We start from the raw sequence: 56471 nt of genomic DNA, 5'->3' as shown, positions 1-56471 counted from the left end.
CCCGGCTTCTTCGCCGCGGCGGGCGGCAGCAGGAACTTCACCACGTCGTCCAGCGACAGCGGCGACGGCCGCGACGTCGCACCGACGAAGCCCGTCACCCCCGGCGTGTTGCGCACCGCGCCCCACGACTCGTCGTTGAGCTCCATGCGCACCAGGATGTAACCGGGCAGCACCTTGCGGTTGACCTGCTTGCGCTGGCCGTTCTTGATCTCGGTGACCTCTTCGGTCGGCACCTCGACCTGAAAGATGTAGTCGCCGACGTCGAGGTTCTGCACGCGGGTCTCGAGGTTGGCCTTCACCTTGTTCTCGTAACCGGCGTAGGAGTGGATGACATACCAGTCGCCCGGCTTGGTCCGCAGCTCCTTCTTCAGCGCGACCGCCGGATCCTCTTCCTCGGGCTCGGCGTCCGCGGCGGCCGCTTCACCGGCCGCGTCCTCCGTGGTGGCCGCCTCGTCGCTCACGGCGTCGCCGGCGACGTCGGCGTCCTCGGTCGCCGGGTCGGTGGTCGCGTCGGTCGTCGCCCCAGTCGTCTCGTCGATCAGGTCAACGCTCTCGGCCGAAGGCGTATCGCCCTCGAAGCTAGTCACTTGTCAGTCCTCTCGAAATTCTCATCCGTCGCGCGTACTCGTCAGCCGAACACCAGGGAGACCAGCTTGGCAAGGCCGAAGTCGACGCCGCCGATCAGCGCCAGCATGAAGGCCAGGAACAGCAGCACCACGCCGGTGTAGGTGATCATCTGCTTGCGGTTCGGCCAGATCACCTTGCGCAGCTCGGCCACGACCTGCTGCAGGTAGTTCCACACGAACAGGAACGGGTTCCGCGACGGTCCGTCGGCCCGCTTCTTGGCGGCCTTTTTCGCGGTGCCCGACCCGTTCTTGGTGGGTGAGGCCGCGGTGCCGGTGGCCAGGTCGACGGCTTCGCCCGCGTCCTCGCCGGCGGCTGCACGACGGGTCCGCTTACCCGACGGGCGGGTGGGTCGGGTCACGACGGCGCCGCGGCCGTTTTCGGTGTCGGAGCCGGCATCGTCGTGCTCGTCGCTCACCGCATGCTCCCTTGTCTGGTCATCTGGTTTGTGGGTCACCTTCCAGTGTCCACACTTGTCGAGTATTCAGTTGAGCAGGGGCGACAGGACTTGAACCTGCAACCTGCGGTTTTGGAGACCGCTGCTCTGCCAGTTGAGCTACGCCCCTTCAGAGTGGCACTGCGACAGGCCACCCGTTCGGGGCTCACACAATTCGCGCGCTCCCCGATCGGCCGATCTTCAAACCGACGGACAGCGCGCTGGACTGGGAAAACCCCGAGGACCGAGTGTAGCGCGCCACCGGTCCGAGTTACTAATCCACCGGCGAGCCGGCCGTCAGGCAGACACCTCGCCGTTCACGCTGTCGCCGCCATCGGGATCGTCGACGGGATCATGGACGACGGGCTTGCGGACCACCTGACCCGTCTCGGGATCCCAGCCGGCCGAGATCGAGTTGTCGCCCTCGTGACCCATCAGCGTGGTGAACGACTCCATCACGAGCTCGCCGTGTTGGTCCACCAGCTTGTTGCGGGTGGTGACGATGTCGGCGCCAAACCGTTCGTCGACGGTCAGGATCTCCATCGTGCCGGTCAGTTCGTCACCGACCTTGATCGGTCGATGGAACTTGAATTTCTGGTCGACCTGCACGATCTGCATCGTCTCGAAGCCGACGTCGTTGTGCTGGAAGAAATGCCGCTGGATCATGACGGCGAAGATCGACATGAACGTCGGGGGCGCGATCAGCGCATCGTGGCCCGAGGCCCGGGCTGCCTCCAGGCTGTGGCTCTGCGGATCATGGGCCTTGACGGCGTTCGCGTACTGGCGGATCTGCTCATGTCCCACGACATAGGGCTCCGGATACTTCCAGACCATTCCCTTGATATCGATTTTGAGTGCCACGGATCACGCCAGCTTCGCGACGGCCACCGCACGGCCGAAGATCTTCTTGCCACCGGTGGTTGCCGAGAGCGCGATGGTCACGGACTTCGTCTCGGGCTCAACCGATTTGATTCGTCCGCTGAAGACGATCTCCGCCCCGATGCCGTCGTTGGGCACCGGGACGACGGCGGTGAAACGCACGTTGAACTCGGTGACCGCCGCCGGATCGCCGACCCACTCGGTGACGTACCCGCCACCCAAACCCATGGTCAGCATGCCGTGCGCGATCGCGGTGTCCAGACCGACCTGCTTGGCGATCTCGTCGTCCCAGTGGATCGGGTTGAGGTCACCCGACACCCCGGCGTAGTTGACGAGGTCCTGCCGCGTCAGCGGAATCACCTTCTCGGGAAGCTCGTCGCCCTTCTTCACCGAGGCGAACTCACGCAGTGGCATCTGAAAAACCCTCTTCTCCGTCACCCGTCCGACCCGCCAGGGTCGTTAACGTCTCCTGCACCACGTCACCGGCTTCATTGGTGACGATGTTCTTCAACACCACGATGTCGGTGCCGTGGGCCTGCCGCACGGAGTCCACTTGCACCTCGCAGTTGAGCTTGTCACCCGCGAAGATCGGCTTGAAGAATCTGACCACCTGGTCGACCTGCACGATCTTCGCGTCTTTGATCCCGACACCTGCGTGCTCGAAGAAAGATATCTGCGCCATATAGCCGAGGACACTCATGAAGGTCAGCGGCGCAGGCAGCGCCTTGTGGCCGAGTTCGGCCGCGACATCCTCGTCGAAGAACACTCGGTCGTCGTTCTTGACCGCCACCGCGTACTCGCGGATCTTCTCGCGGCCGACGACGTAATGGTCGGGGTAGCGGTAGTGCATCCCGACGATCCGCTCGGACAAAGACACAGTTAGCTAACCTACCTAGTCAACCCGGGCCACGCCCACCGGCTGACTCGTTTTAGCGAGATTCCTTATGCGGCTGATGCTTGCCGCAGTTCGGGCAGAACTTCTTGATCTCGAGCCGGTCCGGGTCGTTGCGGCGGTTCTTCTTGGTGATGTAGTTGCGGTGCTTGCACACCTCGCAGGCCAAAGTGATCTTCGGCCGTACGTCGGTACTGGAGGCCACGTTCCTCGTCCTTCGTCTACGCGTTCGATATTGCCTGTAGCGGTGGGGGGGCTCGATCCCCCGACCTCACGATTATGAGTCGTGCGCTCTAACCAGCTGAGCTACACCGCCCCGGGATCCGGACGGATATCCGCCCGCTCACCGAGCCCCCTAACGGAATCGAACCGTTGACCTTTTCCTTACCATGGAAACGCTCTGCCGACTGAGCTAAGGGGGCCTGCCTGCTTCGAGGTTCGCGCACCGCGGCGCGAGCCTTAAAGAGGGTACATTCTCGCCGATTGCCGCGCCAAACCGCTGATCACCGCAACCACTACCGTCCGACTCTAGTCGCCGAACGATAGGACCGAACAGTGACCGAACCCGGCGCAACCCGTGTGGCGGTGTATCTCGACTTCGACAACATCGTGATCTCCCGCTACGACCAGATCCACGGACGCAACTCGTTCCAGCGCGACAAGGCCGCGGGCTTTCACAAGAATCCGGGCCGGCTGACGCAAGCGACCGTGGACGTCGGCGCGATCATCGACTACGCATCGTCCTTCGGCACGCTGGTGCTGACCAAGGCGTACGCCGACTGGTCGACCGACGTCAACGCCGACTACCGCGACCAGCTCGTCGGACGCGCGGTCGACCTGGTGCAGCTGTTCCCCGCCGCCGCGTACAGCAAGAACGGCGCCGACATCCGGCTCGCGGTCGACACCGTCGAGGACATGTTCCGGCTGCCCGACCTGACCCACGTCGTCATCGTGGCCGGCGACTCCGACTACATCCCGCTCGCACAGCGGTGCAAACGCCTCGGGCGCTACGTCGTCGGGATCGGCATCACCGGATCGATCAGCCGGTCGCTCACCGCGGCCTGCGACGAGTACGTCTCCTACGATGCGCTGCCCGGCGTTCCGGCGGTGAAGTCGGACGCGCCCAAGCGGCGCCGCACCAAGGCCGAAGCCGAGCAGGAACCGGAACAGCCCGACCCGCAGGCCGCCGCGACCGCGTTGCTCGAACGGGCGCTGCGCATCGCGCACGGCAAGGACGACTCCGACTGGCTGCACAACTCGGCGGTCAAGGCTCAGATGCGGCGCATGGACCCGTCGTTCTCGGAGAAGTCCCTCGGCTTCAAGTCGTTCAGCGACTTCCTGCGTTCGCACACCGACCTGGTCGAACTCGACGAGAGCAGCACCATCCGCATGGTGCGGTTGCGCGGCCAGGACTGAGCCCCGAAATCGGGGCCCAGATACGCTGACGCTCATGGCTTCGGATCGGCTCTACTTCCGTCAGTTGTTGTCCGGTCGCGACTTCGCGGCCGGCGACATGATCGCCCAGCAGATGCGCAACTTCGCCTACCTGATCGGCGACCGCGAGACCGGCGACACGGTGGTCGTCGACCCCGCCTACGCCGCAGGCGATCTCGTCGACGCGCTGGAGGCCGACGGCATGCGGCTGTCCGGCGTGTTGGTCACCCACCACCACCCCGACCATGTCGGCGGCTCGATGATGGGGTTCGAACTCAAGGGGCTCGCCGAGCTGCTGGAACATACGAGCGTGCCGGTCCATGTGAATGCGCTTGAGGCGGACTGGGTTTCGAAGGTCACCGGCATCGCGCGCAGCGAGCTCACCGAGCATCAGCACGGTGATGTGGTCAAGGTCGGCGACATCGACATCGAGCTCCTGCACACGCCCGGCCACACGCCCGGCAGCCAGTGCTTTCTGCTCGACGGGCGACTCGTCGCCGGCGACACCCTGTTCCTGGAGGGCTGCGGGCGAACCGACTTCCCCGGCGGCAACGTCGACGACATGTTCCGCAGCCTGCAGGCACTCGCCAAGCTCTCCGGCGACCCGACGGTGTTCCCCGGCCACTGGTATTCCGCAGAGCCCAGCGCCTCCTTGTCGGAGGTGCGGCAAACCAATTACGTGTATCGGGCGAGCAACCTCGACCAGTGGCGCATGCTGATGGGCGGCTGAGCTTCGTCCCCGAAGGACTGGGCGAGCGTGGCAGACACCCTCTATGCCGATGTCTCGGAATGGCAGGCCGGGGTCGACGACAGCTATCCGTACCCGGTGTTGTGCATCCGTTCCAACGACGGAACATATCGAGATCGTCGGTGGCGCAACAACTATGACTGGTGTCGCCGCAGCGCCGACAATGGGCGGCTGGCGTGTTTCCTGGTGTACTTCGTATGGCGACCGAACTGGCGCGAGACCGTGGCCACGTTCCGCGATCAGGTGGGCGACCCGCACCCGAAGATGGCGGTGATGCTCGACGTCGAGTCGTGGGGCGGTCGGATCCGCGGCAACCGCTCGGCAGAGCTCAACGCCACGCGCCGCGAGGTCGGCGCATTCGTCGGCAGCACGGCGAAGGTGATCGGCTACGGCAACGTCGGAGACCTCGACACCCTGTGGCCCCACAAACCGGCGGGTCTTCGGCTCGTCATCGCCGCCTATGGGCACAACCCGCCCTATCCCGGCAAGGTGGCGCATCAGTACACCGACGGCACCGGACACGGCGGCGGCCTACCCGAGGGCGCGCCACCCTTCGGCAACTGTGACATGAACTCCGCCGACGGTTTGACTCCCGAGGTTTTCGCAGGTGCATGCGGCATAACGGGTCGAGAAATACAAATTTCTGGACAACAAGGCCGCCTGGGGGCAAACTTGTAGACCCTAGCGTCAATTTTCGGGCCGGGGGGCCACCATGAAGAAGCTAGTACTGTGCTTCGACCGCATTCGTGGCTATCCCGAACCCGAAACCGCGACAAATGCCCATCGACTCTTTCGTCTGCTCGACGGCGTTCCCGACCAGCTCACCTGGTATCACCCGGGAGCCACGGCGTACCCCGGCAAGACGTTGCGGCCCTTCAAGGCCGCGGCCGAGGAGGCTCGCGGCGCCATCGCCGAGGCTTATCGCTTCCTGGTCGACTGCTGGGAACCCGGTGACCCGATCTATCTGTTCGGCGTCGGTCGCGGCGGTTACTGCGCTCAGACCCTGACCAGGTTGCTGTCCACGGTCGGGGTGCTGCCGGAGCTGACGGATTTCGTGCTCGGCGCGTATGCCCTGCCGCGGACCGGCCGCGACCAACAGGACTGGACGCGCGTCACCCAGATCGCCTCCCGGCTGGAGCAGCAGCGCGAAATCCCGGTCTCCGTCCGGTTTTTGGGCATCTGGGACGCGGTGAGCATCCCGGGTTGGACGCGCCGGTCCATGCCGGTGCCGATGCCAAACGTCGAATCGGGTAGGCACGCGGTGGCGATAGACGGGCGTCCGGGCGAACGATTGACCACCTCAGCGTCGGCGCACGTCGAGGAAGTCTGGTTCCGCGGCGCCCACTGCGACGTCGCCGGAGGACCGGGGGCATGCCGCCCGCTGGCCGAGATCAGCTTCGACTGGATGCTCGAGGGTGCGCTGAGCGCCGGGCTGTCGGCTCCTCACGAGAGCATGAACGCGTTGCCCACACCCGGTCACTACGACGCGCTCGCCGAGACCGCCCACACGATCTCGCTCCGCAGGCTTCCCGCGAATGCGGCCGTCCACGCCAGTGTCGAGTTGTACCTGCGCGAGCATCCGCAGTACTGGAAGCGCTTACCCGCCTGCGTGACGTGGTCAGACCTCGACTGGGCGGCACGCGGTGAGCGATTGGTCCACCCGACGGGCGCGACGGCCGATGAAGCGCTGGCCGACATGGGGCTCACCGCGTCGCTCGACGAGCTGATCAGCAATACTGCGCAGCTGAAACCGGCGAGCCTGTTGTGACGAATTCCGCCGGTCACGATCATCTGCGCAACGCCAGCTAATCGACGTCTCCGGCAATTGGCAAAGGGTGTGCGATCCGCGGCTGCGTGATATACAGCGGTGCGTGGATGCGGATGGGGTACTCGGCCTTTCGGCCGGGATGTGGACGGCGCTGGCCGCCTGGCTCGCCGTCGTGGTGGGGGTCGCCGCCCTGGTTTACGCCTGGCGGCAGTATCAGCGGGCGAGGCGGCAGACCGAAGAGCTGATGCAGCCCAATGTGGCGATGTTCATGGAGCCGGCGGCCAACGATTGGCATCTGATCGAGCTCGTGGTCAAGAACTTCGGTCGGACACCGGCCTACAACATCCGGTTCGATTTCGCGCATCCGCCGACGGTGGCCAAGTACGAGAACGTCTACGACGATCGTTACGTCGACATCGCCCCGCTGAATCTGCCCGCCGAGATCCCGTATCTGGCGCCCGGACAGGAATGGCGCATCGTCTGGGATTCGGCATTGGACCGTCGCGAACTCGGCGAGGCCATCGCATCCCGGTTCGACGGCGCGGTCACCTACTACGACCAGCAGGGGCACGCGAAGAAGAAGGGGTCGCGCCCCCGGTACCGCTCCACAGCGGTGCTGGACTGGTCGACGTTGCATCCGGTCGAGCGGCTGGAGCTGCTGACCACGCACGACCTGGCCCGCCAGGAGAAGCAGAAACTCGAGCTGCTTCGTCACCTGCTGACCTACTACCACTACGCGGCGAATGAGAGCCGCGAAGACGTGCTGCGCCAGGAGATCAACCGCGTGCGGTCATCGGTCGACGAGCTCCGCGACCGGTACCGCACGGAAAGTGAAGGGCCGCAGCGAAATCCGCGCAACGGGCCCGCTCCCCGCCGGCCGGTCGACATCGACGCCGAATTCGAGGAAGCACACACCCAGATCCTCAAGACCAACACGGCGCGGCACCGGATTGCGTGATCCCGGCTGCGCCGCGGCTCCCCGTGGCGCTCGTATCGACGTTTCGTAACATCGATACGATTAGCCGCACCGCGTTCGAAGGAGAAGCGATGAGCAACCTCGTTGGCTATGAGCTGAAAGATTCGGTCGCCACGATCACGCTGGACGACGGCAAGGTCAATGTCCTCGGTCCGGCGATGCAGACCGCGATCAACGAAGCGCTCGACCGTGCGGAGAAGGATGCCGCCAAGGTCGTCGTGCTCGCGGGCAACGGCCGCGTGTTCAGCGGCGGTTTCGACCTGACCGTGTTTCAGTCCGGCGACGTGCAGGCCGGTCTGGGGATGCTCACGGGCGGGTTCGAGCTCGCGGTGCGATGCCTGACATTTCCGGTCCCGGTGGTCATGGCCGCGACGGGTCCGGCCATCGCGATGGGGTCGTTCCTGCTGCTGTCCGGCGATCACCGGATCGGCCAGCCGAAGACCCGCTGCCAGGCGATCGAGGTGGCCATCGGCATGACGATCCCGGTCGCCGCACTGGAGATCATGCGGTTGCGGCTGACGCCGCCGGTCTACCAGCGGGCCGCGGCGCTGGCGTCGACCTTCGCCGGCGAGCAGGCCGTCTCCGGCGGGTGGCTCGACGAGATCGTGGAGGCGGATCGCGTGCTGGCGCGGGCGCAGGAGGTGGCCACGGAGCTGGCGAACACGGTGCACACCGGCGCACATGTCGCGACGAAGCTGAAGGCCCGCGAGTCTGCACTCAACGCCATTCGGGCCGGAATCGACGGGTTGGCAACCGAATTCACCCTCGGCTAGGCCAGCACGGTGCCGAGGGCGAAGCAGCGCACGCCCGAGCTGAAGGACCGCCTGCTGGAGGTGGCGATCGCGACGCTGTCCGAGGAGGGGATCTCGGGGTTCACCACTCGCCGCGTCGCCGAGCGGGCAGGCACGTCGGTGCCCGCGGTGTACGAGCTGTTCTCCGACAAGGCGGGGCTGCTGCGCGCGATGGTCTTCGAGGGATTCCGGCTGCTGGGCGCCGAACTGGAGTCCGTGCCGCTGACCGATGAGCCCCTCGCCGATCTCGAACGTCTGGTGCCGGTCTTCCGATCGTTCTGCCGGTCCTATCCCCGGCTCGCCCAGCTGATGTTCGCGCGGCCGTTCGCCGAACTGGAACCGGGGCCCGACGAAGCCGCCGCCGGCGCCTCGGTACGCGCGGCGTTCACCGGCCGCATCCAGCGCTGCGTCGACGCGGGGTTATTGAGCGGCGACGTCGCCGACATCGCCCACGTGCTGCTGGCCCTCGCGCAGGGGCTGACGGTCCAGGAACTGGGGCGGTGGCTGGGGACGTCCGCACCGTCGATCGAGCAGCGGTGGCGACTCGGCGTGCGCTCCCTACTGACGGGCCTGCGCCCCACCCTCCCAGGCGATTTGTGAGTGATCCCGTTCGTTCACCGATCGAAATCACTCACAAATCGCAACACAGTTTGGGGCGTTTGCCCCATGTGAGCGGCCTGCGCGGGGGCGCACGCTCACCGCATGACCACAACACCTCAGGCCTTCGCGGCCGCCACCAAGACGATGCCGCTGCCCGACGGAGACGAGGAGCGTGTCGTCGGCTTCGGCGTCATGGGCCTGCCGTTCGCCAACGGCCACTACCTCGCCTACCGGGATTTTCCCGAGACGTCGTTCTCCCCCGCCTACAAATCGGTCTGGCATCGCACACCGGACGGGGTGTGGACGTTCTACGCCACCACACCCGGCCCACAGAGCTGTTCGCGGTACTTCAGCTCGGCGACGCCGGTCGACCCCGTTGTCTGCCCCATCGACGCCGAGTGGCTCACACCGTGGTCGCTGTCGATTTCCATTGCCTCGGTGCTGGATTGGCGCGTCGACATCGCAACGACGGCGGCCACCCGCCTGATGAGTGCCATCGGTTCACGCTTACCCGCCGCCGCGGCACGCAACCGCCGAACGCTGACGGCGATGAGCCGCATCGTCGGGCCGGTGCTGGGCCTGGGGAAGGTGCGGCTGACCGGCAACCTGCCCAACGGTCAGGAGTTCCGCATCGCACCCCGGCGGGTGTGGGCGGTCGCTGATTCGTCGGCGGTCGTGCAGGGCGTCGACCTCGGTCCCGTCGGGCCGCACCCGGTGCAAGGCAACCTGGCCGACTTCCAGCTGCCGCAACGCGGCATCTGCGTCATCGCCCAGGGCCGGTTCGAGGCGTTCGACGTGGCCCGTCACCGCGATGCGGACCGTCTTGACCTAACGCACTGATCCGGCGATGCAGACGGTGCAGAATCGGGCTGTGACCGGCGCCCGCAGCCCGCAGGAGCTTCCGACCCGGGCGGAAGTGCTCGCGGCGCTGTCGGTCGCGGTCGACCTCGGGCTGGGTCAGCCCGCCGAGCACATGCTGCGGTCGGCGCTGATCGCGATGCGGCTGGCCGACCGGCTGCACCTGACGGCGCGGCAGCGTGATTGCACCTACTACGTGACGCTGATCATGTGGATCGGGTGTCACGCCGATTCGCACGAATACGCGCGATGGTTCGGCGACGACATCGCAGTACGGCGCAGTTCGTACCTCGTCGACTGGTCGGGGCTGCCGTACCAACGTTTCCTGCTGACCAACGTCGGCCGCGGTGAGTCGCTGCTGACGCGGTTGAGGACGGTGGCGACACTGTATGCCAATGCGCGCGGGCACATCTCGCGGCTGATCCACTCGCACTGCACATCGGCGGGCCTGCTGGCCGAGCGCATCGGCCTGGACGCCGACGTGCAGCATGCGCTGCGGTACACCTTCGAACGCTACGACGGCGGTGGGCTGCCTGCCGGTGCGTCCGGTGAGGGGATACCGGTCGAAATGCGGGTCGCTCAGGTCGCCGACATGGTCGAGGTGCACCAGCGCGAGTACGGCATCGACGGTGCGGTCGCGATGGTCCGCAGCAGGCGGGGAGGTCAGTTCGATCCCGCGGTCGTGGACGCTTTCGTCGCCGATCCCGCCGACATCCCGGCGGCCCCGTCGACCGGAGACGTGTGGGCGACGGCGCTGCGGTACGCGCCGGACCGTGCAACCCGCCTCGACGCCGGCGCACTCGACACGCTTCTGATGGCCCTGGGAGAGTTCGTCGACCTCAAATGCCCGTTCACACTTGGACATTCACGCGCAGTGGCCGAGCTCGCCGCAACCGCGGCCGAAACACTCGGTCTCGATGACGAAGCGGTCGCGACGACTCGGCGCGCCGGCTATGTGCACGATCTCGGTCGCATCGGTGTCTCTAATCAGGTCTGGTCGAAACCCACTGCGCTGACGACGGCGGAGTTCGAGCGCATGAGGTTGCATCCGTACCTGACCGAGCGGATCCTCTCGCAGGTTCCCGGTCTCAAGGAGATCGCGTCGGTCGCGGCCAACCATCACGAATGTCTCGACGGCTCAGGGTATCCCCGGGGCCTGGCCGCGCGGCAGCTGACGATGACCGACCGGTTGCTGGCGTGCGCGGTCAGCTATCAGAGTGCGCTGGAGCCGCGGCCGTACCGGGAGGCGCTCGGCCCCGCGGGCGCGGCCAGGCGGCTACGGGAACGGGTGTCGAAGGGGCAATTGGACTCGGCCGCCGCCGATGCGGTGCTGCAGGCGTCCGGTCACGCCTCGGGCAGGCGTGCGCCGCGACCCGACGGGCTTACCGCGCGTGAGGTCGAGGTGCTGCGTCTGGTCGCGCAGGGTGCGAGCAACAAGGACATCGCGGCCAAGCTGGTGCTCAGCGAGAAGACCGTACGCAACCACGTCGAGCATGTGTACGCCAAGGTTGGGGTCTCCAACCGGATCGGGGCGAGCATGTACGCGCTCGAGCACGGGCTCGCCTCGGGCTGACCGGTCAACGCGCGCCGAGCATCTCGCCGGCGCGGCGGTGGTCGTCGTCGGCGTTGAGGGTCAGCACACCGACGACGTCGCCACCCACCCCGTACCAGACCGTGAACCCGGTGTGGTGGTCGACGAACCGGGCCTCGACCGGCTCGCCGTCGAAGTCGACACCCCAGCCGCGGTACTTGAGTACGGAAGTGCCGATGGCGCAGGAGAACCCGGGCACGGTGTCCCATGCCGCGGGGAAACCGGCCGCGGTCAGGCCGGCGACGTGGCCCTGATGCGCGGCGTCGCGCCAGTGTTCGGCCGGGATGGGTCTGCCGGCGGTGACGTTGTGCGCCAGCGCCACATCGCCCGCGGCATACACGTTGCGCGCCGAGGTGTGCATATGCGAGTCGACGACGATGCGCCCGTCGCGCGTCTGCAGTCCGGCGGCTTCGGCGAGGCGGATGTCGGGGCGCACACCCGTCGCACACACGACGAGGTCCGCGTCGACGGCCTCACCGCTGTCCAACATCACGCGGGTGTCCTCGACCGCGGCGACGGTCGTCTCACCGGCGAACCGGACGCCGTTGTCCGACAGCAGTTTCGCGACGCGTTCACCGGCCTCGAGCCCGAACCGGCGCTGTAGCGGGACATGTTCGGCGGCGACGACCATCGTCGCGACTCCACGCTCGGCCAGACAGGATGCGGCCTCACATCCGATCAGGCCGCCGCCGATGACCACCGCGCAGTCGGAGTAGCGGGCGGCCATCTTGAGCGCCACCGCGTCGGCGAACGACCGCAGCGTCAACGCAGATTCGATCCCGGGAATGGGCGGTCGCACCGCCACGGAGCCGGAGGCGATGACGAGATGCCAGTAGGAGTAGCGCTGGCCACCCACAGTCACGACCTGCTGGCGGTCCACGTCGATGCGTTCGACCGTGATGCCGCGGACGAGGTCGATGCCGTTGCGTTCGAACCAGTGCTCACTGTGCAGGGCGAGCTTGGTGTCGCGGCCGCACAGGAATTCCTTGCTCAGTGGCGGCTTGGCGTACGGCAGCGCCGGGTCGGTGGTCAGGATTCGGACCGGGATGTCGGAATGCCTGCTACGGAAGGTCTCGGCAGCACTCACCCCGGCAGGACCGCTGCCGATGGCGATGAACCCGGGTGCCACCACGGGTTAGGAGTACCAACTTCGGCGTCGCGGTAACCGTCGTCAGCAAATCGGCTTCGCCGTTAGTCGGCGATGCCCCAGACCAGACAGAACGTGTGTCCCGCCGGGTCGCGGAACACCCGGAACTTCGAGTCCTCCTCGGCGTCGGACACCCGGGTCGCGCCGAGGTCGAGGACTTCGTGTTCAGCGGCATCGGGGTCGTCCACCGCAATGTCGAGGTGGAATTGTTGTGAACCGCGCGGGTCCGGAAAGCGCGGCGGCTCGTGTTCCGGCGAGAACTGGAACGCCAGCCGTCGGCCCTGCGGGTCGGTGAGCACCACCCAGGAGTCGTCCTGCTTTTCGATCTGTCCGCCGAGGACGCCCGCGTAGAAGGTGGCCAGCCGCATCGGCTCCCGGCAGTCGACGACGGTGGATCGCAACGTGCCAATCATGATCGTCGGGTTGCCGGTATTCAGGCGGTGCAAACGACGGTGTGGCACCATCTGCGCATGAACCCCGAGGACGACCCGGAGGCGCGTATCCGGCAGCTGGAGCAGCCGCTGGCCGACCGCGGCGCCGTCGAACTGGGCACGTCACAGTCACCGGCCAACGACTACCAGACGTCTGCGTTGCCCCCGCCGGTCTACGGTCCTCCGCACCAGCCGCCCTACCCTTCGCAGTCGCCCTACAGCGCGCCGCCGTTCGGCGTCTCGTTTCCGCCCGGTCCGACGAAGAGCGGCGCGCCGCTGGGGTTGATCTTCGGGTTGGTCGGGGTCGTCGTGGTGGTCATCGTCGCCGGCATCGGCGCGCTCGTGTGGACGCTGTCGTCGGCGACGGAGGAGATCGCCGGCCGCCCGGGGATCTCGATCGCGACCGGGGACGACCCCCGCGGCGGCAGCGTGACGATCGGGCCGTCACGCGGGGCGCCGACGCAGCTGCCCACGCAGCTGCCGGGTGAGCCCAAGGTCGCCGTGGCGCCGGCCGGCGGGCAGTACAGCGTGTCCGGGGTCGAGGAGAACGAGACGATCGAGTGCAACGGCAGCAACATCTCGGTCAGCGGGGTCAACAACACGGTGACTCTGCTGGGGCACTGCCTGAGCGTGACGGTTTCGGGGGTCGAGAATCAGGTCACCATCGACCGCGTCGACCAGATCGGCGCGTCCGGGTTCGACAACCAGGTGATCTACCACTCCGGTGACCCCGAGGTGAACGCCACCTCGAGAAACACCGTCACCCGAGGTTAGTTGCACCACTGCAGGATTCGCTCGGCCAGCTCGGGGCCGCAGTCCTCCTGCACGAAGTGGCTGCCGTTGATGCGGGCATGGGGTTGACCGGCTGCACCGGGAATGTGTTCGATCAACGGGCGATCGGCACGGCCGAGGATCGGGTCCTTGGCGCCGAAGACGCACAGGAACGGTTTCTGCCAGCGCCCCAACGCTTCCCACGCCGCGCGGTTGGCCGGTAACGCCGGGTCGTCCGGCTCTGTCGGCACCAGCGCGGGGAACGCCCGGGCACCAGCCTGAAATCGCTTGGCGGGAATGGCGCATCGTATCCGGCCCGGATACGTGCCGGCACATCGGTCACGGTGCCGAATGCGACGATACGACCGGCAGGCAGCACCGGCGAATGACGCGCGAACGCACGCCAGATCCGAAACGGCAGGTTGGCTGGGGTTTGGCCCGCGGGCAGGAAGCCGTTGGCCACGACGATGCGCGCGATGCGCTCGTCCTGCTCGGCGGCGATGCGCAGCCCGATCAGCGAACCCCAGTCCTGCACGAAAATCGTGGTGTCGCGCAGGTCCAGCGCCGAGAACCATGACGTCACCCATTCGACGTGACGCAGATACGTGTAATCCTCGATGTGACTGGGCTTGTCGGAGCGCCCGAACCCGATCAGGTCGGGTGCCAGCACCCGGCACCCACCGGCGACCAGTGGCGGAACCATGGTGCGGTACAGGTAACTCCACGTCGGTTCACCGTGCAGCAGGACGACGATCGGGCCGTCGGATGGACCTTCGTCGACGTAGTGCATGCGCACCGCCTCGGTGTCGGAAGCGGTGACGTCGACGTAGTGCGGCGCGAAGGGATAGCCCGCGAGGTTCTCGAAGCGGTCGTCGGGTGTGCGCAGAACGTCCATGGTGTGCTCCTGTCCGCTTCCTGCAGCTTAGGCCGTGTCCCCCGATAGGAGGACAGACGTTTCATCCGCCTCACCCGCCGGCCGGTCGACATACATCGGCCCCGCGGTGCCGCACTGTTGAGTCATCGCCGGAACACACCGGCAGACAGACAAGAAACCGAACTCAACGAGGAGATCGAAATGAACGCCACCGCCACCCGCCGCATCGCCCAGTTCTTCGCCCTGCCGATCGTCGCGGCCGGAATTCTGGCCGCCGCCCTCGGCTTCGCCGGCGCCGCCAACGCCGGAACCTACACCCAGGACACCACGCCGCGGCCGGGTCTGGTCGCCACCCCGCAGATCAAGGCCCACCCAGCCCCCGGCACGCACCACGGTCACGGCATCACCCACCTGCAGCAGGTGCAGCCGAACTATCACCCCTGATCACAGGCATCACTACACAGAGGCCCTCCCGGGCGGGGTGTGCGGGAGGGCCCCCGTCATGCGCCGGGCCCGCTCGCCACCGGGCGCGACGGGTCCGAACTCCATTGCGACCATGAACCGGGAAACAGCGCGGCATTCACTCCCGCCGCCGCCAGGCCCGCGATCGTCACCGCCGCGGTGACGCCCGACCCGCAGTAGACCGCCACGTCGCCGTCGCCCACCTCCCCCAACGCCCGGGCCAATTCGTCGTCGTCCAGCAGGGCCCCGTCCTCGGTCAGCAGGCGGGTGCTCGGCACGTTGAGCGCACCGGGAATGTGGCCGGCGACCGGATCGACCGGTTCCACGTCGCCGCGGAACCGTTCGGGCGCCCGCGCGTCGAGCACCAACCGGCCCGGTTCGAGTAGGGCGTCGGCGGTGACGGTCGGGCGTGCCCCGTCGTACAGGTCGTCGTGGGCGACGGTGACGTTCCCGGGTGCGGGTTCGACGATGCCGGATTCCAGCTGACGGCCAACCGCCGTCCACGCCGCGAGCCCGCCGTCGAGGATGCGGACGTCGTCGATGCCTGCCGCGGTCAGCACCCACCAGGCTCGCGCGGACCCGGCGCGGTTCCAATCGTCGTACACGACGACCGGCGTCCCGGCTCGCACGCCCCACCGGCGGGCGGCGGCTTCGAGCGCGGATCCGGACGGCAACGGGTGCCGTCCACGGCCTTCGACGGTGTGATCGCTCAACTCGTCCTCGAGCGACACGTACACCGCGCCCGGCAGATGTCCTTGTTCGTAGGCGGCACGGCCGTCGGGCTGCCCGAGCTGCCACCGCACGTCGAGCAGCGTCAGCGGTTCACCCGCGTCCAGTCGCCGCGCCACCTCCGCAGCCGAGATCCACACCGTGTCGCGTGCGCTCATACCTCAGACGGTAGCGGCGACCGGTGGGCCGATCTCCTCGGCCAACGTCTCGACGACGCGGGACAGTTCGTCGACCAACCAGCTGTCGCTACGGCGCCGGTACACCTCGAGCAGCGACCGGTAGTACCACAGATGCTCGTGCGGGTCGTCGGTGTTGAAGCGCTGCCACACCTTCGGGCCGAAGCGGCGCAGGTCGCGCAGGATCGCCCTCGCATTGTCCAGCTTGTCGGCCGCCGACACGCGAATTGTGCTGTCGGAGGCGGTGTTCAGGTGCTCAATGTAGGCCTGCTTGCGCTCACGCCACGGCGGTTTGGGTGTCACGAGCGTGTCGCTGCACTCCTCGACGATGGCGGCGACCTCGGGCCCGAAACGTTCTTCGATCTGTGTGAGCGTCACGTCTCCGCCCTGATCCTCGGCGGCGTCGTGCAGCAGCGCGGCGATGGCCTCGGTCTCGGTGCCGTCGGCCTCGATCACCAGGCCCGCCACCGACAGCAGGTGCCCGACGTAGGGCACCTGGCTGGCCTTGCGGGTCTGGGTGCGGTGCAGTTCGGCGGCGAATCCCAGTGCCTCTTGGAACTTCGGGCCAAGGCGCGGTGACGTCGTCTCACTCACTTCGCGCTCCTTCCTCAAGCCGTCGGTGGCGGCGGATCGAGCATCACAGCGCGATCGCCGTTCCAGCGGTACCGCGCGCTGTGGATGGCCGCGGGCTCGCAGGCATTGCACTCACCCGGCACCTTGTAATTGAGCACGACCATGTCGTTGCTGCTGGCCGCGCTGTCCAGTGACGTAAAGCCGTACGCCTTGGAGGTGCCCGTTCCCAGATACTCGCCGCGATGGAACAGCAGCGCCTGCACGGGCGAGCTTCCGGTGCCGCCCTCGGTGGTCACCAGGATGGTCGACAGTTCTGCGCACGGGTCGTAGTTGCTGTCGACCGGGGTGCTGTCCCACTTGGCGCCGGTGAGCGGCTCGAACGGCAGCCGCGCGAACGCCAGGCGCAGCGCGGCGGCCTGGTCCGGGCCGCACGATGGCTGGGCGTTGGCGACCGGCGTCGCGACCAACGGGATGCAGGCGGCCATGGTCATCATCGCGGCCATCGAACGAATCATCGAATGTTGGCTTCCCTGGCTTCTTCGCTTGCAAACGTCCACCGCCACCGTAAACCCCGCGCCGCGTCGGACCGACCTCCTATCGTTGGCTTCGATGGCGCTTCACATCCATCGGGCAGAACGCACCGATCTTCTCGCCGACGGGCTCGGCGCCCTGCTTTCCGACCCCCTACCTGACCCGTTCGCCGAGGAACTGGTCATCGTCCCGGCCAAGGGTGTCGAGCGCTGGTTGAGCCAGCGGCTGAGTCACGCGCTCGGGCGTGGCGAGGGCGCCGACGGCGTCTGCGCCGGCATCGCCTTTCGCAATCCCCGCTCGTTGATCGCCGAGCTGACCGGCACCGAGCGGGACGATCCGTGGTCGCCCGACGCGATGGTGTGGCCACTGATGGAGGTCATCGACGCCACCTGCGCCGAGGACTGGTGCACGCCGCTGGCCACTCATCTCGGTCACTTCGAAACCGGTGAGGAGAGGGAACTGCGGCAGGGCCGGCGCTACGCCGTCGCCCGCAGGCTGGCCGGGCTGTTCGCCTCCTACGCCCGCCAACGCCCGCAGCTGCTGGTCGACTGGGAGAACGGCGCCGACGGCCACATCCCGGCCGATCTCGCCTGGCAGCCGCCGCTGTGGCGCGCGCTCATCGAGCGCATCGACACCGACACGCCACACATCCGCCACGCTAAAACCGTTGTGAGGCTGAGGGAGTCACCGACAGATCTGCCCGAGCGGCTGTCTCTGTTCGGGCACACCCGGCTGCCCAGCACCGAGATCGAACTGCTCGAGGCGCTGTCGACCCACCACGAGCTGCACCTGTGGCTGCCGCATCCCAGCGACGATCTCTGGCAGCAACTCAAGGGATCGCACGGGCAGATCCCCCGGCGCGAAGACACCAGCCACCGCCGAGTCGGCCACCCCCTGCTCGCCACCCTCGGGCGCGATCTTCGCGAACTGCAGCGCGCGCTGCCGACCGATGTGCACACCGACGACTACCTCGGCGGCCGCGAGCACCCGAACACGCTTCTCGGGTGGCTGCAATCCGACATCGGCGTCAACACCATCCGGCGAGAAGGCCGCAGGCACACCGTCACCGACCGTTCGGTGCAGGTGCACAGCTGCCACGGGTCGGCCCGCCAGATCGATGTGCTGCGCGAAGTACTGCTCGGACTGCTCGCCGATGACCAGACGCTCGAACCGCGCGACATCCTCGTCATGTGCCCGGACATCGAAACCTACGCACCGCTGATCGTGGCCGGATTCGGGCTCGGCGACATGATCAAGGGCGTGCATCCCGCGCACCAGCTCCGGGTCCGTCTCGCCGACCGGTCCCTCGTCCAGACCAATCCTCTGCTCGGGGTCGCGTCCCAGCTGCTGGCGTTGGCCGGCGGGCGGGCCACCTCCAGCGAGGTGCTCAACCTCGCGCAGGCCGCAGCGGTCCGCGCCCGCTTCGGCTTCACCGACGACAACCTCGAGGACATCACCCGCTGGGTTCGGCAGGCCAACATCCGCTGGGGCTTCGACACCGAGCACCGCAAACCCTACGGTGTCGACTTCATCCAGAACACATGGCGTTTCGGCATCGACCGCGTGCTGGCGGGGGTGGCCATGTCCGACGACTCCCACGCCTGGATCGACACCACGCTGCCCCTGGACGACGTGAGCAGCAACCGGGTCGACCTGGTCGGCCGGCTCGCCGAGTACATCGACCGCCTGCGATGCGCCGTTCAATCCCTCACCGGCACAAAGCCGCTCGCAAAATGGCTGCAGGCATTGACCGACAGCGTCGCCTTGCTCACCCGGGTGAGCGACGACGACGCGTGGCAGACAGCGCAACTCGAGCGCGAGTTCGCCGACGTGCTCGCCACCGCCGGCGCTCACGCCGACACCCTGATGCGGCTCTCCGACGTTCGCGCGCTGCTCGACCGGCACCTCGCGGGCCGACCGACCCGGGCCAACTTCCGCACCGGCACCCTGACGGTGTGCACGATGGTGCCGATGCGGTCGGTGCCCCACCGGGTCGTGTGCCTGGTCGGGCTCGACGACGGGGCGTTCCCCCGGTTGGGCGTGGTCGACGGCGACGACGCGCTCGCCCGTGAACCGATGACCGGGGAACGCGATATCCGTTCCGAGGACCGGCAATTGCTGCTCGACGCGATCGGCGCGGCCACCGAGACGCTGGTGATCACCTACACCGGTGCCAACGAGTACTCCGGTCAGGACCGACCGCCCGCCGTTCCGCTCGCCGAACTGCTCGACACCCTGGATCGCACCACCGAGCGCCCGGTCCGCGACGCGATCGTCGTGAAGCATCCCCTGCAGCCGTTCGACACCCGCAACGTCATCCCCGGCGAGCTGATTCCGAACGTGCCGTTCACGTTCGACTCGACGGTCAAACGCGCCTCGCTCACCCGCGCCGCCGAACGGGCGGAGCGGCCGGCATTCGTCTCGGGACCGCTGCCCTCGCCTGCACCCGATGACGTCGTGCTGGCCGACCTGGCCGCGTTCTTCCGCGATCCCGTCAAGGGCTTCTTCCGCGCCCTCGACTACACGTTGCCGTGGGAGGTTGACGGAGTCGAGGACGCGATGCCCGTCGACATCGATGCGCTCGAGGAGTGGACCGTCGGCGATCGCGTACTGCGAGACATGTTGAGCGGCATGGATCCCGACCAGGCGCGCCAGGCCGAGTGGCGGCGCGGCACCCTGCCGCCCGGCCACCTCGGATGGCGTCGCGCGAACGAGATCTGCAAGCAGGCCTCGCTCATTGCCGACGCCGCCCGGCCCTACCGCGGCGCCGATGCGACCGCAATCGACATCGACGTCGAGATCGGCGGCGGGCGGCGGGTCACCGGGACCGTGGCCCCGGTCTACGGTGACCGGCTGGTGTCGGTCACCTACTCCAAGCTCGACGGCCGCCATCTGCTGCAGCCGTGGATCCTGTTGCTGGCGTTGCTGGCTCACGAACCCCGTCGCGAGTGGAAGGCGATCGGCATCGGGCGGGCCAGGCGCGGCACCACGCCGCGGGTCGAGTCGATGGGCAGGCCGGCCGAACACGCGCGCGAGCTGCTCGCCGATCTGGTGGCGATGTACGACCAGGGCCGCCGTGAACCGCTTCCGCTGCCGGTGAAGACGTCCTATGCGTGGGCAGAGGCCGTGCACGGCCACGGCGACCCCGAACAGCGGGCCGGCTACAAGTGGAAGTCCGGTCGGTATCCCGGTGAGGAGGCCGAACCCGCGTACCAGCTGGCATTCGGCAAGAACACCTGGTTGCAGCACCTCGTCGAACGCGGTCTCGACATGTACGCCGGTCGGTTGTGGCTGCCGATGCTGCGGGCATTGGAGACCTGATGGAACCCTTCGATCTGTTGGGTGAGCTACCCGCCGAACGCTCCACCACAGTGCTGGAAGCCAGTGCGGGAACCGGTAAAACGTTCGCGTTGGCCGGGTTGGTCACGCGCTACCTCGCCGAGGGCGTCGCGACGCTCGACCAGATGCTGCTGATCACGTTCAGCCGCGCGGCCAGCCAGGAACTGCGTGACCGGGTCAGGCGTCACATCGTCGACGCCGTACAGGCTTTCGCCGATCCGTCGAGCGTCGACACCAATGAGATCATCGAGCATCTCCTCGCGGGCACACCGAACCAACTGGCCAAACGCGAAACCCGCCTGCGCGACGCACTGGCCGCGTTCGACGCCGCGACCATCGCCACCACGCACCAGTTCTGCCAACTGGTACTCAAATCGCTGGGTGTCGCGGGTGACAGCGACTCCCGCGTCACTCTGGTCGAGAGCCTCGAAGAGCTCGTCACCGAGATCGTCGACGACCTCTACCTGCACCACTTCGGCCGCGAACGCGACAATCCGCTGTTGACCTATGCCGATGCGCTGCGGCTGGCCAAGCAGGTCGTCGAGCATCCCGCGACCGAGCTGAGACCGGAAGACCCCCAACCGGACTCGCGTGCCGAGGTCTGCGTCCGGTTCGCCAGAGACGTTCTCGCAGAGCTGGAGGTCCGCAAGCGACGCAAGGGGATCCTCGGATACGACGATCTGCTGAGCAGATTGGCCGAGGCGCTGGAAGCCGACGACTCCCCCGCGCAGCTGCGCATGCACCAGCGCTGGCCGATCGTGATGGTCGACGAGTTCCAGGACACCGACCCGGTGCAGTGGCGGGTGATCGACCGCGCGTTCACCCGACGTTCGACGCTGGTCCTGATCGGCGACCCCAAGCAGGCGATCTACGCGTTCCGCGGCGGCGACATCGTCACCTACCTGAGCGCGGCCTCCAAGGCCGACGTCCAGAAAACCTTGGCCAACAACTGGCGCAGCGACGAGGCGCTGGTCAACCGACTGCAGGCGGTGCTGCGCGGCGCACAACTGGGTCACGAGAAGATCGTCGTGCACGACGTCGCCGCCAAGCACGAAGGCTCACGACTGGCCGGCGCGCCGTGCGACGAGCCGTTCCGGTTGCGGGTCGTGCGCCGAAACACGTTCGGCCGCAGCGGAACCAGCGTCCTACCGATCGATCAACTGCGCACCCACATCCCCAAGGATCTGGCGAGCGACATCGGCGCCCTGATCGATTCGGATGCGACGTTCGACGGTCGTCGTCTCGGCGCGGGTGACATCGCGGTCATCGTCGAGAACCACCGTGACGCGCGGGTCTGTTACCGGGCGCTGTGCGACGCCGGTATTCCCGCGGTGTACACCGGCGACTCCGACATCTTCAATTCCGACGCCGCCGAGGACTGGTTGGCGCTGCTCGAGGCGTTCGACCAACCCCACCGGCCCGGCGTGGTGCGCGCGGCGGCCGCGACCATGTTCTTCGGCGAGACCGCCGAGACACTCGTCACGGGCGGCGATCAGCTGACCGACCGCATCGCAGAAACGCTGCGGGAGTGGGCGGGCCACGCCCGCGAGCGCGGGGTCGCGGCGATCTTCGAGGCCGCGCAACTCGCCGGCATGGGCGACCGGGTGTTGTCGTGGCGCAACGGTGAGCGGCAGATGACCGACCTGGCCCACATGACCCAGCTGCTGCAGGAGGCCGCCCACCGCGAACACTTCACGCTGCCCGCGCTGCGGGACTGGCTGCGGGCCCAGCGCGACGAACGCAGCGGCGCCGCGGAGCGATTCCGTCGCCTCGACAACGACGCCGCCGCGGTTCAGGTGATGACGGTGTTCGTCGCCAAAGGCCTGCAGTTCCCGGTGGTCTATCTGCCGTTCGCGTTCAACCGTCACGTGTTCGAGCCCGAGCTGGTGCTCTACCACGAAGGCGAGACGCGGTGCCTGCATATCGGCGGCAACGACAGCCCCGACTTCCACGCGGTGTCGAAGGTGGGCCGCGAGGAGGACGCCAGCGACGACAGCCGGCTGATGTACGTCGCGATGACGCGGGCCCAGTCGCAGCTGGTCGCCTGGTGGGCGCCTTCCCGTGACGAGCCGAACGGCGGGCTGTCACGGCTGCTGCGCGGCCGGCGGCCCGGCGAATCGATGGTCCCGGATGTCGTTGTCCCCGGCAAGGTTTCCGATGATGAGGCGCTCGCCCGGTTGAGGGAGTGGGAAGCCTTCGGCGGTCCGGCGATCGAGGAGTCGGTGCCGCGTCCGCGGCGTGCGCGTCCGGTGCCGCACGATCCGGCAGAGGTCGCCGCCCGCCACTTCCACCGGACCATCGACACGGCGTGGCGCCGAACGTCCTACAGCGGGTTGATCCGCGCGGTCGAGGCGATGCCGGTCAGCAGCGAACCCGAAGTGGCCGAGCTCGACGACGAGGTCGCCGAAATCCCGTTGACGACACAGGTGGCCGATGCCGATGTGCCGTCACCCATGGCCGAGCTGCCGACCGGCGCGAAGTTCGGGTCGTTGGTACACGCCGTGCTCGAAACCGCGGATCCGTTCGCCGCCGACCTCACGGCGGAACTGGAAACGCGTGTCCGCGAGCACTCCGTGTGGTGGCCGGTCGACGTCGACGCCAGCGCGCTCGCGGCGGCGATGGTGCCCATGTACGACACACCGCTGGGGCCACTGGCCGGCGGCGCAACGCTTCGACAGATCGGACTACGCGACCGGATGCGGGAAATGGACTTCGAATTCCCGCTGGCGGGAGGCGATTTGCGGGCATCCGCGCCCGACATCCGGCTCGCCGATGTCGGTGAGCTGCTGCGTGCACACCTGCCTGCGGACGATCCGCTGGCGTCATACGCGGAGCGCTTGACCGGCGCGGGTCTGGGACCGCAGCCGCTCAAGGGTTACCTGTCGGGCTCGGTGGACGCGGTGCTGCGCGTCCACGATCGGTACCTCGTCGTCGACTACAAGACGAACTGGCTCGGCGATCCCAACCGGCCCCTCACCGCGGCGGACTATTCCCGGCCGCGGCTGGCCGAGGCGATGCTGCACTCCGACTATCCCCTGCAGGCACTGCTGTACAGCGTTGTGCTGCATCGTTTTCTGCGGTGGCGGGTGTCCGGGTACTCACCCGAGCGGCACCTGGGCGGTGTGCTGTATCTGTTCCTGCGCGGGATGTGCGGGTCCGACACCCCGACCGAGGACGGCCATCCCGCCGGCGTGTTCAGCTGGCACCCGCCGACGGCGTTGATCACGGCGCTGTCGGATCTGCTCGACGCGGGCAGGGCAGCGTGACCGGCGTGGAGTGGCGGCGGGCGGTCAGCGCCACCGGCCTGCTGCGCACCTTCACCGACGCCGAAGTCCTCGACGCGTCGGATGTGCATGTCGCGCAACGGCTCTGCGATCTCGTCGACGCGCCAGACGATCGGGTGTCGCTCGCGATCGCCCTGGTGGTGCGCGCCCTGCGCAACGGGTCGGTGTGCCTGAACCTGCGGACCGTCGAACAGCAGGTCGGCCTCGAGGGGCTGCCGTGGCCCGCCGTCGACGGTTGGTTCGACGCCATCGCCGCGCACCCGTTGACCGGCCGACCACCGGCGCTGCACGTCGACGGGGACCTGCTGTATCTCGACCGGTACTGGCTCGAGGAGCAGCAGGTGTGCGACGACATCCTGTCGATGACGGCCGCGCGGCCGGACCGGCCGTTGCCCGATCTGGACAGGCTGTTCCCGCCGGGCTTCGAAGAGCAACGCACCGCCGCGGAACTGGCGCTGTCGCAGGGTCTGACGGTGCTCACCGGTGGACCGGGCACGGGCAAGACGACAACGGTGGCGCGCCTGCTCGCGCTCCTCACGAACGGAACCCGGTTACGGATCGCGTTGGCGGCGCCGACGGGCAAGGCCGCGGCGCGTCTGCAGGAGGCCGTACAGCTGGAGGTGGACAAGCTCGATGCCACCCACCGCGAAGCGCTGTCGGGACTGCACGCGACGACGCTGCACCGCCTGCTCGGTAAGCGACCGGAGACGTCGGTGCGGTTCCGACACAATCGCGCCAACCGGTTGCCGCACGATGTGATCGTCGTCGACGAGGCGTCGATGGTGTCGCTGACGATGATGGCTCGCCTGCTCGAGGCGGTGCGGCCGGACGCGCGGCTGCTGCTTGTCGGCGACCCTGACCAGTTGGCGTCGGTCGAGGCGGGTGCAGTCCTCGCCGACCTGGTCGACGGTCTCGGTCCTGGCCGGATCGCGGAGCTCAAGACGTCGCACCGGTTCGGTGCGTCGATCGGACGGCTGGCCACCGCGATTCGTACCGGTGACGACGACACCGTCATCGAGGTGTTGCGTTCCGGCGGCGAACACATCGAGTGGGTGGACACCGAGGAGCCCTCCGAGCACCTTCGTAAGGTGTTGGTGCCCAATGCGATTGCGTTGCGAACGGCGGCGGTTCTCGGCGATGGCGATGCAGCGCTGGGCATCTTGGCCGAACACCGGCTGCTGTGTGCGCATCGCCGCGGCCCGTTCGGGGTGCGCTACTGGAACCACCAGGTGGAGCGGTGGCTCTCGGAGTTGACCGGCGAGCCGATCTGGTCGACGTGGTATGCGGGGCGGCCGGTGCTGGTGACCGCGAACGACTACGGGCTCAACCTCTACAACGGCGACACCGGAGTCACGGTGCTCCGCGACGGGGCGCTGCGCGCGGTCGTCGCGGGCGCGGAGCGGCTGGAGTTCGCGACAAGCCGGCTCGCCGAGGTCGACACGATGCACGCGATGACGATTCACAAGTCGCAGGGCAGTCAGGCCGACGAGGTCACCGTGCTGCTGCCGCCGCGGGATTCGCGCCTGCTCAGTCGCGAACTGTTCTACACCGCGGTGACCAGGGCGAAGAAGAAGATCCGGGTGGTCGGCCCGGAGGCGTCGGTGCGGGCCGCCGTGCAACGCCGGGCGGTGCGCGCATCCGGCCTGGCGCGCCGCCTGCGCAGCTGATCCTCATTACTTTGTGGCGCGAACGTGGGTTACCCGCACGCTCCACGCGCCTGATGCGTGCCGCGACCCCACATTCGGCGAGGGGTGGGACGCGGTCGCGCCACGCCCTCGCGATGTTTAGGCCCGCCTACCTTCCGGGCACTCCTTCCCGGCGATTGTGGCGTGGCACACGCCACCCGGGTGGACGGAGCCTGTGATGACTGCGGAGAACCAGGTCACGCCGACCGACGTCGACAAGGCACTGCTCGGCAGCGCGACATACCGAAGCCTGGGCGAACAGAAGCTCTCACCGCGCGAGGAACGGTTCGAGAAGGGCCGCCGCACGATCGGCCTGTTCCTCGCCCCGCTGTTGACCGTCGTCTTCCTGGTCCTGCCGCTCGACATCCCGCGCGAACAACAGGTGCTCGGCGCGGTTCTGCTCGGCGTGATCGCGCTGTGGATCAGCGAGGCCGTACCCATCCCGATCGGCGGTCTGCTCGGCGTCGCGGTCGCGGTGTTCCTCGGGGTGGCGCCCGTCGACGACGTGCTCGGCCCGTTCGGATCCTCGACCATCTTCACCTTCATCGGCGCGTTCATCCTCGCCCAGGCGATGCTCAAACACGGTGTGGCACGGCGCTTCGCGTTCCGCATCCTGGCCCTACCGCGTGCCGGCCGCTCGACCACCGGTGTCATCATCGCGTTCGGCGCCATCACGTGTCTGTTGTCGGCGTTCGTCTCCAACACCGCGACGGTGGCAATGCTGCTGCCGACCGCGATCGGCATCCTGTCCGTGATCGCCAAACTGCTCCAGCAGCGCGGCGACGTCGAACCCGACTTCGATCCACAGCGGCTACGCGTGGGTGCGGCCCTGATGCTGATGCTCGCCTACGGCGCCAGCGTCGGTGGCCTGCTCACCCCGGTCGGCAGTCCCCCGAATCTGATCGGGCGCGGCCTGATCGAAGAGGCCACCGGTGAACGGATCAGCTTCGGCCAGTGGATGGTGATGGCGATCCCCATCTGCTTCGTGATGTTCCTGCTGCTGGCGCTGATCCTGCTGCGCCTCAACAAGCCCGAGATCAAACGCATCGACGGGGTCGCGGAATACGTCGCCAGCGAGCGCGAGAAGCTCGGCTCGCTGTCGCGGGCGGAGAAGAACACGCTGATCGCGTTCGGCATCACCGTGATGTTGTGGATCCTGCCCGGTGTAGTCGCGTTGATCACCGGCACCGAGTCCACCGCCTACGAGTTCGTCAGCGACCGCCTCGACGAGGGCGTGGTCGCGGTGTTCGGCGCCTCGCTGCTGTTTCTGCTGCCCACCGACTGGCAGAGCAGGGAATTCACCCTGCGCTGGAAAGATGCCGCTGAAATCGACTGGGGCACAATCATCTTGTTCGGTACCGGCATCATCTTCGGTTCGCTGATCTCGTCGACCGGGCTGGCCGAGACCATCGGCACCTCGGTCAACGACGCGCTGGGCCTGACGAGCAGCATCGCAATCACCATCTTCGCGGTGGTGCTGGCGATCATCGTCTCCGAGACGACCTCCAACACCGCCTCGGCCGCGGTGGTGGTGCCGATCATCATCCCGGTCGCGCTGGCCGCGGGCGTCAACCCGTTCGTGCCGGCGCTGGCGGCGACGTTCGCGGCCTCGTTCGGTTTCATGCTGCCGGTGTCCACGCCGCAGAACGCGATCGTCTACGGTTCGGGCGTCGTGCCGATCACGAAGATGATCCGCTCCGGTATCGCCTTCGACATCGCGGGCGCTATTCTGATCATCATTCTGCTGCCGGTGATGATCAGCCTCTTGGGATTGGGTACATGACGGAGTCAGATTCTCCTCGCGCTAGCGGCTCATCGTCAATCGCTGTCATTCCCGGTGACGGGATCGGCACCGAGGTGATCGCGTCGGCGCGCGCGGTGCTCGACGCGGTTGCAGCCAAGCACGGAATCGCGTTGTCCTACACCGAGTTCGACTGGTCGTGCCAACGCTACGCGGACCAGGGCGCGATGATGCCCGCCGACGGGATCGAAACCCTCAGCGAATTCGACGCCATCCTGCTCGGTGCGGTCGGCTGGCCGGGTGTCCCCGACCACGTCTCGTTGTGGGGTCTGCTCATCCCGATCCGCCGCGCCTTCCGCCAGTACGTCAACATGCGGCCGATCCGGGTGTTCGACGGCGTCGCGAGCCCGCTGCGCACGGCCAACGACATCGACTTCGTGGTGGTCCGTGAGAACGTCGAGGGTGAATACAGCGAGATCGGCGGGCGGCTGAACCGGGGCTTCCCCGACGAAATGGCGGTCCAGGAATCGGTTTTCACCAGAAACGGCGTCGGTCGCATCGCCGACTTTGCGTTCGAGCTCGCGCGCACCCGTCGCGGTTACGTGACGTCGGCGACCAAGTCCAACGGCATCGTGCACACGTTGCCGTTCTGGGACGAGGTGGTCGCCGAACGGGCGTCGCACTACCCGGACGTGCGGCTCGACAGCGAGCACATCGACGCGCTGGCCGCCAAGTTCGTGCTGCAGCCGCAGCGATTCGACGTCGTGGTCGGCTCGAACCTGTTCGGCGACATCCTCAGCGACCTCGCGGCAGCGGTGGCGGGCTCGATCGGGATAGCCCCCTCGGCCAACCTCGACCCCACCAAGCAGTACCCCTCGATGTTCGAACCTGTACACGGTTCGGCCCCCGACATCGCCGGACAGGGCATCGCCAACCCGATCGGCGCGGTGTGGTCGGCGGCGCTGATGCTCGAGCACCTCGGCCACGCGGCGGCCGCCGGCGAGGTGATGGGCGCCGTCGAGTCGACGCTGGCCGCACCGGAGACCCGGACCGGGGACCTGGGCGGGCGGGCGTCGACCACGGACGTGACCGACGCGCTCGTCGCACGGCTGCAGTAACCGGCCCCGCAAACTCCCGGTATCCACAGATACACCGCTGCGATGCCCCCAAAATTTGTGCATCGGGGGGTGTCCGGGCGGTTCGACTGACGGCGTCGCCGCCGCCGAGAGTACGGTTGTTGCACCGAAATCCGTGACTTACGTGCAACAACCGTACTTTCGGCGCACCACCCAGCAAGGTTCGCCTGACGGCGTCGTCAGTTTCACGTACGGTGGGGGCCGTGGCCGAACTCGACCGCAGCCGCGTCATCATCGCCAGCCCGACGCAGATCTGGGATGTACTCGCCGATTTCGGCGCCATCGCCTCGTGGCTGGACGTCGACCACTCCTGCATCCTGACGCACGGACCGGACGGCGCCCTGGTCGGCACCGCGCGACGTGTGCAGATCGGGCGCAACACGTTGGTCGAGACCGTCACCGAATGCGATCCGCAGTACGTCCTGGCGTACGAGATCGCGGGCCTGCCCAAGTTCTTGGGCGAGATCAGCAACCGCTGGACCCTGGAGCCGACGAGCGGCGGACAGACGATCGTGACAATCACCACCACCGTCCGCAAGGGCAGAGGCAGAACGCAGCAGCTCGTCGAACGCCTGGCCTGCCAGGCGTTGGCCCGCGGATCCGACACCATGCTCGCCGCGCTGGCGAAACGATTGGAGAGCACCCGATGACGAACCGCCCCGACATCATCATCGTGATGACCGACGAGGAGCGCGCGGTGCCGCCGTACGAGGCGCCGGAGGTCCTCGCCTGGCGACGGGAGACGCTCACCGGCCGCGGGTGGTTCGAGGAGCACGGCGTGAGCTTTGCGCGGCACTACACCGGGTCGCTGGCCTGCGTGCCGAGCCGCCCGACGATCTTCACCGGCCAGTACCCCGACCTGCACGGCGTCACCCAGACCGACGGGATCGGCAAGACCGCCGATGACTCCCGCATGCGCTGGCTGCGCCCTCACGAGGTGCCCACGCTCGGCAACTGGTTCCGCGCGGCCGGTTACGACACCCATTACGACGGCAAGTGGCACATCTCGCACGCGGACCTGACCGACCCGGCCACCGGTGAGCCGCTGGCCACCAATGACGACGACGGCGTCGTCGACCCGAAAGCGGTGCAGCGCTACCTTGACGCCGATCCGCTTGCGCCGTATGGCTTTTCGGGATGGGTCGGTCCGGAGCCGCACGGCGCCCCGCTGGCCAACGCGGGGGTTCGCCGCGACCCGCTGATCGCCGACCGGGTGGTGGCCTGGTTGCGGGACCGCTACGACCGGCGCCGCGCGGGCGACGTCGACGCGATGCGACCGTTCCTGCTGGTGGCCAGCTTCGTCAACCCGCACGACATCGTGCTGTTCCCGGCGTGGCAGCGGCGCAGCCCGGTGCATCCGTCGCCGCTGGACCCGCCGAACGTGCCCCCGGCGCCGACGGCCGACGAAGACCTGTCCACCAAGCCCGCCGCGCAGATCGCGTTCCGCGAGGCCTATTACTCGGGCTACGGCCCCGCGCCGGCGATCGACCGCACCTACACCCGCCAGGCGCAGCGCTATCGGGACCTGTACTACCGGCTGCACGCCGAGGTCGACAACCCGATCGACCGTGTGCGCCGCGCGGTCACCGAGGGCGGTTCGGAGAACGCGGTGCTGGTCCGCACATCCGACCACGGCGACCTGCTCGGCGCGCACGGCGGCCTGCACCAGAAGTGGTTCAACCTCTACGACGAGGCGACGCGGGTGCCGTTCGTGGTGGCCCGGATCGGCGAGCAGGCGACCGAACCGCGGACGGTGACGGCGCCGACGTCGCACGTGGACATCGTGCCGACACTGCTGGGCGCCGCCGGTGTCGACGTCGAGGCCGCCGCGGCGAAACTGGCGGAGACCTTCTCCGAGGTGCACGACCTGCCGGGCCGCAACCTGATGCCCGTGGTCGACGGCGCGCAAGCCGACGACTCGCGGGCGGTGTACCTGATGACGCGCGACAACGTGCTCGAGGGCGACACTGGCGCGTCGGGTTTGGCGCGCAAGATCAAGCGCGGGACGAATCCGCCTGCGCCACTGCGTATTCGGATACCAGCGCACGTCGCGTCGAACTTCGAGGGCCTCGTGGTGCGCGTCGACGAGGCCGGTGGCCAGGGGCATCTGTGGAAATTGGTGCGGACCTTCGACGATCCCGCGACCTGGACCGAGCCCGGAGTGCGCCACCTCGCGGCCAACGGCCTCGGCGGCGAGGCTTACCGTACGTCGCCGCTCGACGACCAGTGGGAGTTGTACGACCTGACCGACGACCCGGCCGAGGCCCGCAACCGGTGGACCGATCCGGATCTGCATGACCTGCGACAGCATCTGCGCGCGCAGCTCAAGCAGGCGCGGGCAGAGTCGGTGCCCGAGCGCAACAACCCGTGGCCGTACTCGCCGCGCAGGGGGCCCAGCGCGCGCCCCGGCCTGTTGGGGCGCGTTCTCGGCCGCGACTGAAGACTAGGACGCCCGCTTCGTCTCGAACTTGCGCTCCGACGCCGTTTCCGGCGCGTCGTCGCTGGTGGCCGTCAGAAAGTCGTCCGGCAGGGCCAGCTTGTGGATCGTGCGCAGCGTCAAAAGATATTGGCGCACAAGCGATCCGGATGTATAGGGCAAGCCGTATCTGTCGCAGACGTCCCGAACCCGCACCGCGACCTCCGCGAGCCGATTGCTGGGCAGGTCGGGAAACAGGTGGTGCTCGATCTGGTAGCAGAGGTTGCCGCTCGAGAACGCCAGCAGACGACCGGCCTTGAAGTTGGCCGCCCCCAGCATCTGGCGCAGGTACCAGTCCGCCCGGCTCTCATTCTCGATGGCGTCGGCGGTGAACTTCTCGGCTCCGTCGGGAAAGTGGCCGCAGAAGATCACCACATATGCCCACAGGTTGCGCAGGAGGTTGGCCACCGCGTTGGCGGCCAGGGCGCGGCGCCAACGGCGTCCGCTCAGCGCCGGAAAGACCACGTAGTCCTTGACGGCCTGGCGGGCGATCTTGCGAGCCAGTTTCTTCCTCTCCCGGGTCACCTGCCCGGTGTCGCCCTCTGCGCGGTCGCGTTCGGAGTGAACGCCGTGCAGCGCGATTCCCCATTCGAAGATGCTCGCCAACAACAGGTTTCGAAGCGGCTGCAACAGGTGTACCGGTTGCCACGGGATGTCCCGGGTGATCCGCATGATGCCGAAGCCGAGGTCGTCGTCCACGCCGACGACGTTGCTGAACATGTGGTGCCGGTAGTTGTGCGAGTACCGCCACTGCGCCGAGACGGCGACCATGTCCCATTCCCACGTGGCGGAATGGATCTCAGGATCATTCATCCAGTCCCACTGGCCGTGGCTGACGTTGTGGCCGATCTCCATGTTCTCCACGCTCTTGGCGTATGCCAGCGCGGCCGTGCCGACCAGCCAGCCGGTGCGGGACCGGCTGGTGCCGATGAGCAGCCGGGCGAGCACTTCGAGGGCGCGCTGAAACTTTATGGTCCGGCGGATGTAGGTGGCGTCGCGTTCTCCGAGCGAGCCTTCGACTTCGCTGCGGATGGCGTCCAGCTCGGCGCCGAGGGTTTCGATTTCCGTGGTGCTCAAATGGGTGTACGCACCGACGTCGGTGATTGCCAAAGGGTGTCCTGTGGGCGTTCGGGGTGGTGGGGCGGGCTCGTGTGTGAACCCGTCGTGATCACGGACCACCGGCCGAAATCGACGGAGACGACGCAGGGCGTCGGCGTTGCGACCAGTCTAGGGAACCCCGATGGCGGTGTCGACGCCCCTGGTCAGGCGATCGACAGCTGGTTCAGGTGATCGCGCGGTGGTCAGACCGCGGCGGCCTCGCGGCCCGTCCCGATACGCATCGGCGAGTGGCGGGGTGAACAGCGTCGCATCCACCACCCGTCGAGGACCCTCGACGAGAGCCTCGGTCATGGCATCGAGATGGCCGGATCGTCGATCGGATCCGGTTTTCGGCACGTAGTTCCAGCGAGCCCGGACGGGGCACTGTCGACAATGGACGAAAGGTCTTCGGAGACTTCGGCATTCGGATGCGACGTCACCGCGATACGTCTACCCCATTAAACGAGATGTGGGCTGGCGGGGAGTCCCACCAGCCCACTGTCGATTGTGCGAACTCAGACGGCGCTGACGCCGACTGCCTGAGGTCCTTTGGCGCCCTGTTCGATATTGAACTCGACGCGTTGGTTCTCTTCCAGCGACCGGTATCCATTGCCCTGGATCTCCGAGTAATGGACGAAGACGTCCTTGTCGCCGCTGTCGGGAGCGATGAAGCCGAAGCCCTTATCGCTGTTGAACCACTTCACAGTTCCCTGTGCCATACTTTTCAACTTCTCTCATTCTGAACGGATGTAGATAAACACCCGCGTAGAGGCTATCACGCCGCAGGTCATCCGCCATCCGCGAGAAATCCGGCCGCTTGCCCCCGCCTACCCCACCTCCATCGCGCGAGCGTCCGTGTCTGCACCTCGACACGCCGCGGAATCTCGACGCTCGGCGGCCGCTCGACGCCCGCGAGCGCGCCCGAAATGCTGTTCTGATCGCGCTGAACCTAACCCGTGACGGCGTCGACGCCGCTGGGCAGCATTTCGGGGTGACTCGTGTGATCCGCTTCAACGCCGTCGACATGAACTACGTCGCCCACCAGATCCCCGGGCCGGGGAAGCCCCCTGACAACCGGTCGAGGCGCGAACAAGACCTGAAGTACTGGACCGAGCCGGTCAAGCTCCCCGCGGCGGCGCGCAACGTGACGTCCCGGCCGACCCGCGGCCATCAAGGAATGACCCTGTGACCATCCAATTGCATTGGTTTCTGCCCACTTACGGCGACAGCCGGCTGATCGTCGGCGGTGGGCACGGCCTGCCAGCCGGCGCGGCGCACAGCGACCGCGACGCCTCGATCGACTACCTGGGTTCGATCGTGCGCGCCGCCGAATCGTTCGGCTTCACCGGCGCGCTGATCCCGACGGGCGCATGGTGCGAGGACGCGTTCATCACCGCGTCGCTGCTCGCCCGCGAGACGACGTCGTTGGCGTTCCTGGTCGCGCTCCGCCCCGGACTGGTCAGCCCGACGCTGTCGGCGCAGATGGCGGCGACATTCGCACGGCACGCACCCGGACGCATCCTGCTCAACGTGGTGGTCGGCGGTGAAGCGCACGAACAGCGTTCGTTCGGCGACTACCTCGACAAGGACGGCCGCTACCAGCGGTGTGACGAGTTCCTCGAAGTGGTGCGCAGACTGTGGGCCGGGGAGACGGTGTCGCTGGCCGGCGAGCACATCCGCATCGAGGAGGCCGCCCTGCCCACGCTTCCGAACCCGTTGCCGCCGTTGTATTTCGGCGGCAGCTCGGCCGCCGCGGGACCGGTCGCCGCCCGCCACGCCGACGTATACCTGACCTGGGGCGAGCCGCCGTCGGCGGTGCGCGAGAAGATCTCCTGGATCCGCGAGCTCGCCGCCGAGCAGGGCCGCGATATCCGGTTCGGCATCCGGTTGCACACGATTTCGCGAGACGGCTCCGACGAGGCGTGGACACAAGCCGACCGGCTCGTCGCCGCGCTCGACGAGGAGACCGTGCGCAACGCACAGAAAGGCTTGCACCGCAGCCAATCCGAGGGCCAGAAACGGATGCTGGCCCTGCACGAGGAGCATCGACGCGACGGCAGTTGGCACGACGCCCGCTCGCTGGAGATCGCACCGAACCTGTGGGCCGGCGTGGGCCTGGTCCGCGGGGGTGCGGGCACCGCGCTGGTCGGCAGCCACGTCGAGGTCGCCGACCGCATCGCCGAATACGCCGACATCGGCATCGACGAGTTCATCTTCTCCGGCTACCCCCACCTCGAGGAGTTGTACTGGTTCGGCGAGGGCGTCGTCCCGATCCTGCGTGAGCGCGGGCTGTACAAGGATTCGGCGACGACGGCCGCCCCGGCGTCGATCCCGTTCGTCAGCGGTTCGCGATGAACCCGATCGCATCGACGGACGAGGCGCTCGACGTCGCGGCGAAACTGGCAGCCGAATTCGATGCCGAGGCGTGCGCACGCGACGCCGAGCGTCGGCTGCCGCACGATCAGGTGCGGGCGCTCAAGGAGTCGGGCCTGCTGGCGTTGACGGTGCCCGTCGACTTCGGGGGCATCGCGGCGCCGGCCACGGTGCTGGCCGAGGTGTTTCGGCGGATCGCTCACGCCGACCCCTCGCTGGCCCAGATTCCCCACTCGCACTTCGTGTTTCTCGAGGCGCTGCGGTTACAGGGCAGCTATACGCAGAAGTCGTACTTCTACGACCGGGTGCGCAACGGGGCCCTGCTGGCAAATGCGCAGTCCGAGCGCGGGCCGCACACCGTCGACGTCGACACGACCACGCTGGTGCGCCAGCCATCGGGCGACTATGTGTTGTCGGGGCGCAAGTTCTACTCAACGGGCGCGCTGTTCGCCGACTGGGTGCTGGTGCGGGCGTCGCTGGCCGACGGTTCTGAGGTGCCGACCGCGCAGACGCCGAAGGCAGTGGCGTTCGTCGCGCGCGACGCCGAGGGGTTGTCGGTGGTCGACGACTGGGACGGCATGGGGCAACGCACGACGGCGTCGGGCACGGTGACGCTCGACAACGTCGCGGTGCCCGTCGAACACGTGGTGCCGTTCTCGCCGATCTTCGCGGGGCCGTCCGTATACGGTGCCCGAGCACAGTTGCTGCACAGCGCGATCGACGTCGGCATCGCGACCGGGGCACTCGCGGCCGGTGTGCGCCAGGCCGAACGGGCGCGGCCACACTTCGAGGCCGGCGTGGCCGCCGCGGTCGACGACCCAACACTGATCACGGTCGCGGGAGAGTTGGCCGTGACGGTGCGGGCGGCGCAAGCGTTGCTGGCGGAGGCGGCGCGGGCGGTCGACCACGCCGAGGCCCATCTGTCCGACGAGACGGCGGCCGAGGCGTCGATCGCCGTCGCGGCGGCGAAGGTGGCCGCGGTACGCGCGTCGCTGGACGCGTCGAACGTGTTGTTCGAATTGGGCGGAACCAGAAGCGCTTCGGCGTCGGGCAACCTGTCGCGATACTGGCGCGACGCCCGAACTCATACGTTGCACGACCCGACGCGGTGGAAGATCCAGCACATCGGCCGCTACACCCTGACGGGCACACCCCCGCCGCGCCACGGCCAGATCTGACGGCCCCCTGCCCCCCGGCCCCCTAACTGCCGCGAGCGACCGTGTTTGCGCCCGACACGCCGCGCATAGCCGGCATTTCGCGGACGCTCGCAGCCCGCGACGGTGCACAAGAAGCGGTTACTCCGTCGAGTAGTCGAAGCTCAGCCAGCGCTGCGGGCGCATCCGGATGATCACCGACGTCGGCGTGAGGTTCTGATCGGTGAACGTGTTGCCTTCCTCTTCGCCCAGATAGCGAGTGGCGATCTCCCGCACGATCGCATCCTCAGCCGGTCCGATACCGGTCACATCGCCCTCCGCGGTGACGTATCGATACGGCGGCGCCTCGTCCTGCGCGGTGATCGAAAACCGGCCGGCCTCCTTGATGAGCCGGTGCTTGAGGGACTCAGACTCTGTCCACAGCAGCACTTCGCCGCCCGGTGTGTAGCCGTACCAGATCGGCACGCTCAGCGGCGCCCGGCCGGGGCGCTCGACGGCGATGACGCCCACGTGGACGTCGGACAGGAACTTCTCGCGCTCATCAGTCGTCATCTTGGCCATGTCTGGCCCAACCGCTGCGACGTCGAGCACATTCCCCGCCGCTGACGCGGACCTACCGCATTCGCGGCGGCTACACGAGCTCGAACACCGGGATGACGCGGTCGGTGCGCTGCTCATACTCGCCGAACCCGGGCGCGCGCTCGACCACGACGCGGTAGATGCGGTCGCGTTCGTCACGCGGAAGCTCGCGCGCGGTGACCTGCCGGGGCGGATCGGCGCCGATCTCCACCGAGGCGGCCGGATTGGCGCGCAGGTTGAACACCCAACCCGGACTGGCCTCGCGACCGGCGGCGGAGCCGACGATGTAGATGCGGCCGTCGATGTCGAAGGAGGCGACCGGGTTGACGCGTTGCTGTCCGCTCTTGGCGCCGGTAGAGGTGAGCAGCAGCAGCGGAAATCCCTCGAACTGGCCGCCGACTTTGCCTCCGTTGCGGCGGAACTCCTCGATGTTGCGCTCGTTGAAGTCGCGCTCGGCGGCCATATCGTCGCTCATCGGTACATCGTGGCACGTGCGCACGCCTTGGATTCGCGAGATCGGCGGCAGCGCCTAGCCTGATGTGGTGCTGACCGAACTGATCGAGTTGCCCGCGGGCACCTTCCAGATGGGATCGACCGACTTCTACCCGGAGGAGGCACCCGTCCACGAGGTGACGGTCGAGGCGTTCTCGATCGAGCGCCATCCGGTCACCACCGCGCAGTTCGCCGAGTTCGTCGCCGACACCGGTTACGTCACGATCGCCGAGCGGGAACTGAACCCCGCCGCCTACCCCGGGGCCGATCCCGCTGACCTGGTGCCCGGCGCGCTGGTGTTCCGGCCGACCCGCGGCCCGGTCGACCTGCGCGACTGGCGGCAGTGGTGGACCTGGGTGCCCGGCGCCAGTTGGCGCCACCCGTTCGGACCCGAATCGTCGATCGACGACCGTGCCGACCATCCCGTCGTGCAGGTGGCGTATCCGGACGCGTCGGCCTACGCGGCGTGGGCGGGTCGCCGCCTGCCGACCGAAGCGCAGTGGGAGTACGCCGCGCGGGCCGGATCCCACGCCCGCTACGCCTGGGGCGATGACGTGCAGCCCGACGGACGCCTGATGGCCAACACATGGCAGGGTCGTTTCCCGTACCGCAACGACGGCGCGCTCGGCTGGGTCGGCACCTCGCCGGTGGGTACGTTCCCGCCCAACGCATTCGGCGTGGTCGACATGATCGGAAACATCTGGGAATGGACGACGACGACGTACGCGCCGCGCCACAGTCCACAGAAGTCGGGCTGCTGTGCGCCGCCGACCGGTGACCCGTCGAAATTCCAGACGCTCAAGGGCGGCTCGCACCTGTGCGCACCCGAGTACTGCCATCGCTACCGCCCGGCCGCGCGGTCGTCGCAGTCGCAGGACAGCGCCACCACGCACATCGGGTTCCGCTGTATCGCCTGACAGGTCGACCTGTCGTACCCCGCACATACAGTGCCAGCCATGACTACTACGGTCGCCGTCGCTCTGGCCCGTCCACGCGGGTCCGCGATCCGCTACTCGGCCTGCTCGGGCAAACAACGATGGACTGGAAGCGTGCGGGCGGATTCGGTCGAGACGGCGATCCTCGACGTCGTGCGACGCGTCCGCGAGGAGTCCGAGACTGAGCGGCTGCGGTTCCTTGTACAGGCACCGCCCCGGAGCGTGTTGTGGGCGAGATTGCCCTGTTGATACCCGGTGCGCACCTCGACCGTCCGCGCTTCACCGACGAACAGTTGGTGCGCGCGGCGTATGAAGGACTGCGCGTCGTACCGTTCACAACGGCAGCAGGATCCGCTGAGCGACAACAATTTTGACGGGTAGGACGTCTAACCGCACATCGGTGCCCCGCTTCCCGCCCTCACGAAAACCTTCCCGACGCAACGGTTTATTGACACAAGCGGCAATCAGGCGTTGAGTCTAGGTGCCTTCGCGCCCGTTTGAGGGCGCGCCGAGGCTTGCACCCGGCCGTCCGGCCCCGCGCAAATCGATCGAAGGGGCTGTCATGGCAGAGGTGGATTACTGCGTCGTGGGTGCCGGGTTCGCCGGCCTGACCGCGGCACTGCGCTTGAAACAAGCGGGTCATTCGGTGGCGCTGCTGGAAGCCCGCGACCGTGTCGGCGGTCGCACCTTCACGGAAGTACGCGACGACGGGGCGTGGATCGACCGCGGTGGCGCCTGGATCGGTCCCGGGCAGGACGCGATCTACGCGCTCATGAAGGAATTCGGGGTGCCGAGCTACAAGCAGTACACCGACGGTGACGCGATGATGTTCGTCGACGGCAAGAAGTACCGGTACACCGGAACCATTCCGCTGTCGATGAGTCCGTGGGCGGTCGCCAACATCGGCACGGTGTTTCTCGAGCTCACGCAGATGTGCAAAACCATCCCGGTGGAGGCGCCGTGGACCGCACGCAAGGCGCAGAAGTGGGACCAGACCAGCTGGGCGGCGTGGCTGGACAGGAATACGCTGTCCAAACCCGCCCGCGAACTGCTGGAAAGCGCTGTTGCGGGGCTGTATACGTCTGCGGCATCGGAAATCTCACTGCTGTTCGTGCTGTATCAGATGGCATCGGCCGGCGGCCCGAGCTTCGTGCTGGGCGTCAAAGACGCAGCCGAGGACGCGCGCCCGGTCGGCGGCATGGGCGCCATCCACCGTGCGGTCGCCGCCGAGCTCGGTGACGTCCTCCACCTGTCGCAGCCGGTGCGCAGCGTCGAGCAGAATCCCGACGGGGTGATCGTGCGCTCCGACGACATGGTGGTCAACGCACGCCGAACGATCGTCGCGGTGCCGATCTCGATAGCAAGCCAGATCTCCTATGAGCCAATGCTTCCCGTCGACCGGTCGTTCCTGCACCAACGCATGCCGAGCGGGGCGGTCTACAAGATCGCGCTGGTGTTCGATGAGCCGTTCTGGCGGGCCGACGGCCTGTCGGGGCAGTCGTTCGGACCCGGATCACCCGCGAGCCTGACGATCGACTCGTGCACCGACACCGGCACTCCCGGGATGCTCACGGTGATCACCGAGGGGCCCGAAGCGCGCCGGTTGACCACCCTAGACGAGGACGAGCGCAGGAGCGCGGTCCTGGGCGCTGTCGCGGAACGTCTTGGTGACAAAGCGCTCAAACCGGTCGACTATGTCGAACAGAACTGGACCATCGAACGGTACTCCGGCGGCGGGATGATCGCGCACGCCCCGCCGGGTGTGCTCACCGAGTTCGGACCGGCGCTGCGTGAGCCGTGCGGACGGATCCACTGGGCCGGCACCGAGACGTCGGCGGTGATGTACGGGTTCATCGACGGCGCCGTGCGTTCCGGCGAGCGCGCCGCGGCCGAGGTCATGGCCCGCGAAGCGATGGCTATGGCTTGACCGAGGGGTCGTGCGCGTCGCGCCACGCCTGCCAGATTTCGGGGCGCAGCCGACCGCGGTCCGGTACCGGCAGGCCCGCGTCGCGCGCCCACGCGCGGACTTCGGCGGTGCTCGGTTCGGACTCCGCACCCGCCGGCCCAGGCATCGCGATGTCGATTCGCTCCCCCGAGATGCGCTGTTGCACAGCTTCTTCAGTGAGCGCCCAAGTGTGCGCGGCAGCGAGGAAGCGGTAAGTCCATTCCTCGGCGAGCTGGCGAGTCTCGCAGAACACCACCGGCACGCTGGGCCACCGAATCTGCAACTCCGCGAGGGCATCGGCGACCACGGCGGGGCGGACGAAGTTGTGCCGGAACAGTTGCGAGTAGCGGTCTTCGACCACAACCGCTGCGCGCGGGAGTGCCGAGAGATGGGCGACCTGAAAGCGAAGCTTGCCGGTGGTCAGGCCGGACACGAGATCGGGTAGTGATTTTCGTTCCACGCTGGCCACCAGCGATCCGTCCACGGTGATCCCGTAGTCACCGCATGGCAGTGCCCGCTTCACGATGCTGACCTGTTGCGAGCTGAAGGTGTAGGCGTACCGCTCATGCGCATCCACCAGCACCTGCAACTCTTCGATGCCTTGAGCGCGCGCGGTCGGCGTTCGCACGTTGGGGCGTGCTTGTTTACGGGTGCGCGGCGACTGCCAGAACACCACCTCGCGGCCCCGGGCAGTGGTGAACACGATCTGGGAGCGGTTCTCGCGTCCCCGCTGCAGAATCACATCGATGGCCGCGCCCCGACGCTGACACGATTGCAATGGAAGCCGTTCGATGACCTCGGCGTCGGCGGGCCAATCGTCAAGACTCATCGGGTGGCAGTACAGCGCTTTGACGCGCGGCCACGTGCCCGAGGTCCGAAAGACCAGATCCCCGCCCGGTTGCGGAAGTCGCAACAGATACCGCAGCCGGGAGTCGGGCTGCGGGTTCGCCGCGATCAGCAATTCCGCCACGCGCTCCAGTGTGCCGCGTGCGGGCGGGAGTCGGCAGAACCGACGCCCATCCGCCGCGTAGATCTGGCGATGAGGACTGCCACGTCGCTGTGCAGATGCGCCAGGCCAGAGTCGAGCGTCGCCAACTGCGCGCTGAGGCCACGGGGTACTGTCCGACCAGTGAGCGGGGATCTGATCCTCACCGACGAGTTCCGGGAGGCCTTGGCGCTGCTGGCCGGCGGCAAGCATCTGTTTCTCACGGGCAAGGCGGGCACCGGCAAGTCGACGCTGATCCGTCGCTTCATGGCGGACACGGACCGCAACGTCGTGGTGGTCGCGCCGACGGGGATCGCAGCGCTCAACGTCGACGGCTACACCATTCACCGGCTGTTCGGCTTCCGTACGACGACGACGCTGGGCGACGTCACCGGCGGTCAGTACCGGCCGGGCCGATTCGCCAGGACGCTGGCGTCGCTGCAGACATTGATCATCGACGAGGCCTCCATGGTCCGCGCCGACGTCTTCGACATGGTCGCCACGGCGCTGGAGCGCTACGGACCGGAGCCGGGCGTGCCGTTCGGCGGCGTGCAGATCGTGCTCGTCGGCGACCTGTACCAGCTTCCACCGGTGGTCGGCGACGGCGAAGAAACCTACTTCTCGACGGTCTATGAGACTCCCTACTTCTTCTCGGCTCGCAAGTTCGCCCGCGAGGACTTCCCCACCATCTCGTTGACGACGGTCTTCCGCCAACTCGGCGACGACCGGATGACCGCGATCCTCAACGAGATTCGTGAAGGCGTCCTACTCGGCCACGCCCAGGAGCAGCTCAACGCGCGCGCCGACAACGACTTCATCCCTCCCGACGACGAGTTCTGGCTGACACTCGCGCCGACCAATCGACTCGTGACCGCACGCAACCGCCAGCATCTCGAGCGGCTCGACGGCGACGAGATGATGCACCGCGCCCGCGAGTCCGGCGACTTGTCGCTGTTCGACAAGCCGATCGAGGACGAACTGCGCTTCAAGGTCGGCGCGCAGGTGATGATGCTCAACAACGACCAGGGCGACCGGTGGGTCAACGGCTCGATCGGCCGCGTCGTCGGCGTCGGCTACGACCGCTACGGCGTCGTGGTCGAGGTCGAGTTCGCCGACGGATCATGCGCGGAGGTCACGCCTTTCACGTGGGAGGCGACGCGCCCGGTGGTCGACGGCGGCACGCTGCGTCGTGAGGTGATCGGCACGTTCACGCAGCTGCCGTTCAAGCTGGCGTGGGCGATCACGATCCACAAGAGCCAGGGGCAGACGCTGGAGCGCGTCGTCGTCGATCTCACCGGCGGCATGTTCTCCACGGGTCAGCTGTACGTGGCGTTGAGCCGGTGCACCTCGCTGGCGGGGCTGGTGCTGAAACGCCCTGTGCTGCCGAAGGATTTGAAGACCGACCGGCGCATCGCACGCTTCCTGCGCAGCTCGGTCGGCGGTGCCGCGGCGCGCAAGTACTGCGCGATCGGCATGCTCACCGTCGGCGACGAAGGACGGATGTCGCGGCCGCGGCCGGTGGAGCTGGCGGTGGCCTTTGACGACGGGACCGCCGTCTCCACGCTGGTCAACCCCCAGCGTGATCTGGCCGATGCGCGAAACGCCTACGGCATCAGCGTGTCCGATGTGCTGCTGGCGCCCACGCTGCGCGAAGCCTGGGCGGTGATCGCGCCGATGCTGGCCGGCTGCACGCCCGTAGGGCCGGGAGTGGACGAGACGTTGGGGCTGATCGACTTCGAGCTCAAACGCCTCGGCCACGTCACGCCGATGCCGCTGGGTGTCGAACTGCGCGGAGCGCGCGTGACGGGGCGGACGGCGTTGGAACGTGCGCGGTCGGCGCTGGGGGCGTTGGCTACCGCGGACGTCGAGGAGGGTTCGTCGCCGTTCGAGGAACCGGAACCTGCGGAATCGGTTTCGGGTCTCCTGGTCAGCCGCGACCCGGACGTGCCGACCCCGACGGCCGAGCATCTGCCCGGGTTGTCGGCGCTGTTACGCATCAGCCGCGACGTCGGAGCGGTGCTGCTGGGCGCATCGGTGCAGCGAGACCTGGACTCGTCGTGGGACGCGGCGGCCCGGTCGACGGTCGCGGATCAGTTGCGTGCGGCGGCCTCCCGGACGTTGCTGCCCGACGAGGTGGTGGCGCGCCTGCACGCGGTGTCGGACCTGCTGGGCGTCGATGTGGTGAGCGACGCGGAGTTGGCCACCCGCCACGACATCGGAGAAGCACTGGTGCCCGGCGCGCGAATCTGTTTCACCGGAACGGCTTTGGACCCGAACGGCCGCCTGGTGGAACGCGACGAGATCGAGCGGATGGCTGCGAAGGCGGGCCTGAAGCCGGTGCGGTCAGTGACCAAGACGCGTTGCGAGGTGCTGGTCACGGCCGAGGCGGGCACGCAGTCGGGTAAGGCGCGCAAGGCGCAGGAGTACGGCAAGCCGGTGTTCACCGCCGAGGAGTTCTTCGCCTGGCTGGCCGATCGCTAACCGGGTTTCAGGCGCACCATGTCCTCAACTGTGTCCCGATCTCGGACACGTCGTCGATCGCACCCGAAGCGATGGCGATCATGAAGTCGAAACGAGCGTCCTCGCCTGCCGTCACCCACTCACCGTTGAGGCCGAGAAACACCTGACACGCCGTCCACGCCAGCCGCCTGTTGCCGTCGACGAGTGCACGATTGCGGCAGAGGGAATGCAGCACGGCAGCCGCCTTGGTGTGGATGTCGGGATAGGCGTCGGCCCCGGCGACCGTGGTCTTGGGCCGCGCCACCGCCGATTCCAGCAAGCCGTAGTCCCTGACCACCACCTCACTGGAGATCGCCCGCGCCGCGATCAGCAACAAGTCATCGAGGTCCAGGTAGACGGTCACGTGTCTGCTAGTCGCCGCAGCACACCTTGTTCGCGTTCGATTACCTTGTCTAACGCTGCCTTTACGTCATTTTGATGCGCGCGGCGCTCGATATACTCGTCGATGGCTGACAGCGCCACCGCTTGCATGGAACGCCCCTCGACCTCGGCCTGTCGGCGAAGCGCTTCCGCCTGCTTCTCACTGGTCCGCAACGTCATGCCCATGCACGTGACGATACCACTTTGATACCACCCGTCGGTTCGGCGATGTCACCCACGGGAAGTAGCGTCGGCTCATGGCGAACGTGAAGACGCGCGTCGCCCGCGCGGCAGATGCGGTGCTGGCCGAACGAGGAGCGGTCCGAACCATCGACGTTCTCGTGGGAGTGGGCTGGCTTGCGCAACCGAACGTCGAGCGCTGGGAGCGGGGCCGAGTTCCGCGGCTGGAGATGTGCGTACAGGTCGGCGGCGACAAGGTCGTCGAAGCCGCGGAGGCATTGCGGCGCTGGGCCGAAGAGCGCGGGCTCGACCAGCGTGAGGCCACCTATGGCGATCTAGTCTTCACCGCCGAAGGCGACCCCGGCGTCGAACAGGCCTACCGCACGTATTGGACGACGGCGGGCCACGTCGAGCCGGTGCGCGAACAGCCGCGTCCCCGCGACATCGTCGTGATCTCGCCGCACAACCCCTGGGACTGTGCGTCGTGCGGCGGCGCTCATGACCCCGGCGATCTGCTGGTCCAGGGCACGGCCGGCACCCTGTGCCTCGACTGCGCCGACCTCGGCCATCTCGAATTCCTGCCGTCCGGCGACGCCGCGCTCACCCGTCGCTCCAAGAAGGCGAGCCGGTTGTCCGCGGTCGTGGTGCGCTGGGCCAGGCGACGTCATCGCTACGAACGACAAGGCGTCCTGGTGGAGCCGGCAGCCATCGAACAGGCTGCGCGAGAATGCCTGTCGGACACGGACTTACGGGCAAGGCGCCGCGATCGCGACAGGATTCGTCGCGCCGATGAAGACGTGCGCTTTCAGGGCGAGTTCGCCGCCGCGATCCGTGAGCAGTTCCCCGGGTGTCCCCCGGACCGCGCGGAGGCGATCGCGATGCACACCGCGGCGCGCGGCAGCGGCAGGGTGGGGCGCAGCGCCGCGGCACGGAGTTTGGACCCCGAAGCGGTCCGACTCGCCGTCGCCGCGTCGATCCGCCATATCGACACCGAATACGACGACCTACTGATGTCGGGTGTCGACCGCGACACCGCCAGGGCGCGGGTGTACGACCGCGTCGAGGATGTCCTCACCGCCTGGCGCGAGGGTGTCACGCTGCTCGACACCTGACTATCGCCGTTCGTCGCGGCGGGCGAGCAGCTCCCGCAGCGTCGGCAAGACGCGGTGATCCTTCGGCCGGTTGGCAGCTTGTTTTGAGCGAATAACATCCGCTCGCGATGCGATTTCGACTGTCACACCGTAGATTTCGGCGGACACCGCATCGCGGCGAAGGTCGGTGCGGGCTTCTCGAATTAGATCGCCACCATACGAAGCCACTCGCCCACCATGACAGATCTGTTATGTCAACTCAGCGTCCTGCCGGTGGAAGTGCCGCCACAACCGCGCTCCGCCCGAGAGCGCAACGAGCACCCCGACGCCGCCGATCACGATGCCGGCGAACAGCGACAGGAACATCGGATCGACGGAGTCGCCGGTGGTTCCGGCTCCGAAGATGCCACCGACCAGGAACCCGAACAGCGGCGCCAGCACCGCCACTGCCGTTCCCAGCAGCGCGCGCCACAGGCCGGGTGGCGTCGGCTCGAGTACGACGGGACGGCCGTCGTCCAAGGCGTCGTCGGTCTCGCCGACGGCCGCGGGGTCAGGTGTGGTGCTACTCATCGGATTTCACCCTCCTGATGTGGGGAACCGCCTCACTGGGGCCGCCGGCGTCGACGGCCTTGTCGGACCGTGAGCCTTCGAGGAACGGGCGCACGATGTCCATGGGGATCGGGAAGACGACGGTGGAGTTCTGGTCGGCGCCGAGTTCGAGCAGCGTCTGCAGATAGCGCAGTTGCAGCGACGCCGGGCTCTCGCTGAGCGTGATCGCCGCGTCGCGCAGTTCGGTCGACGCTTGCAGCTCGCCGCGCGCGCTGATCACCTTGGCGCGCCGTTCCCGTTCGGCCTCGGCCTCGCGGGCCATCGCGCGCTGCATCATCTCGGGGATTTCGACGTCCTTGATCTCGACGACCTCGACGACGATCCCCCATGGTTCGGTCTGTTTCGCGATCGACGCCGCGAGATCCTCGTTGAGATCGGCGCGGTGCGCGAGCAGCGTGTCGAGGTCGGCGCGCCCGACGACCGAACGCAGCGTGGTCTGCGCGATCTGCGACGTCGCGATCGCGAAATTCTCCACGGCCATCACCGATTTCGTCGGATCGGTCACCCGGAACAGCACGACGGCGTTGACGCGCGCGGTGACGTTGTCGCGGGTGATGACCTCCTGCGGCGGGATCGTCAGCGTCACCGTCCGCAGGTCGACGCGCACGAGCTTGTCGACGCCCGGAAGCACGACGACGATGCCGGGTCCCAGGGGCCCGCGCAGCCGGCCGAGGCGGAACGCCACCCCGCGCTCGTACTCCTTGACCACGCGTATCGATGCGACCGCCGCCGCCAGCAGCACGATCGCGAAGAAAACCACAACCACCATCCAGGCGTCCATCAGAGCACCTCCTTCGGCTCGCTCCGCCGGTCGGACGCATACGAGCTACGACGCCGGATCTCCGCTTCGGCCAGCCGCTTTCGTTCCTCGAGGTTCTCGTCGAGCGACTGGAACACCACCCCGTCAGGGACGGCCGGGGTGCGCCGCAGGTGCGACCACAGCGGCAGACTCATCACCCCGACCACGACGGCGGAGCCCAACAGCAGCAGCGCCTCCGGTGCGGTGTCGGCAGCCAGGGCCGTCGCCAACGGTAGGATCACCGCGATGGCGCTGACGGCGCAGGCGATTCCGCGGTGGAAGCGCGCGGCCTCCGACGCCGGCCAACTGTCGATCGCGCGGCTCACCTCGCGACCGTCGTGCGACGAGGTACAGGTGTGCTTGACCGGGCAGGCGTTGCAGATCGACGGGGTCCCCCGGTAACGCATGACCCGGTTGTCGGGGTCAAAGGACGTGGGCCACAACCACTGATCCTCCGGACACTGCCAGGCATCGTGGTCTTCGTGGTAGACGAACGCGCCCGTGCGGTGCCCCTCGACCTTGGCCGCGGCGCGGCGGGCGAACGTGTCGATGCCGTAGGCGATGGCGACGAGAACCACCGCGTAGCCGATCGTCAGCCACGCGGCGATCCCGATGCCGGCGATCATAGACCCTCACCGCTTTCGTCGGGCGCCACCCGTCGGTCCGAGGCATAACGGCTGCGACCCGGTACCGCCATACCCGTGCGGTCCTCCTCGGCGTGGGCGTGTTCCTCGACGAACAACGTCTCGGCGGGCAGCGTGTGCGTGGTCGCCTTGATGCCGTAACGCACACCGAGCCAGGCGATCCAGAGGAACGGCAGCACACCACCGAGGATGAACAGGAAGTCACCGGGCATGCGCAGCCACTCGAGCACCACGTTGCCCGACTGGGTGATGTAGTTCAACGTGCGGGCCTCGTAGTAGCCGTCGTTCACCGAGTGCCACAGCTGCAGCACACCGAGCGGCAGCAGCGTGGCGAACACCATCCACGCCAGCCCGATGTTGAGCGACCAGAACGACAGCTTCGCCAGCTTCTCCGGCCAGCGTTGCGGCGGGATGATGTAACGCAGCGCGAACAGCGCCAACCCGACGGCGAGCATGCCGTAGACGCCCATCATCGCGCCGTGCGCGTGGTTGGCTGTGAGCGCGGTGCCGATCTGGTAGTACGACACGATCGGCAGGTTGATCAGGAAGCCGAAAATGCCTGCGCCGACGAAGTTCCAGAAGCCGACGGCAACCAGGAACATCACTGCCCACCGGTGCGGGAACGGCGCGCTGCTGCGCGACTGCTGCCGCGAACCCAGCTGCAGGAATGTCCACGCCTCGACGGTCAGGAACGTCAGCGGGATGACCTCCAGCGCGGAGAAGAACGCGCCAAGAGCCATGTGCTCCACCGGAGTTCCGGAGAAGTACAGGTGGTGCATCGTGCCGATCACACCGCCCATCGAGTACAGGATGACGTCGAGGAAGATCAGCTGGATCGCGATCTTGCGTCGCACCACGCCCAGCATCACGAAGATGTAGGCGACCATGACCGTGGTGAACAGTTCGAGGAAGTCCTCGACCCACAGGTGCACCACCCAGAACCGCCAGAATTCGGCGACGGTCAGATGGGTTTCGGTGCCGGCGAGCATGCCGACGGCGTAGAACGCGGGGATGGCCAGACCGGCGTAGAAGAACAGCCACGGCATGTTCAGCTTGCTCTCGGTCTTCAGCCGCGAGCGGATCGCGCGGAAGATGATCGCCATCCACAAGAAAAGCCCGATCACGAGCAGCGCCTGCCAGAAGCGCGGCAGGTCAAGGTATTCCCACTGCTGGTCGAAGAAGATCGAGCCCTTGGCCCAGTCGACGCCGAAGGTGCTCAGCGCCGTGCCGATCAGGGTGCCGGCGACGACGACGAACAACGCGCCCAGCAGCCCGTAGGTCAGCCAGGACTGGCGGCGGGGTTCGCGACCGGAGATGATCGGCGCCAGGAAGATTCCCGCGGCGAGGAAGGACGCCGCGGTCCACAGCAACGACAGCTGGACGTGCCACGTCCGCGCCAGGTTGAACGGCAGAATCTGGGCCAGGTCCAGACCGAAGAAGTTGCTCAGCTCGGCGCGGTAATGCTCGATCGCGCCGCCCAGTATCGCCTGGCCGAGGAAGAGCACCGCGACGACGAGGAAGAACCACGCGGTCGCCTTCTGCGACGGGGTGATCGCGACCTCACCGGGCTGGCGGAACTTCAGGGACGGGGTTTCGGTTGCGTGCCAACCGATCTTGCGGCTCCACCGACCGTAGAGGGCGAACAACGCGCCGAGCCCGGCGAGCAGCGCGATCAGCGACATCGCCGACCAGACCAGGATGTCGGCCGTTGGCGTGTTGTTGACGCGCTGTTCGGGCGGCCAGTTGTTGGTGTAGGAGTAGGAGTGGCCGTCACGCTGGGCCGCACTGGCCCAGGCGGTCCAGCTGAAAAACGCTGTCAGCTCCTTGATTTCCTGCGGGTCGGTGATGACCTGCGGGATGAGGCCGTACTCGGTGGAGTCGGTGCCGAAGAAGTCGGCGTAGTAGTCGCGGATCTTCTCGAAGGCGCTCACCTGCTCGGCGGTGAACTGCAGCGTTCCGGTGGCCTCGTCGTAGCGGTTGGTCCGCATCATCTCGACGACGGCGGCGGTCGGATCCTGCACTCCCGCGTCGCGCAGCTCCTGGCCGACATGGTCGGCCGACAGGCGAAGGTATTCGGCGGTGTAGTCGGGTCCGAGATAGCCGCCGTGGCCCATCACCGACCCGTACTGCTGCAACCCGCGGCGCAGGAAGATCTGCTGTCCGGCAGTGATGTCCTGCGCGGTGTAGAGCGTCTGGCCGTCGGGTCCGACGACGCGCTGCGGCTGCGGCATCGAGTCGGAGTAGGTCCGGGCGGCCAGCATGCCCATGATCAGGAAGCCGAACACCATGACCAGGGCGACGCCCTGGACCCAGCCTTTGGAGATGGCGAGTTCCGCCTTGCTCGGCGCGGGCTCCAAGAACTGGTCTGTCACGGCTATCCCTTCCGACGACATCGGATTCACGATCGCAGCGTGTAGCCAAGGTAACGAAAGGCACCGCGAAAGTGGTGGAGGTTCCCAGAGTTCGCGTCGACCTTGGCGGTTGTTAAGCAAAGGCTAGCCAAAGTTGGCGTAGCAGACCGGTGGTCGGGCTAGGGTGCGACTGTGCACGTCGACGTGATGACGACCCCCCAACCGCTTCAGGACATCGGCGAGTTGGCCCGACGGACGCAGACGGCCGGCTTCTCCGGATTGCTGTTCACCGAGACCGGGCGCACGCCGTACTTGAATGCGGCGGTGGCGGCGCAGGCCGCGCCGGGGCTGGAGTTGTCGACGGGCGTCGCGGTGGCGTTTCCGCGCAGCCCGTTCGTCACGGCGGCGACGGCGTGGGAGTTGCAGGAGGCAACCGGCGGCCGTTTTCGTCTGGGGTTGGGTACGCAGGTCCGCACGCACGTGGTGCGGCGCTACGGGATGGAGTTCGAGCGACCGGGCCCGCGGCTGCGGGACTACGTGCTGGCGGTGAAGGCGTGCTTCCATGCGTTCCGGACGGGCAAGCTCGAGCATCGCGGCGACTTCTACAGCCTGGACTTCATCACACCGCAGTGGAGCGCGGGACCGATCGACGCGCCTGATCCGAAAGTGGATGTGGCGGCCGTGAACCCGTGGATGCTGCGGATGGCCGGCGAAGTGGCCGACGGAATCCACGTGCATCCGCTCGGCGAGCCGGGATACATCGGGCGGCATGTGCTGCCGAATCTGGCGCAGGGCGCGGCGAAGTCGGGACGCTCGGTCGACGACATCGCGGTGATCGTGCCGGTGATGACGATCGTCGGCGACACCGACGCAGAACGCGATCGTGAGCGGGAGCTGGTGCGCACGAGCATGAGCTTCTACGGCAGCACGCCGAACTACGCGTTCATCTGGGACGAGGCGGGGTTTGAGGGTACGACGGCGCGGATCCGGGAGAAGCAAAAGGCCGGCGACTACAAGGGCATGGCCGAGCAGATCACCGACGAGCACATCGCGGTGTTCGCCACGGAGTCGACGTGGGACGGTCTGGCGGACGCGTTGATCTCACGGTACGGCGGGGTGGCATCACGCGTGGTGCTCTACAACGCGCTGGCCGATCCGGCGCGGTTCGAGCGTTACGGCGAGGTGGCGCAAAGCATTCGGGCGCGATAACTGAGGCGCTCAGTGGACTCGCCTTGACTGGGTCACCATTGGCTGCCACATACGGTGCAGGTCCAGTTGTCCTTTCGTCGGGCGCAGCCGCGGTAGTCGTCCCACGGCGGGAAGTCCAGATGGAAGACCTGTCCGAACTGTGCGCTCTGCGTGCGTTGGGCGCCGCAATAGGGACACCGCGGATGCTGGGAGAACAGATAGTCGATCAGGCTTGTGAAGCCGCCGTCGCGCATGGCGGTGTCGCAGCGCAGGCACAGTACGCCGGGCCAATCGGCGGGAAGTTCTGGCAGCCAACACTTGTCGGGTATCGGGCCGTAGAAGTAGCTGGGCACGTTGGTGGCTTCCATGATCACCGGCTGCGGCTGCGGCCGCTCGGGAAAGTCGACCGTGCGGATGCGGAAGGCGTCGCGGGCACGCGCACCGAGCAGGTCGAGGACGGCTCCGCATCCGGTGCACCGGCCGCAGGAGTGAAGGAGGGTTGCCGCCGCGGCTATCGTCGAATGGCCGAACCGCGTCGAACGCTTGCCGTCGGCGTCGCAGTCGGTCAGCGCGAGGATCATGCGCGTGGCCGCGTCGCCGCGAAGCTGCCACACCTTGCGCGGGTCCTCGTCGCCGGCGAACCTGACCACCCGCGCCAGGGTGCCGAGGTCCACCAGGCCGGGGCTGGGTAGGCCCCAGGTGATCTCGGCGCGGTCGAAGCGGCCGTCGGGACCGATGCGGCCGAGTCGCGTCATGACCGACGGCGGATCGGTGTTCAAAACGATGGCCACCGGGTCGCCGATGTGGGCTTCGCCGAAGCCGTAGCGCCACGGCCGGTACGACGAGCGATCCTCCAGAAGAGTGATCACCGCGTCCTTCCAGTCGGCTCCCTCGACGATGTGAAGACGTTCGATTACAGTTTGCGTCACTACACCATTATTCCAGGTGCATATGACAATTCACTGATTCAGGCGTTTGCTGACCGGGTCACCAGAGGACGGCGATGGCTGCAGCGGCGAACGACAGGACGCCGATCGACCAGAACATCGGGCGCGGTATGGGGTTGCCGGTGCGCTTCTGGCGAGCGCTGCCCATGCCGAGGACCCCGCCCAGGATCACGAGGATGACGAGCTTGATCCCGATCTTCGGATAGTTGAGTTCGATCCCCGCGGGCCACGGCGCGGCGAGCGCGAGGCCGGTGAGCAGCGAGAGCAGAAGGCCGTAGTCCATGGCGCGGGTGGTGCGGAAGCGCCGGGCCAGGGCCTCGGCGGCCCAGCCGCCGAACGTGATCGCGAAGCCGACGATGTGCAGCAGTACAACTACGTTGCGTAGTAGTTCCATGGGATGAGCTTAACGCCTGGTCGGAGATTTCCGGTGACGAAATTGCTGCGTTGGCGGCCCCTCGGGCGGTGTTAGTGTGCGGCTGACGCTGGAAAAAGGGGGCATGGTGTCTGACTCGAACGACCCGCTGAAGGTCGATCCGACCGAGCTGCGCATGGCCGCAGACCGGCTCGACGGCCAGGCCAGCGGGTTCCAATCAGCGCATCAGGCGGCACATTCACGAGCGGGGAACACCGCTCTCGGATCGGGGTCGGCGGCCGCCGCGTTGCCAAAGATGCTGGCGGCGTGGGAGGCCGACGGCGCACGGTTCGCCGGTAATTTCGCCAAACACGCGCAGGGACACCGCGAGGCGGCAGACAGTTACGTGCGCACCGATGCCGGCGGCGCCGAGGCGGTAGAAGGCGCCGGCTCTGCGATGTGAGGTGCGGGCATGGCGCTGAGCCTTGGGGAGCTCAAACAGTGGCCTCCCGAGATCGCGGACGTGGCCCAGGCAGCACGCGAGGCCGCGGACAATCACACCGGCTCGGCTGAGTTCTATCGTTCGCTGATCACGGTATCGACCTGGGAGGGCCAGGGCGCAGAGGCCGCGAAGTCGGCGATGACGGCCACGGCCGCAGACCACGAAGCGGTGGCCGACAATCTCGGCGCGGCGGCTCAAAGGATGGAGAACGTCCACCGCGACGCGGAGGCACTCGCCGAGACGATCAAGGGCATCCTCGACGATGCCGCCGCCCAACCGGCAGTGGGCATCGATGAGTCCACCAATCAGGTGATCCCGCCCGATACCAGCCACATGACCGAGGAGTACGCCGCGCAAGTGGCGGCCAAGGTCACCGACCTCAGGGAGCGCATCGCGGATGCGCTCGCCGACGGTGAGCGCATCGACACCGAGTTGGCGGGTGCGATCACCGCGGCCAGCGGTGAACGGGTGGTGAAGACGGCGGGGTCGCTGGAGGACATGCTGCTGCCTGCGACTGGCGGGCGGCGTGACGAACCGAAGCCGGACGAGCAGTCGTCAACGCCGAAGAATCTCGATGAAGCACTGGACCGGATCGCCGAACCTGGCCAACCAGCGCAGCCGGTGCGGTTGGACCCGGCCGCGGTCGAGCAGTTCAAGGACCTCGCGCGCAAAACGATGTTGCACAGCGGGGTTCCGCCCGAGCAGATCGAACAGCGGCTCGACGCGATGGTCGCCGCAGCGCACAAACCGCTTGCCCCAGTCAAGACGCCCGAACGCGATGCAATGCCGAAACCCAGCTTCGAGGACGGCTTCGCCGACGGCTGGTTCGGCACCGAAGAGAGCATCAAGAATCTCATCGGGGCGAACGGGTTGGAGGACTTGAAAGAGTCGTGGACGGACCTGGCCAAGGGCACCTGGGAACGGGTGACGAACCCGATCGACTCGATGAAGGAGGATATCGAGCACCTGACGAACTACCCCGGGCATTACTTGGGCGAGGTAGCCGGCAGTACGGCCCTGACCGCGCCGAGCGCGATGTTCGGTGGCGAAGCAGCTCTAGCGGCGCGCGCTGCCATACCCGACGACGTCATTGACATGCCAAGTCACACAGGCACAGTCGAGCACTCGACTCCGCTTGCTGATCTTCCGAGCCACACCGAGGCGCCATTGGCGACCGGTCATCCGCCACTGCCGCTGGGCGACGCGGGTTACTCACCCGATGCGCCCCTTGTTGCCTCGAACCTGAACGAAGCGTTCGTGAACGGAAGCCCGACGACAGATCTCGCTCGCGAGGTCGCGCAACTATCCACCCACCGATTCGGCGACGTAGATCGCGTCGTTCTTGGCAAATGGGATGGTCTTGACGGTGGATACATCGGCGAGGCTCGCGCTAATGGCGGGATCTATTACGACACGGGACCAGACACCTGGAACGCAATCGGCGACGGCCTCAGCAAGCCTGACGCAAACGCGGTCGGATGGCTCGTCAACGAGCAGTTCCTCAAGACCCAGATGGAAAGCGGTGTTGCCCGTATCGACTACATAGTCGAGGGCACGCGTTTTTCCTCAGTGGATGACGTTGTCCGAACCGACCCAGATTCGTTCTCCGCAATGGAGATAAAGTATTTGGTGCAGCATGCGCCATCATATGGATATGAGCGAGTTGGTAATTCATGGGTGAAAAAGGAAGGCTGACATAGATGGCCGACGACTTCTCAGATCAAGTGCAGTCTATTGTCGGGCCTCTGTTGTCTGAACTCGGCTTCAGGCTCGATGGCGTTGACCTCAACGTTGACGAAGGCGGCAGGCTAGGCGCTGTTGTTTACTACCGGTCGGCAGACTGCAAGATACAGGTCTACCAATCCGCACGCGAGGGCAGTACAAATTGCATGATCGCGCCACTCGATGCGCCTAACGTATTCGGACCTCATGACAGGTCACTCAGCTGGCAGTACTTGACGAAATTCGTCCCCTTGCCGGATACGCCTCTCGAGGAGTTGGTTGAGTCGGTCAGCTTCAAGCCAAAGACGACAGCCGAGCAATTGCGTTGGGTTCGCGACATCATCGGCGAACACTTCGAAGCCGCGCGCGCCGGCATCCTCGGGCGGTGACTCAAGGCTTCCTACAAGGGGATTCGCGGACGTCGGATGACCTTGGCTGAAGGCGTCAACGACATCATCAGCAGGTTCAGCGTCCTTCATCCCGAACTGTCCCCCGAGGCTCTCGACCAGATTGGTCGATGCGTCGGATGGCAACTTCGCCCACTACTGACCCGCGTTGACTGTCCGAGGAGGGGAGCCTGGGCAGTCAGTATCTCGGGATACATTGACTCAGCCCGCGAGAGTCAATCGCCAATCTCGGCTGCCGAGAATGTAATTGACGGCCCAGCGGGGTTGATAACGATTCCTCCGTGTCGGTTCTTGCGGATCATGTCCAGCACCCGGAGCGTGGTGAATGAGCCCGGGCCATCGAACGCGTTGTGCGCGGCGACCTCGGGAGCGCTGGTGAAAGCGACCAGGGCGGTTGAGCCATCACTCAAAGTCATTGATCGGAGCAAAGTTTTGCCCGGTACGGAGTTCCCGTCGGCTCCCAGCAGCAACGGCCCATCCGTCAGCAGGACTTGGAGAACGTCCTGTCTGTCGGCGTCACCCGCCTCCAACGCGGCGAGCACCGTTTTCAATGGCTCGTTGTTCGGGTTGCCCAGCGCGAAATCGATGTCCGCCGCCGACAGGGCACAAGTCGGACCTGAAGGATCTATATAGAGCCAAGCGTCCTGACGACTCCGAGCGAAACTCAGCGCACCAGTCGCCGGCGTGACCATCGACTGAATGCGGGTGTCCGAATCGTAGAGGCGCGCAATCTCCTCCTGCCGGGTGAATACGTAAAGTGCCCGGCCTCCGTCAGGCCCCGCGCCGCCGCGGAACTGTAGCCGTGCTCCGGCAGCGAACGAACCGTCCTGAGGCTCGTCGGACCCGGTGATGTCGAACAGCAATTCGCCATACATGCACGTCCGCAGCACATCGAGGACACCTCGCTGGTCGGGCTTGGCCGCGAATGCCTCGACCGCTCGACGAACCGTCGCGTTGTCGACGAGAGTCATGCGCCTCCGATCACGGTGAAGAACCTCCGTACGCATGAAATCACTCGGGCGCCGCAGGTACACACCGATCGATCAAGCGGGTTGGCACTCACGGACGACACCTGTCGCACCCACCATTCAGATGACGAGTCTTACGGCTTCTGGGTCAACGCCCCGGCGGAAGTTCCCGTGGGCCGCGACGTTCGTTCAGCTCACGCGTGCCACCCGCGCTCAACTCAGGGCGGCCCTCGCCCCTCGTCACGGCCGACGACGTGTGTTCCGCGCCCACGCCTACCTGGCCGTAATCGTGACGACAGTCGTCGCCTCGGACGGTAGACACTGGCCGCACCTCACTCGTCGGATCCGAAACACGTTCTCTCGCATCGACTTCGCTCTCCTCGACATGAGTGGTCACTTTGCGCGTGCGTCGCATCGAGAAGTGGATCTCCTCGGTCTCCTCGAGGACCCGCCGTGCGCTCCGCAACGGTTTTGTGGTGGTGTCGATCGCGTTGACGATGATCGGCGGCACCAGTGGACGAATCCAGCGCGCGGCGGCACGCGTGACATCCGGGATGCCCGGGATCAGCGGACGTGCGGACTCCTTGGCGGGCTCTACCGCGCGGTCTTCCTCGACGGGTGCGGGCAGGTTCTCCGGCACATTCACATCAGGCGCCGGCACCTCGGCCGCAACCAAGCTCGCCGCCTCCGCCTCCGCAGCTATCGGCAGATACACATCCTCAGGCTTCGAAATACGTTCCGCACGTGCGGGAATCGCGGTGTCGACCGCTTCTATCACTCGACGGCGCTGCTGCTCGCGATCGATCTCCAGTTGCGCCTCGACAGCCATGCGGGCGCTCGCCAGCTGCTGCTCGGCCCACATCGTGTCGATGGCCGCACGCACCTCGGCCCGCTTCACCGCAACCGCCGTGTCGGCCTCCAACTCGGCGCGATCCCGCGCGACGTCGGCGGCGATCCCGCGATCCTGCGACGTCTCACCGCGCCACCGCCGGAGAATCAGCGGCAGGAGGCTCAGCAGGACGAAGAAGCCGTCGACAAGAATCCGCAACACCAGCGCCCCCGGGTTCGCCAGCGTGTGGTCATTCATCGCGACCCACCGTGCGCCGAGTCCCCGATCCGCATCTGTCGTCGCGGCCTGCCGGGCTTGCGCCAGCGCCTGCTCGCCGTCGATAACCTGCGCGTCGAGAGCCGGCGCGCGAAGGTCCCGCTCGGCCAGCGCGGCGTCGAGGCTCCCCTGGGCGTCGGCGAGGAAGTCGTTCGCCGTCCGGTTCTCGGGCCCGGCGCCGGGCACGCCCGTGATGACGGTCTGCGGGCACTC

The 56471-nt window shown here is 67.2% G+C and carries 58 protein-coding genes, 3 tRNA genes and 1 pseudogene (2 of these 62 cut by a window edge); 30 read left to right on the top strand and 32 right to left on the bottom strand.

Features of this window, described 5'->3' with window-relative positions; translation table 11 throughout:
- The 9 genes from nusG to AU197_RS00515 all read right to left on the bottom strand — a co-directional run.
- Positions 1–587: the 5' portion of a transcription termination/antitermination protein NusG gene (gene nusG / locus AU197_RS00555; protein ID WP_064400456.1), read on the bottom strand. 238 nt of this gene lie to the left of the window's left edge; the window shows 587 of its 825 coding nt (coding positions 1–587); its start codon is at positions 585–587; the stop codon falls past the left edge of the window.
- 41 nt (positions 588–628) lie between these two features.
- Complete coding sequence (secE, locus tag AU197_RS00550; RefSeq protein ID WP_064400455.1) at positions 629–1042, bottom strand: preprotein translocase subunit SecE; 414 nt, start codon at positions 1040–1042, stop codon at positions 629–631.
- Between the two features lie 75 nt (positions 1043–1117).
- A tRNA-Trp gene (locus AU197_RS00545) sits at positions 1118–1190 on the bottom strand.
- A 167-nt stretch (positions 1191–1357) separates the two neighbouring features.
- On the bottom strand, positions 1358–1921 hold the full coding sequence (hadC, locus tag AU197_RS00540; protein ID WP_064400454.1) for a (3R)-hydroxyacyl-ACP dehydratase subunit HadC: 564 nt from the start codon (positions 1919–1921) through the stop codon (positions 1358–1360).
- 3 nt (positions 1922–1924) lie between these two features.
- On the bottom strand, positions 1925–2353 hold the full coding sequence (hadB, locus tag AU197_RS00535; RefSeq protein ID WP_064400453.1) for a (3R)-hydroxyacyl-ACP dehydratase subunit HadB: 429 nt from the start codon (positions 2351–2353) through the stop codon (positions 1925–1927).
- Complete coding sequence (gene hadA, locus AU197_RS00530) at positions 2340–2816, bottom strand: (3R)-hydroxyacyl-ACP dehydratase subunit HadA (protein WP_064400452.1); 477 nt, start codon at positions 2814–2816, stop codon at positions 2340–2342. The genes hadB and hadA overlap by 14 nt, the downstream gene beginning before the upstream one ends.
- A gap of 52 nt (positions 2817–2868) precedes the next feature.
- Positions 2869–3036: a 50S ribosomal protein L33 gene (rpmG, locus tag AU197_RS00525; protein WP_059101288.1), complete on the bottom strand. Its 168-nt coding sequence runs from the start codon at positions 3034–3036 to the stop codon at positions 2869–2871.
- A gap of 37 nt (positions 3037–3073) precedes the next feature.
- Positions 3074–3147 (bottom strand) — tRNA-Met (locus AU197_RS00520).
- Between the two features lie 33 nt (positions 3148–3180).
- Positions 3181–3253: transfer RNA gene (locus AU197_RS00515), tRNA-Thr, on the bottom strand.
- A 133-nt stretch (positions 3254–3386) separates the two neighbouring features.
- Between AU197_RS00515 and AU197_RS00510 the strand changes: the two genes are divergently transcribed.
- The 9 genes from AU197_RS00510 (at position 3387) to AU197_RS00470 (ending at position 11579) form a co-directional block, all read left to right on the top strand.
- Positions 3387–4247, top strand: a complete 861-nt coding sequence (locus AU197_RS00510; RefSeq protein WP_064400451.1) for an NYN domain-containing protein — start codon at positions 3387–3389, stop codon at positions 4245–4247.
- A 34-nt stretch (positions 4248–4281) separates the two neighbouring features.
- Positions 4282–4995 (top strand): MBL fold metallo-hydrolase, encoded by a 714-nt coding sequence (locus AU197_RS00505; RefSeq protein WP_064400450.1) that lies wholly within the window; start codon positions 4282–4284, stop codon positions 4993–4995.
- A 27-nt stretch (positions 4996–5022) separates the two neighbouring features.
- Positions 5023–5691, top strand: coding sequence for a glycoside hydrolase family 25 domain-containing protein (locus AU197_RS00500; protein ID WP_064400449.1), 669 nt, complete (start codon positions 5023–5025; stop codon positions 5689–5691).
- Between the two features lie 34 nt (positions 5692–5725).
- Positions 5726–6781, top strand: a complete 1056-nt coding sequence (locus AU197_RS00495) for a phospholipase effector Tle1 domain-containing protein (protein WP_064400448.1) — start codon at positions 5726–5728, stop codon at positions 6779–6781.
- Positions 6782–6920: 139 nt separating this feature from the next.
- A complete protein-coding gene (locus AU197_RS00490) occupies positions 6921–7739 on the top strand; it encodes a DUF8453 domain-containing protein (protein ID WP_064400447.1) in 819 nt (272 codons plus the stop codon).
- A gap of 89 nt (positions 7740–7828) precedes the next feature.
- Positions 7829–8530 (top strand): crotonase/enoyl-CoA hydratase family protein, encoded by a 702-nt coding sequence (locus tag AU197_RS00485; protein WP_064400446.1) that lies wholly within the window; start codon positions 7829–7831, stop codon positions 8528–8530.
- A 9-nt stretch (positions 8531–8539) separates the two neighbouring features.
- A complete protein-coding gene (locus AU197_RS00480) occupies positions 8540–9148 on the top strand; it encodes a TetR/AcrR family transcriptional regulator (protein ID WP_064400445.1) in 609 nt (202 codons plus the stop codon).
- Positions 9149–9250: 102 nt separating this feature from the next.
- Positions 9251–9988: a hypothetical protein gene (locus AU197_RS00475; RefSeq protein ID WP_064400444.1), complete on the top strand. Its 738-nt coding sequence runs from the start codon at positions 9251–9253 to the stop codon at positions 9986–9988.
- A gap of 31 nt (positions 9989–10019) precedes the next feature.
- Positions 10020–11579 (top strand): HD domain-containing phosphohydrolase, encoded by a 1560-nt coding sequence (locus tag AU197_RS00470; protein ID WP_231744786.1) that lies wholly within the window; start codon positions 10020–10022, stop codon positions 11577–11579.
- 4 nt (positions 11580–11583) lie between these two features.
- Here AU197_RS00470 and AU197_RS00465 read toward each other — a convergent pair whose 3' ends face one another.
- Both AU197_RS00465 and AU197_RS00460 read right to left on the bottom strand, forming a co-directional pair.
- Entirely contained in the window at positions 11584–12729 is a 1146-nt protein-coding gene (locus tag AU197_RS00465; protein ID WP_064400442.1) for an NAD(P)/FAD-dependent oxidoreductase, read from the bottom strand.
- Between the two features lie 59 nt (positions 12730–12788).
- Positions 12789–13145, bottom strand: a complete 357-nt coding sequence (locus tag AU197_RS00460) for a VOC family protein (RefSeq protein WP_409366055.1) — start codon at positions 13143–13145, stop codon at positions 12789–12791.
- 69 nt (positions 13146–13214) lie between these two features.
- Here AU197_RS00460 and AU197_RS00455 point away from each other — a divergent pair, with 69 nt between their 5' ends.
- Positions 13215–13949 carry a DUF3060 domain-containing protein gene (locus AU197_RS00455; RefSeq protein WP_064400441.1) on the top strand — a complete coding sequence of 245 codons (735 nt, stop codon included), beginning with the start codon at positions 13215–13217 and terminating at the stop codon, positions 13947–13949.
- Here AU197_RS00455 and AU197_RS00450 read toward each other — a convergent pair.
- Positions 13946–14841: pseudogene (locus AU197_RS00450) on the bottom strand (haloalkane dehalogenase). The gene AU197_RS00455 and the pseudogene AU197_RS00450 overlap by 4 nt on opposite strands.
- A gap of 180 nt (positions 14842–15021) precedes the next feature.
- On the opposite strand from AU197_RS00450, the gene AU197_RS00445 reads away from it, so the two are divergent.
- Positions 15022–15264 (top strand): hypothetical protein, encoded by a 243-nt coding sequence (locus AU197_RS00445; protein WP_064400817.1) that lies wholly within the window; start codon positions 15022–15024, stop codon positions 15262–15264.
- A gap of 56 nt (positions 15265–15320) precedes the next feature.
- On the opposite strand, the gene AU197_RS00440 is transcribed toward AU197_RS00445, so the two are convergent.
- The 3 genes from AU197_RS00440 to AU197_RS00430 are packed head-to-tail and all read right to left on the bottom strand — an operon-like array spanning position 15321 to position 17263.
- A complete protein-coding gene (locus AU197_RS00440; protein ID WP_064400440.1) occupies positions 15321–16169 on the bottom strand; it encodes a sulfurtransferase in 849 nt (282 codons plus the stop codon).
- 3 nt (positions 16170–16172) lie between these two features.
- Entirely contained in the window at positions 16173–16781 is a 609-nt protein-coding gene (locus AU197_RS00435; RefSeq protein WP_064400439.1) for an HD domain-containing protein, read from the bottom strand.
- A gap of 14 nt (positions 16782–16795) precedes the next feature.
- Complete coding sequence (locus AU197_RS00430) at positions 16796–17263, bottom strand: LppP/LprE family lipoprotein (protein ID WP_064400438.1); 468 nt, start codon at positions 17261–17263, stop codon at positions 16796–16798.
- A gap of 106 nt (positions 17264–17369) precedes the next feature.
- On the opposite strand from AU197_RS00430, the gene recC reads away from it, so the two are divergent.
- The 7 genes from recC to AU197_RS00395 all read left to right on the top strand — a co-directional run bounded on the left by recC (position 17370) and on the right by AU197_RS00395 (position 30916).
- The gene (gene recC, locus AU197_RS00425) at positions 17370–20612 is read left to right on the top strand and encodes an exodeoxyribonuclease V subunit gamma (RefSeq protein ID WP_064400816.1); all 3243 of its coding nucleotides are present in this window, start codon (positions 17370–17372) and stop codon (positions 20610–20612) included.
- Positions 20612–23896, top strand: coding sequence for an exodeoxyribonuclease V subunit beta (gene recB / locus AU197_RS00420; protein WP_064400437.1), 3285 nt, complete (start codon positions 20612–20614; stop codon positions 23894–23896). Before recC ends, recB begins: the two co-directional genes overlap by 1 nt.
- A gap of 5 nt (positions 23897–23901) precedes the next feature.
- Complete coding sequence (gene recD / locus AU197_RS00415; RefSeq protein WP_064400815.1) at positions 23902–25581, top strand: exodeoxyribonuclease V subunit alpha; 1680 nt, start codon at positions 23902–23904, stop codon at positions 25579–25581.
- A 196-nt stretch (positions 25582–25777) separates the two neighbouring features.
- Positions 25778–27382: an SLC13 family permease gene (locus tag AU197_RS00410; protein WP_064400814.1), complete on the top strand. Its 1605-nt coding sequence runs from the start codon at positions 25778–25780 to the stop codon at positions 27380–27382.
- Positions 27379–28458, top strand: a complete 1080-nt coding sequence (locus tag AU197_RS00405) for a tartrate dehydrogenase (protein WP_064400436.1) — start codon at positions 27379–27381, stop codon at positions 28456–28458. The genes AU197_RS00410 and AU197_RS00405 overlap by 4 nt, the downstream gene beginning before the upstream one ends.
- Before the next feature lie 221 nt (positions 28459–28679).
- Positions 28680–29126: an SRPBCC family protein gene (locus AU197_RS00400; RefSeq protein WP_064400813.1), complete on the top strand. Its 447-nt coding sequence runs from the start codon at positions 28680–28682 to the stop codon at positions 29124–29126.
- A complete protein-coding gene (locus AU197_RS00395) occupies positions 29123–30916 on the top strand; it encodes a sulfatase-like hydrolase/transferase (protein ID WP_064400435.1) in 1794 nt (597 codons plus the stop codon). The genes AU197_RS00400 and AU197_RS00395 overlap by 4 nt, the downstream gene beginning before the upstream one ends.
- Before the next feature lie 3 nt (positions 30917–30919).
- On the opposite strand, the gene AU197_RS00390 is transcribed toward AU197_RS00395, so the two are convergent.
- From AU197_RS00390 to AU197_RS00380, 3 genes are all read right to left on the bottom strand, one after another.
- Complete coding sequence (locus tag AU197_RS00390; RefSeq protein ID WP_064400434.1) at positions 30920–32062, bottom strand: fatty acid desaturase family protein; 1143 nt, start codon at positions 32060–32062, stop codon at positions 30920–30922.
- 117 nt (positions 32063–32179) lie between these two features.
- Positions 32180–32362, bottom strand: a complete 183-nt coding sequence (locus AU197_RS00385; protein WP_064400433.1) for a hypothetical protein — start codon at positions 32360–32362, stop codon at positions 32180–32182.
- Positions 32363–32565: 203 nt separating this feature from the next.
- Positions 32566–32769 (bottom strand): cold-shock protein, encoded by a 204-nt coding sequence (locus tag AU197_RS00380; RefSeq protein ID WP_064400432.1) that lies wholly within the window; start codon positions 32767–32769, stop codon positions 32566–32568.
- A 272-nt stretch (positions 32770–33041) separates the two neighbouring features.
- Here AU197_RS00380 and AU197_RS00375 point away from each other — a divergent pair, with 272 nt between their 5' ends.
- Genes AU197_RS00375 through AU197_RS00365 form a run of 3 tightly spaced genes read left to right on the top strand, consistent with a single transcriptional unit; the run spans position 33042 to position 35601 of the window.
- A complete protein-coding gene (locus tag AU197_RS00375; protein WP_156434262.1) occupies positions 33042–33239 on the top strand; it encodes a hypothetical protein in 198 nt (65 codons plus the stop codon).
- Complete coding sequence (locus tag AU197_RS00370; protein WP_064400430.1) at positions 33236–34405, top strand: LLM class flavin-dependent oxidoreductase; 1170 nt, start codon at positions 33236–33238, stop codon at positions 34403–34405. The genes AU197_RS00375 and AU197_RS00370 overlap by 4 nt, the downstream gene beginning before the upstream one ends.
- Positions 34402–35601 carry an SfnB family sulfur acquisition oxidoreductase gene (locus AU197_RS00365; RefSeq protein ID WP_064400429.1) on the top strand — a complete coding sequence of 400 codons (1200 nt, stop codon included), beginning with the start codon at positions 34402–34404 and terminating at the stop codon, positions 35599–35601. The genes AU197_RS00370 and AU197_RS00365 overlap by 4 nt, the downstream gene beginning before the upstream one ends.
- 117 nt (positions 35602–35718) lie before the next feature.
- On the opposite strand, the gene AU197_RS00360 is transcribed toward AU197_RS00365, so the two are convergent.
- A complete protein-coding gene (locus AU197_RS00360; protein ID WP_197415419.1) occupies positions 35719–36138 on the bottom strand; it encodes a pyridoxamine 5'-phosphate oxidase family protein in 420 nt (139 codons plus the stop codon).
- A 70-nt stretch (positions 36139–36208) separates the two neighbouring features.
- Positions 36209–36631: a nitroreductase family deazaflavin-dependent oxidoreductase gene (locus AU197_RS00355; RefSeq protein ID WP_064400811.1), complete on the bottom strand. Its 423-nt coding sequence runs from the start codon at positions 36629–36631 to the stop codon at positions 36209–36211.
- Between the two features lie 67 nt (positions 36632–36698).
- On the opposite strand from AU197_RS00355, the gene AU197_RS00350 reads away from it, so the two are divergent.
- From AU197_RS00350 to AU197_RS00345, 3 genes are all read left to right on the top strand, one after another.
- Positions 36699–37565 carry a formylglycine-generating enzyme family protein gene (locus AU197_RS00350; protein WP_064400810.1) on the top strand — a complete coding sequence of 289 codons (867 nt, stop codon included), beginning with the start codon at positions 36699–36701 and terminating at the stop codon, positions 37563–37565.
- Between the two features lie 39 nt (positions 37566–37604).
- A complete protein-coding gene (locus tag AU197_RS26175; RefSeq protein WP_156434261.1) occupies positions 37605–37832 on the top strand; it encodes a hypothetical protein in 228 nt (75 codons plus the stop codon).
- 313 nt (positions 37833–38145) lie between these two features.
- Complete coding sequence (locus AU197_RS00345) at positions 38146–39510, top strand: flavin monoamine oxidase family protein (protein WP_064400428.1); 1365 nt, start codon at positions 38146–38148, stop codon at positions 39508–39510.
- Here the strand turns inward: AU197_RS00345 and AU197_RS00340 are convergent.
- Entirely contained in the window at positions 39500–40498 is a 999-nt protein-coding gene (locus tag AU197_RS00340; RefSeq protein ID WP_064400427.1) for an ERCC4 domain-containing protein, read from the bottom strand. The two genes, AU197_RS00345 and AU197_RS00340, sit on opposite strands and share 11 nt — an antisense overlap.
- Positions 40499–40657: 159 nt before the next feature.
- Here AU197_RS00340 and AU197_RS00335 point away from each other — a divergent pair, with 159 nt between their 5' ends.
- A complete protein-coding gene (locus AU197_RS00335; protein ID WP_082696435.1) occupies positions 40658–42994 on the top strand; it encodes an AAA family ATPase in 2337 nt (778 codons plus the stop codon).
- Positions 42995–43001: 7 nt separating this feature from the next.
- Here the strand turns inward: AU197_RS00335 and AU197_RS00330 are convergent, their stop codons facing one another.
- Together AU197_RS00330 and AU197_RS00325 are read right to left on the bottom strand one after the other, a co-directional pair.
- Positions 43002–43376: a type II toxin-antitoxin system death-on-curing family toxin gene (locus AU197_RS00330; RefSeq protein WP_064400426.1), complete on the bottom strand. Its 375-nt coding sequence runs from the start codon at positions 43374–43376 to the stop codon at positions 43002–43004.
- The gene (locus AU197_RS00325) at positions 43373–43579 is read right to left on the bottom strand and encodes a hypothetical protein (RefSeq protein ID WP_064400425.1); all 207 of its coding nucleotides are present in this window, start codon (positions 43577–43579) and stop codon (positions 43373–43375) included. Before AU197_RS00325 ends, AU197_RS00330 begins: the two co-directional genes overlap by 4 nt.
- Before the next feature lie 71 nt (positions 43580–43650).
- Between AU197_RS00325 and AU197_RS00320 the strand changes: the two genes are divergently transcribed.
- Positions 43651–44685, top strand: a complete 1035-nt coding sequence (locus tag AU197_RS00320; RefSeq protein ID WP_064400424.1) for a DUF2293 domain-containing protein — start codon at positions 43651–43653, stop codon at positions 44683–44685.
- Here the strand turns inward: AU197_RS00320 and AU197_RS26165 are convergent, their stop codons facing one another.
- Genes AU197_RS26165 through AU197_RS00300 form a run of 5 tightly spaced genes read right to left on the bottom strand, consistent with a single transcriptional unit; the run spans position 44686 to position 49088 of the window.
- Positions 44686–44892 (bottom strand): hypothetical protein, encoded by a 207-nt coding sequence (locus AU197_RS26165; RefSeq protein WP_156434260.1) that lies wholly within the window; start codon positions 44890–44892, stop codon positions 44686–44688.
- Between the two features lie 21 nt (positions 44893–44913).
- Positions 44914–45234 carry a hypothetical protein gene (locus tag AU197_RS00315; protein ID WP_064400423.1) on the bottom strand — a complete coding sequence of 107 codons (321 nt, stop codon included), beginning with the start codon at positions 45232–45234 and terminating at the stop codon, positions 44914–44916.
- Positions 45227–46042, bottom strand: coding sequence for an SPFH domain-containing protein (locus AU197_RS00310; protein WP_231744796.1), 816 nt, complete (start codon positions 46040–46042; stop codon positions 45227–45229). Before AU197_RS00310 ends, AU197_RS00315 begins: the two co-directional genes overlap by 8 nt.
- Positions 46043–46053: 11 nt before the next feature.
- The gene (locus AU197_RS00305; RefSeq protein WP_064400421.1) at positions 46054–46698 is read right to left on the bottom strand and encodes a hypothetical protein; all 645 of its coding nucleotides are present in this window, start codon (positions 46696–46698) and stop codon (positions 46054–46056) included.
- On the bottom strand, positions 46695–49088 hold the full coding sequence (locus AU197_RS00300; RefSeq protein WP_231744784.1) for a nitric-oxide reductase large subunit: 2394 nt from the start codon (positions 49086–49088) through the stop codon (positions 46695–46697). Before AU197_RS00300 ends, AU197_RS00305 begins: the two co-directional genes overlap by 4 nt.
- A 171-nt stretch (positions 49089–49259) precedes the next feature.
- Between AU197_RS00300 and AU197_RS00295 the strand changes: the two genes are divergently transcribed.
- Positions 49260–50276, top strand: coding sequence for a TIGR03617 family F420-dependent LLM class oxidoreductase (locus AU197_RS00295; RefSeq protein WP_064400419.1), 1017 nt, complete (start codon positions 49260–49262; stop codon positions 50274–50276).
- 32 nt (positions 50277–50308) lie between these two features.
- On the opposite strand, the gene AU197_RS00290 is transcribed toward AU197_RS00295, so the two are convergent.
- On the bottom strand, positions 50309–51184 hold the full coding sequence (locus AU197_RS00290) for a hypothetical protein (RefSeq protein WP_064400418.1): 876 nt from the start codon (positions 51182–51184) through the stop codon (positions 50309–50311).
- A gap of 58 nt (positions 51185–51242) precedes the next feature.
- A complete protein-coding gene (locus tag AU197_RS00285; protein WP_064400417.1) occupies positions 51243–51596 on the bottom strand; it encodes a hypothetical protein in 354 nt (117 codons plus the stop codon).
- Between the two features lie 103 nt (positions 51597–51699).
- Here AU197_RS00285 and AU197_RS00280 point away from each other — a divergent pair, with 103 nt between their 5' ends.
- Genes AU197_RS00280 through AU197_RS00270 form a run of 3 tightly spaced genes read left to right on the top strand, consistent with a single transcriptional unit; the run spans position 51700 to position 54167 of the window.
- On the top strand, positions 51700–52017 hold the full coding sequence (locus AU197_RS00280) for a type VII secretion target (RefSeq protein WP_064400416.1): 318 nt from the start codon (positions 51700–51702) through the stop codon (positions 52015–52017).
- Positions 52018–52026: 9 nt separating this feature from the next.
- Positions 52027–53751, top strand: coding sequence for a WXG100 family type VII secretion target (locus tag AU197_RS00275; protein ID WP_064400415.1), 1725 nt, complete (start codon positions 52027–52029; stop codon positions 53749–53751).
- 5 nt (positions 53752–53756) lie between these two features.
- The gene (locus AU197_RS00270; RefSeq protein ID WP_064400414.1) at positions 53757–54167 is read left to right on the top strand and encodes a hypothetical protein; all 411 of its coding nucleotides are present in this window, start codon (positions 53757–53759) and stop codon (positions 54165–54167) included.
- Between the two features lie 233 nt (positions 54168–54400).
- On the opposite strand, the gene AU197_RS00265 is transcribed toward AU197_RS00270, so the two are convergent.
- Together AU197_RS00265 and AU197_RS00260 are read right to left on the bottom strand one after the other, a co-directional pair.
- Positions 54401–55156 (bottom strand): SseB family protein, encoded by a 756-nt coding sequence (locus AU197_RS00265; RefSeq protein ID WP_064400808.1) that lies wholly within the window; start codon positions 55154–55156, stop codon positions 54401–54403.
- A 145-nt stretch (positions 55157–55301) separates the two neighbouring features.
- Positions 55302–56471: the 3' portion of a DUF4407 domain-containing protein gene (locus AU197_RS00260; protein ID WP_231744795.1), read on the bottom strand. 429 nt of this gene lie beyond the right edge of the window; only the last 1170 of its 1599 coding nucleotides appear in the window; the start codon falls outside the window, past its right edge; it ends in the stop codon at positions 55302–55304.

The organism is Mycobacterium sp. IS-1590 (assembly GCF_001500025.1).
In the GTDB taxonomy this organism is placed as follows: Bacteria; Actinomycetota; Actinomycetes; order Mycobacteriales; family Mycobacteriaceae; genus Mycobacterium.
This window is presented reverse-complemented; position numbering and strand designations above follow the sequence as displayed.

Bases quoted from the DNA above. Each gene is read 5' to 3' on its own strand.
- hadB (WP_064400453.1), bottom strand. From the start codon at position 2,353: ATGCCACTGCGTGAGTTCGCCTCGGTGAAGAAGGGCGACGAGCTTCCC.
- AU197_RS00505 (WP_064400450.1), top strand. From the start codon at position 4,282: ATGGCTTCGGATCGGCTCTACTTCCGTCAGTTGTTGTCCGGTCGCGAC.
- AU197_RS00495 (WP_064400448.1), top strand. From the start codon at position 5,726: ATGAAGAAGCTAGTACTGTGCTTCGACCGCATTCGTGGCTATCCCGAA.
- AU197_RS00490 (WP_064400447.1), top strand. From the start codon at position 6,921: ATGTGGACGGCGCTGGCCGCCTGGCTCGCCGTCGTGGTGGGGGTCGCC.
- AU197_RS00485 (WP_064400446.1), top strand. From the start codon at position 7,829: ATGAGCAACCTCGTTGGCTATGAGCTGAAAGATTCGGTCGCCACGATC.
- AU197_RS00475 (WP_064400444.1), top strand. From the start codon at position 9,251: ATGACCACAACACCTCAGGCCTTCGCGGCCGCCACCAAGACGATGCCG.
- AU197_RS00455 (WP_064400441.1), top strand. From the start codon at position 13,215: ATGAACCCCGAGGACGACCCGGAGGCGCGTATCCGGCAGCTGGAGCAG.
- AU197_RS00445 (WP_064400817.1), top strand. From the start codon at position 15,022: ATGAACGCCACCGCCACCCGCCGCATCGCCCAGTTCTTCGCCCTGCCG.
- AU197_RS00440 (WP_064400440.1), bottom strand. From the start codon at position 16,169: ATGAGCGCACGCGACACGGTGTGGATCTCGGCTGCGGAGGTGGCGCGG.
- AU197_RS00430 (WP_064400438.1), bottom strand. From the start codon at position 17,263: ATGGCCGCGATGATGACCATGGCCGCCTGCATCCCGTTGGTCGCGACG.
- recC (WP_064400816.1), top strand. From the start codon at position 17,370: ATGGCGCTTCACATCCATCGGGCAGAACGCACCGATCTTCTCGCCGAC.
- recB (WP_064400437.1), top strand. From the start codon at position 20,612: ATGGAACCCTTCGATCTGTTGGGTGAGCTACCCGCCGAACGCTCCACC.
- AU197_RS00410 (WP_064400814.1), top strand. From the start codon at position 25,778: ATGACTGCGGAGAACCAGGTCACGCCGACCGACGTCGACAAGGCACTG.
- AU197_RS00405 (WP_064400436.1), top strand. From the start codon at position 27,379: ATGACGGAGTCAGATTCTCCTCGCGCTAGCGGCTCATCGTCAATCGCT.
- AU197_RS00395 (WP_064400435.1), top strand. From the start codon at position 29,123: ATGACGAACCGCCCCGACATCATCATCGTGATGACCGACGAGGAGCGC.
- AU197_RS00385 (WP_064400433.1), bottom strand. From the start codon at position 32,362: ATGACCGAGGCTCTCGTCGAGGGTCCTCGACGGGTGGTGGATGCGACG.
- AU197_RS00380 (WP_064400432.1), bottom strand. From the start codon at position 32,769: ATGGCACAGGGAACTGTGAAGTGGTTCAACAGCGATAAGGGCTTCGGC.
- AU197_RS00365 (WP_064400429.1), top strand. From the start codon at position 34,402: ATGAACCCGATCGCATCGACGGACGAGGCGCTCGACGTCGCGGCGAAA.
- AU197_RS00360 (WP_197415419.1), bottom strand. From the start codon at position 36,138: ATGGCCAAGATGACGACTGATGAGCGCGAGAAGTTCCTGTCCGACGTC.
- AU197_RS00355 (WP_064400811.1), bottom strand. From the start codon at position 36,631: ATGAGCGACGATATGGCCGCCGAGCGCGACTTCAACGAGCGCAACATC.
- AU197_RS26175 (WP_156434261.1), top strand. From the start codon at position 37,605: ATGACTACTACGGTCGCCGTCGCTCTGGCCCGTCCACGCGGGTCCGCG.
- AU197_RS00345 (WP_064400428.1), top strand. From the start codon at position 38,146: ATGGCAGAGGTGGATTACTGCGTCGTGGGTGCCGGGTTCGCCGGCCTG.
- AU197_RS00325 (WP_064400425.1), bottom strand. From the start codon at position 43,579: ATGGGCATGACGTTGCGGACCAGTGAGAAGCAGGCGGAAGCGCTTCGC.
- AU197_RS00320 (WP_064400424.1), top strand. From the start codon at position 43,651: ATGGCGAACGTGAAGACGCGCGTCGCCCGCGCGGCAGATGCGGTGCTG.
- AU197_RS00315 (WP_064400423.1), bottom strand. From the start codon at position 45,234: ATGAGTAGCACCACACCTGACCCCGCGGCCGTCGGCGAGACCGACGAC.
- AU197_RS00310 (WP_231744796.1), bottom strand. From the start codon at position 46,042: ATGGTGGTTGTGGTTTTCTTCGCGATCGTGCTGCTGGCGGCGGCGGTC.
- AU197_RS00305 (WP_064400421.1), bottom strand. From the start codon at position 46,698: ATGATCGCCGGCATCGGGATCGCCGCGTGGCTGACGATCGGCTACGCG.
- AU197_RS00285 (WP_064400417.1), bottom strand. From the start codon at position 51,596: ATGGAACTACTACGCAACGTAGTTGTACTGCTGCACATCGTCGGCTTC.
- AU197_RS00280 (WP_064400416.1), top strand. From the start codon at position 51,700: ATGGTGTCTGACTCGAACGACCCGCTGAAGGTCGATCCGACCGAGCTG.
- AU197_RS00275 (WP_064400415.1), top strand. From the start codon at position 52,027: ATGGCGCTGAGCCTTGGGGAGCTCAAACAGTGGCCTCCCGAGATCGCG.
- AU197_RS00270 (WP_064400414.1), top strand. From the start codon at position 53,757: ATGGCCGACGACTTCTCAGATCAAGTGCAGTCTATTGTCGGGCCTCTG.
- AU197_RS00265 (WP_064400808.1), bottom strand. From the start codon at position 55,156: ATGACTCTCGTCGACAACGCGACGGTTCGTCGAGCGGTCGAGGCATTC.